43 protein-coding genes, 1 tRNA gene and 2 pseudogenes are annotated in these 46,696 nt (G+C 44.7%); 29 read left to right on the top strand and 17 right to left on the bottom strand.

The features are described 5' to 3' along the window. The 15 genes and pseudogenes from F6K37_RS01335 to F6K37_RS01265 form a co-directional block, all read left to right on the top strand. A pseudogene (locus F6K37_RS01335) lies at positions 1 to 95 on the top strand (IS630 family transposase); the annotation flags it as partial. Between the two features lie 1,582 nt (positions 96 to 1,677). Next, positions 1,678 to 2,997, top strand: a complete 1,320-nt coding sequence (locus F6K37_RS01330; RefSeq protein WP_287247666.1) for an AAA-like domain-containing protein — start codon at positions 1,678 to 1,680, stop codon at positions 2,995 to 2,997. 107 nt (positions 2,998 to 3,104) lie between these two features. Further along, positions 3,105 to 3,788, top strand: a complete 684-nt coding sequence (tmk, locus tag F6K37_RS01325; RefSeq protein ID WP_287247664.1) for a dTMP kinase — start codon at positions 3,105 to 3,107, stop codon at positions 3,786 to 3,788. After that, the gene (gene holB / locus F6K37_RS01320) at positions 3,758 to 4,717 is read left to right on the top strand and encodes a DNA polymerase III subunit delta' (protein WP_287247662.1); all 960 of its coding nucleotides are present in this window, start codon (positions 3,758 to 3,760) and stop codon (positions 4,715 to 4,717) included. Before tmk ends, holB begins: the two co-directional genes overlap by 31 nt. Positions 4,718 to 5,162: 445 nt before the next feature. Beyond that, positions 5,163 to 5,765: a peroxiredoxin gene (locus F6K37_RS01315; RefSeq protein ID WP_287247661.1), complete on the top strand. Its 603-nt coding sequence runs from the start codon at positions 5,163 to 5,165 to the stop codon at positions 5,763 to 5,765. A gap of 968 nt (positions 5,766 to 6,733) precedes the next feature. Further along, positions 6,734 to 7,138: an ATP synthase subunit I gene (locus F6K37_RS01310; protein WP_229414363.1), complete on the top strand. Its 405-nt coding sequence runs from the start codon at positions 6,734 to 6,736 to the stop codon at positions 7,136 to 7,138. 76 nt (positions 7,139 to 7,214) lie between these two features. Then, entirely contained in the window at positions 7,215 to 7,964 is a 750-nt protein-coding gene (gene atpB, locus F6K37_RS01305) for a F0F1 ATP synthase subunit A (protein WP_008181099.1), read from the top strand. Between the two features lie 132 nt (positions 7,965 to 8,096). Beyond that, complete coding sequence (atpE, locus tag F6K37_RS01300; protein ID WP_008181101.1) at positions 8,097 to 8,342, top strand: ATP synthase F0 subunit C; 246 nt, start codon at positions 8,097 to 8,099, stop codon at positions 8,340 to 8,342. A 101-nt stretch (positions 8,343 to 8,443) separates the two neighbouring features. Beyond that, positions 8,444 to 8,875: a F0F1 ATP synthase subunit B' gene (locus F6K37_RS01295; protein WP_008181102.1), complete on the top strand. Its 432-nt coding sequence runs from the start codon at positions 8,444 to 8,446 to the stop codon at positions 8,873 to 8,875. A 208-nt stretch (positions 8,876 to 9,083) separates the two neighbouring features. Continuing rightward, positions 9,084 to 9,617: a F0F1 ATP synthase subunit B gene (locus F6K37_RS01290; protein ID WP_008181104.1), complete on the top strand. Its 534-nt coding sequence runs from the start codon at positions 9,084 to 9,086 to the stop codon at positions 9,615 to 9,617. Beyond that, positions 9,614 to 10,168 carry an ATP synthase F1 subunit delta gene (gene atpH / locus F6K37_RS01285; RefSeq protein WP_008181106.1) on the top strand — a complete coding sequence of 185 codons (555 nt, stop codon included), beginning with the start codon at positions 9,614 to 9,616 and terminating at the stop codon, positions 10,166 to 10,168. Before F6K37_RS01290 ends, atpH begins: the two co-directional genes overlap by 4 nt. 170 nt (positions 10,169 to 10,338) lie before the next feature. Further along, positions 10,339 to 11,856 (top strand): F0F1 ATP synthase subunit alpha, encoded by a 1,518-nt coding sequence (gene atpA, locus F6K37_RS01280; RefSeq protein ID WP_008181107.1) that lies wholly within the window; start codon positions 10,339 to 10,341, stop codon positions 11,854 to 11,856. A 97-nt stretch (positions 11,857 to 11,953) separates the two neighbouring features. Beyond that, positions 11,954 to 12,211: a hypothetical protein gene (locus F6K37_RS01275; protein ID WP_131826958.1), complete on the top strand. Its 258-nt coding sequence runs from the start codon at positions 11,954 to 11,956 to the stop codon at positions 12,209 to 12,211. After that, a complete protein-coding gene (locus F6K37_RS01270) occupies positions 12,199 to 13,149 on the top strand; it encodes a F0F1 ATP synthase subunit gamma (protein WP_008181110.1) in 951 nt (316 codons plus the stop codon). The genes F6K37_RS01275 and F6K37_RS01270 overlap by 13 nt, the downstream gene beginning before the upstream one ends. Positions 13,150 to 13,217: 68 nt before the next feature. Next, the gene (locus F6K37_RS01265) at positions 13,218 to 15,110 is read left to right on the top strand and encodes an NAD(P)H-quinone oxidoreductase subunit F (RefSeq protein ID WP_008185066.1); all 1,893 of its coding nucleotides are present in this window, start codon (positions 13,218 to 13,220) and stop codon (positions 15,108 to 15,110) included. Positions 15,111 to 15,172: 62 nt separating this feature from the next. Here F6K37_RS01265 and F6K37_RS01260 read toward each other — a convergent pair whose 3' ends face one another. Continuing rightward, positions 15,173 to 15,355: a pentapeptide repeat-containing protein gene (locus F6K37_RS01260; protein ID WP_287247650.1), complete on the bottom strand. Its 183-nt coding sequence runs from the start codon at positions 15,353 to 15,355 to the stop codon at positions 15,173 to 15,175. A gap of 17 nt (positions 15,356 to 15,372) precedes the next feature. Between F6K37_RS01260 and F6K37_RS01255 the strand changes: the two genes are divergently transcribed. The 3 genes from F6K37_RS01255 (at position 15,373) to F6K37_RS01245 (ending at position 18,405) form a co-directional block, all read left to right on the top strand. Then, positions 15,373 to 15,600 carry a hypothetical protein gene (locus F6K37_RS01255; RefSeq protein WP_131827180.1) on the top strand — a complete coding sequence of 76 codons (228 nt, stop codon included), beginning with the start codon at positions 15,373 to 15,375 and terminating at the stop codon, positions 15,598 to 15,600. Next, positions 15,594 to 17,090 carry an NADH-quinone oxidoreductase subunit M gene (locus tag F6K37_RS01250; RefSeq protein ID WP_287247648.1) on the top strand — a complete coding sequence of 499 codons (1,497 nt, stop codon included), beginning with the start codon at positions 15,594 to 15,596 and terminating at the stop codon, positions 17,088 to 17,090. The genes F6K37_RS01255 and F6K37_RS01250 overlap by 7 nt, the downstream gene beginning before the upstream one ends. 169 nt (positions 17,091 to 17,259) lie before the next feature. Further along, positions 17,260 to 18,405 carry a CO2 hydration protein gene (locus F6K37_RS01245; protein ID WP_287247646.1) on the top strand — a complete coding sequence of 382 codons (1,146 nt, stop codon included), beginning with the start codon at positions 17,260 to 17,262 and terminating at the stop codon, positions 18,403 to 18,405. Here F6K37_RS01245 and F6K37_RS01240 read toward each other — a convergent pair. From F6K37_RS01240 to psbZ, 5 genes are all read right to left on the bottom strand, one after another. Beyond that, complete coding sequence (locus tag F6K37_RS01240) at positions 18,402 to 19,670, bottom strand: glutamate-5-semialdehyde dehydrogenase (protein ID WP_287247645.1); 1,269 nt, start codon at positions 19,668 to 19,670, stop codon at positions 18,402 to 18,404. The two genes, F6K37_RS01245 and F6K37_RS01240, sit on opposite strands and share 4 nt — an antisense overlap. Before the next feature lie 6 nt (positions 19,671 to 19,676). Then, positions 19,677 to 20,084 carry a hypothetical protein gene (locus tag F6K37_RS01235; RefSeq protein ID WP_287247643.1) on the bottom strand — a complete coding sequence of 136 codons (408 nt, stop codon included), beginning with the start codon at positions 20,082 to 20,084 and terminating at the stop codon, positions 19,677 to 19,679. A 249-nt stretch (positions 20,085 to 20,333) separates the two neighbouring features. Continuing rightward, positions 20,334 to 20,405, bottom strand: a tRNA-Gly gene (locus F6K37_RS01230). Positions 20,406 to 20,518: 113 nt separating this feature from the next. Continuing rightward, a complete protein-coding gene (gene ribH, locus F6K37_RS01225) occupies positions 20,519 to 21,106 on the bottom strand; it encodes a 6,7-dimethyl-8-ribityllumazine synthase (RefSeq protein ID WP_287247641.1) in 588 nt (195 codons plus the stop codon). 61 nt (positions 21,107 to 21,167) lie between these two features. Continuing rightward, positions 21,168 to 21,356, bottom strand: a complete 189-nt coding sequence (psbZ, locus tag F6K37_RS01220; protein WP_070394766.1) for a photosystem II reaction center protein PsbZ — start codon at positions 21,354 to 21,356, stop codon at positions 21,168 to 21,170. 337 nt (positions 21,357 to 21,693) lie between these two features. On the opposite strand from psbZ, the gene F6K37_RS01215 reads away from it, so the two are divergent. Together F6K37_RS01215 and F6K37_RS01210 are read left to right on the top strand one after the other, a co-directional pair. Continuing rightward, positions 21,694 to 24,963 carry a CBS domain-containing protein gene (locus tag F6K37_RS01215; protein ID WP_287247636.1) on the top strand — a complete coding sequence of 1,090 codons (3,270 nt, stop codon included), beginning with the start codon at positions 21,694 to 21,696 and terminating at the stop codon, positions 24,961 to 24,963. 322 nt (positions 24,964 to 25,285) lie between these two features. Beyond that, positions 25,286 to 26,443 (top strand): histidinol-phosphate transaminase, encoded by a 1,158-nt coding sequence (locus F6K37_RS01210; RefSeq protein WP_008188364.1) that lies wholly within the window; start codon positions 25,286 to 25,288, stop codon positions 26,441 to 26,443. 96 nt (positions 26,444 to 26,539) lie between these two features. Here the strand turns inward: F6K37_RS01210 and F6K37_RS01205 are convergent. The 6 genes and pseudogenes from F6K37_RS01205 to F6K37_RS01180 form a co-directional block, all read right to left on the bottom strand. Next, positions 26,540 to 27,541 (bottom strand): annotated as a pseudogene (locus F6K37_RS01205) (site-2 protease family protein); the annotation flags it as partial. Between the two features lie 43 nt (positions 27,542 to 27,584). Further along, a complete protein-coding gene (locus F6K37_RS01200; RefSeq protein WP_287247631.1) occupies positions 27,585 to 27,806 on the bottom strand; it encodes a hypothetical protein in 222 nt (73 codons plus the stop codon). A 148-nt stretch (positions 27,807 to 27,954) separates the two neighbouring features. After that, complete coding sequence (locus F6K37_RS01195) at positions 27,955 to 28,182, bottom strand: hypothetical protein (RefSeq protein WP_287247630.1); 228 nt, start codon at positions 28,180 to 28,182, stop codon at positions 27,955 to 27,957. After that, on the bottom strand, positions 28,179 to 28,472 hold the full coding sequence (locus F6K37_RS01190) for a hypothetical protein (RefSeq protein WP_287247628.1): 294 nt from the start codon (positions 28,470 to 28,472) through the stop codon (positions 28,179 to 28,181). The genes F6K37_RS01195 and F6K37_RS01190 overlap by 4 nt, the downstream gene beginning before the upstream one ends. A 164-nt stretch (positions 28,473 to 28,636) precedes the next feature. Continuing rightward, positions 28,637 to 29,008 (bottom strand): hypothetical protein, encoded by a 372-nt coding sequence (locus tag F6K37_RS01185; protein WP_008180363.1) that lies wholly within the window; start codon positions 29,006 to 29,008, stop codon positions 28,637 to 28,639. Positions 29,009 to 29,265: 257 nt separating this feature from the next. Further along, positions 29,266 to 29,694, bottom strand: a complete 429-nt coding sequence (locus tag F6K37_RS01180; protein WP_287247626.1) for a hypothetical protein — start codon at positions 29,692 to 29,694, stop codon at positions 29,266 to 29,268. On the opposite strand from F6K37_RS01180, the gene F6K37_RS01175 reads away from it, so the two are divergent. Next, positions 29,675 to 30,190: a hypothetical protein gene (locus tag F6K37_RS01175; protein WP_287247625.1), complete on the top strand. Its 516-nt coding sequence runs from the start codon at positions 29,675 to 29,677 to the stop codon at positions 30,188 to 30,190. The genes F6K37_RS01180 and F6K37_RS01175 overlap by 20 nt on opposite strands. Here F6K37_RS01175 and F6K37_RS01170 read toward each other — a convergent pair. Beyond that, entirely contained in the window at positions 30,153 to 31,799 is a 1,647-nt protein-coding gene (locus F6K37_RS01170; protein WP_287247623.1) for an acetolactate synthase large subunit, read from the bottom strand. The two genes, F6K37_RS01175 and F6K37_RS01170, sit on opposite strands and share 38 nt — an antisense overlap. 159 nt (positions 31,800 to 31,958) lie before the next feature. Here F6K37_RS01170 and F6K37_RS01165 point away from each other — a divergent pair, with 159 nt between their 5' ends. Beyond that, positions 31,959 to 32,105, top strand: a complete 147-nt coding sequence (locus F6K37_RS01165) for a hypothetical protein (protein WP_154659688.1) — start codon at positions 31,959 to 31,961, stop codon at positions 32,103 to 32,105. Positions 32,106 to 32,697: 592 nt separating this feature from the next. On the opposite strand, the gene F6K37_RS01160 is transcribed toward F6K37_RS01165, so the two are convergent. After that, positions 32,698 to 34,065, bottom strand: coding sequence for an NAD-dependent succinate-semialdehyde dehydrogenase (locus F6K37_RS01160; RefSeq protein ID WP_287247621.1), 1,368 nt, complete (start codon positions 34,063 to 34,065; stop codon positions 32,698 to 32,700). Between the two features lie 792 nt (positions 34,066 to 34,857). Between F6K37_RS01160 and F6K37_RS01155 the strand changes: the two genes are divergently transcribed. Both F6K37_RS01155 and F6K37_RS01150 read left to right on the top strand, forming a co-directional pair. Continuing rightward, entirely contained in the window at positions 34,858 to 36,465 is a 1,608-nt protein-coding gene (locus tag F6K37_RS01155; RefSeq protein ID WP_287247619.1) for an adenylate/guanylate cyclase domain-containing protein, read from the top strand. A gap of 477 nt (positions 36,466 to 36,942) precedes the next feature. After that, complete coding sequence (locus F6K37_RS01150) at positions 36,943 to 38,214, top strand: serine/threonine protein kinase (protein WP_044492365.1); 1,272 nt, start codon at positions 36,943 to 36,945, stop codon at positions 38,212 to 38,214. 161 nt (positions 38,215 to 38,375) lie between these two features. Here F6K37_RS01150 and F6K37_RS01145 read toward each other — a convergent pair whose 3' ends face one another. Continuing rightward, complete coding sequence (locus tag F6K37_RS01145; RefSeq protein ID WP_287247617.1) at positions 38,376 to 39,278, bottom strand: c-type heme family protein; 903 nt, start codon at positions 39,276 to 39,278, stop codon at positions 38,376 to 38,378. Between the two features lie 60 nt (positions 39,279 to 39,338). Between F6K37_RS01145 and F6K37_RS01140 the strand changes: the two genes are divergently transcribed. From F6K37_RS01140 to hetR, 3 genes are all read left to right on the top strand, one after another. Further along, complete coding sequence (locus F6K37_RS01140; RefSeq protein ID WP_287247616.1) at positions 39,339 to 40,202, top strand: phosphate/phosphite/phosphonate ABC transporter substrate-binding protein; 864 nt, start codon at positions 39,339 to 39,341, stop codon at positions 40,200 to 40,202. Positions 40,203 to 40,675: 473 nt separating this feature from the next. Then, positions 40,676 to 40,921, top strand: coding sequence for a hypothetical protein (locus tag F6K37_RS01135; protein WP_008186642.1), 246 nt, complete (start codon positions 40,676 to 40,678; stop codon positions 40,919 to 40,921). A 295-nt stretch (positions 40,922 to 41,216) separates the two neighbouring features. Continuing rightward, the gene (hetR, locus tag F6K37_RS01130) at positions 41,217 to 42,116 is read left to right on the top strand and encodes a heterocyst differentiation master regulator HetR (RefSeq protein ID WP_287247612.1); all 900 of its coding nucleotides are present in this window, start codon (positions 41,217 to 41,219) and stop codon (positions 42,114 to 42,116) included. A 190-nt stretch (positions 42,117 to 42,306) separates the two neighbouring features. Here hetR and F6K37_RS01125 read toward each other — a convergent pair whose 3' ends face one another. Next, positions 42,307 to 43,071, bottom strand: coding sequence for a TIGR00297 family protein (locus tag F6K37_RS01125; RefSeq protein WP_008186648.1), 765 nt, complete (start codon positions 43,069 to 43,071; stop codon positions 42,307 to 42,309). 235 nt (positions 43,072 to 43,306) lie between these two features. On the opposite strand from F6K37_RS01125, the gene F6K37_RS01120 reads away from it, so the two are divergent. After that, entirely contained in the window at positions 43,307 to 43,480 is a 174-nt protein-coding gene (locus tag F6K37_RS01120; RefSeq protein WP_154659852.1) for a hypothetical protein, read from the top strand. A 34-nt stretch (positions 43,481 to 43,514) separates the two neighbouring features. Then, complete coding sequence (locus F6K37_RS01115) at positions 43,515 to 43,946, top strand: VOC family protein (protein ID WP_008186652.1); 432 nt, start codon at positions 43,515 to 43,517, stop codon at positions 43,944 to 43,946. Positions 43,947 to 44,169: 223 nt separating this feature from the next. On the opposite strand, the gene F6K37_RS01110 is transcribed toward F6K37_RS01115, so the two are convergent. Further along, the coding region (locus tag F6K37_RS01110) for a Calx-beta domain-containing protein (protein ID WP_287247607.1) at positions 44,170 to 46,696 on the bottom strand (2,527 nt) is incomplete at its 5' end.

Raw genomic sequence — 46,696 nt, 5'->3', positions numbered from 1 at the left:
TAGAGCATGATTTTAGTGCTTTAAAGAGAGCCAGAATGTATACTTCTATAGACACTTCTCTGGATGAAGTAATTCGTGAATATTGTGCTTCTTAGTGTCTCCTCCTTATTTAAAATAACTATAGTATTCTTGGATTCGTTACCTTTGATTCCCTATATATAATACGATTGCATTAATTAAATCCCCTAACCTAGGGTAGAAATATATTTTTTAACCAAAGTAATTATTGGATTGTTTTAAATCATAAAAACTTGGTAAGTTTTAGTTTAATAACTAATTATTAACTACACCTTCAAGACTCTAAATCCGGATATTTATTAAAAATTGATCAGTTACTGGATTTAGAAAGTTCTAACAATAGTTAGTGAATACTTTGTGAATACTCTCAACTTAAAAAAGCTTAAAATTATTTCCAGACAAATTTTCCCGAAAAAACTGAACACTTAAGACATATTTCTGTTCCCTGTTCCCTGTTCCCTGTTCCCTGTTCCCTGTTCCCTGTTCCCTGTTCCCTGTTCCCTGCGCGCAGCGCTATCAGTTATTAATTTTGGACTCTGATAGTCTTGGTAAAAAAACCCAGCACAATATGGATCGGAACCATAATTCCAATCAAGATGGTAGTGCTAACTAGTAGATAGGGATTGTTTGGTATCCCACATTCCGCACTTCAAAGTGTAGTTTGGAAGCTACTGGGTCCCGCTACGGCAACACAAACACTGATAACAGGTTAATTTATAACACCTTAAGTATTCCTAATCAACAATATCGCCAGCATTACCAGAGTATAGATACTAGAGTCTACATACAACACCGAATATTACAAACTGACCTGTGGACTCTCGGTTCACAGTCTATCGCCCTGAATTTTATCCCTGACTCCCAGAGCCACTGGATCTAGACTGTGATACACCCATAATTCTATATCCCAAAGGAATCATTACAAATGTGACCTTGCACTGTCAATAAAAACCCAATAAAAAGCTGTAGCCAATGTCTTAGAGGATTTGGCTACATCGTCGCGGCTAAATGCTAGGCATTTAGCCCACTAATCTACCGCTTTATTGAGACTATTATCAATTAACCCAAAATTTTAGGGAAAAATTTGCCCAAAAATTATTTTAATTATGTAATTATAATTAATTGATTTAATTTGTCAAGTGTTCAATGTAACTAATTTACTATCATGGAACCTAACTATCCATTCCGTGCCATACTGGAATCAAGCTACCTGATCTGATCAGCTTACTGATCCCTAAAAGCCTGTGTGACACTTAACTAGAGAATTTCCATTGGAGTTGTAAACCTAATTGCTTAGGGAAAGGCAAGAGGAATCCCCCCTAACCCCCCTTAGTAAGGGGGGCGGGCAAGAGGCAAGAGCTAATCAAGTATATAAAGATTTTTGGGAATCGAAAAAACTGTAATACTTGTTTACAATTCATTGGGAAATTCTATAGCAGTTTTCAATTGGGTGAGGTACTTTCGTCCTGGGTTTTAGGGAGTAGGGAGTAGGCAGTAGGGAGTAGGAATCCCCGCGCGCAAGGGGGTAATAAAATTGAATGTACCTCATCGGTATGATCAACACTCTATATTCCTTATAATTATTCAAACAATTGATCTTCCTTGGTTTTGGTCATCTCTGACTCAAGACCATCAGCAAAAGGTGCACAGAGTAAGGCGATGACAGTAGATCAGCTCATAGATGTACTCACAGTTATGGGGTACACTAAATTGACTTCCCTTCAGGAATGGATTCTGTACCAAGCCTGGGAAGAAAAAACCTATGCCGAGATGGCGGAGGAGATACACTACGGTAGTGAATATCTCAGGAGAATCGCTTCTAAGTTATGGCTATTGCTCAGCAAGATTTTTGGCAAACCAATCACCAAGGGCAACTTCAAACCAGTTTTAGCTAGCATTCCTCTGAGTCCCTTACAGCAAGAGCTAATCGAGCAATATTACCAATCCTTGAGCCAATGCCCAACCTTTCCCATTGGAGTAGTCCCCCTATCATCAGCGTTTTACATTAAACGTCCCGTTGTCGAAGAAATGGCTTACCAAGCCATTGAACAACTCGGAAGTCTAATCCTGATTAGATCCCCGAAAGAGACCGGTAAAACCTCTTTGATGCTGCGGATAGTAGACCGGGCAAAATCCCTAGGTTACGGAACAGTATGGATTAATTTTGCCCAAGCAGAAAGAGCGATTTTAAGTAATTTAGATCGGTTATTACGTTGGTTGTGTGCTAATCTATGTAATCAACTGGTGCTTGCCAAGCAATTGGATGAGTATTGGCATGAGGACATCGGCAGCAAAGCAAGCTGTAGCTCTTTTTTTCAAGGACATATCTTAGAGTCCCTTGAACAGCCCCTAGTTTTGGCGATGGATGAAGTGAATTTGCTCCTTGAGCATAGGCAAACAGCTCTTGACTTTTTTATTCTGTTGCGATCTTGGTCTGAGGCTGCCAAACACGTCACACCTTGGCAAAAGCTGCGGCTTGTGCTTGCTTACTCCACAGAAGTTGATATTCCTGTTAAAATAGCTGACTATTTATCGAATTTAGGATTGCCCATTGAATTACCCCAGTTTAACCTTCAACAAATTCAGCAGTTAGCCCAGCTTTATGGACTCGATTGGTTTAGAGGTCAAGCTAGGGAGAAATTAATGGCTATGGTGGGGGGACATCCGAAATTAGTGCAGCTTGCTCTCTATCACTTGGCTTGTCAAAACCTTAGCCTAGAACAACTTCTTGATCAAGCACCTACCCGAGAGGGAATTTATAGGGATCATCTGCTGCTAAAATTAACTAGACTTAGGCAAAATCCTGAGTTAGCCACTTTCTTCAACAAGGTGATTCAAACCGATAGAGGTGTTGAGTTAGATTCAATCTTAATCAATAGATTAAAGAATCTAGGTTTGATCATCTTTGACGGAAATCACGTCATGCCAAGTTGTGATTTATATCGTCAGTATTTATTAGCACAGCTTAAGGAGGCGTGATTGATCGCCAAGCTAATTGGAACCGCTGAATGCCTGAGCTTGTTCAAGCCATTGTTTAAGCTGTAGGCTATCAAACATTAGCGCCATGAGTAGTAAAGGAGGTAGGCTTGAGCGGTAAGCTAATTGTTTTCGAGGGAGTGGAAGGCGGTGGTAAAACTACCCAACTGCAGCGATGCTCAAATTGGCTTCGAGCTGGTGGCTTACAAGACTGTCTAGGTACTTTGGATCAAACCATGCCCGTTGTAGTCACAAGAGAACCGGGGGGAACATTATTAGGCGCTAAGGTTCGCCAACTGCTACTAGATAGAGATTCCTCACCTATTCACCCTCGGGCTGAACTTTTACTCTATGCTGCTGATCGGGCTGAACATGTTGAAGAGTTGATTAAGCCACAGTTGGTCAACGGAGCAATTATTTTATGCGATCGCTACACGGATTCCACAATTGCCTACCAGGGTTATGGCCGAGGTATTGACTTGAAATTGATCGAGGAGCTTAATCAAATTGCTACCGGTGGACTGGAAAGTGACCTCACCCTGTGGCTAGATATTGATGTCGAAATTGGTCTGGAACGGGCGCGACAGCGGGGAACCGTTGACCGCATGGAGCAAGCTGACTTAGCATTTCACCGACGAGTGCAGCAGGGATTTCAGGAGTTGTATCAACAAAATCCCGATCGGATTGTTCGGGTAGATGCTAGCTACAGTGAGGAGGAGGTGCATAATGCCATTCAGAAGATTTTGGGTGAACGGTTGAGAACATGGTTCCAGGAGCGTTCGATTTTATCCTAGGGCAAGACCAAGCGATCGCATTATTGCACGGAGCAATTACAACTAACCGCATTGCCCCTGCCTACCTGTTTGCTGGTCCATCTGGGGTGGGGCGGAGTCTGGTAGCACGGGCTTTTATTGAACAGTTGTTTTGTCAAGGTATCCCCGCTGATGGGCAAGTCTCAATTAAAAAACGACTTATTCAGGGCAATCACCCGGATGTATTGTGGCTAGAGCCAACCTATCTCCACAATGGTACACTGGTGTCTGCTACAGAGGCTGTCCAAAAAGGAATTCAGCGTCAGGCACCCCCCCAAATTCGGTTGGAACAAATTCGGGAAATTGCTCGGTTTCTGAGTAATTCTCCTCTAGAAGCATCACGCAAGGTAGTGGTACTAGAGCAGGCAGAAACTATGGCAGAGCCAGCAGCCAATGGTTTGCTGAAGACTCTCGAAGAACCGGGAAACGCTACGTTGATAGTGATCGCACCTAACACTGAATCTTTGTTGCCGACCCTAGTGTCTCGCTGTCAGCGGATTCCATTTTCTCGGCTGGGGCCCGAAACTATGACAACAGTGCTGCGGCAAACCGGTCATGAACAAATTTTACAGGAACCATCAGTACTCGCCATTGCCCAGGGAAGTCCGGGGGAAGCGATCGCTGCTTTTGAGCAACTCAAAGCCATGCCCCCAAACTTACTCACCCAACTTACCCAGTTACCCCACACATCCCGTCAAGCATTAGCACTGGCAAAGGAAATTGACAACAACCTGGATACCCACACTCAGCTTTGGTTAGTGAAGTATTTACAACACTGCTACTGGCAATCACACACTCAACCAGAGATGATTAAAAAGCTAGAGCAAGCTCGGCGATACCTGCTCAGTTATGCTCAGCCGCGATTGGTTTGGGAGGTAACCCTGTTGGAATTGAGTATTCTTGAAGCATGAAGGGTTAGGAGTAAATTATAAAGCATGAAGAATAAAGTGTAAAAGAGTAATTGGGAAGGATCAACGATAAAGCTCCATCAAATATTTCCTAATACTGGATACTTATATGCGCTCTTACCATTAAGAATTAAATTCGCCACGGGTCGCACCTGAAGGAAAGCCTACTAATCAAAATCGTTATGACTATGATCTAATTGTAAAGGTTCGTAAATAATCAATTAGATTTGATACCATTTGTGTGGTAGGTTACAGATCATGTCATGGTCTCGGCATGGACATGGGATATTGGTTAGATCATTTTCTTATCCATGAACTCCCTCTCAAGATGTATCTTTTTAGCCAGCACTTTGAGAAATAGTATGGGTAGCAAGGTTTGAGGTGACCACCACTTGATCAGCAATCTGTAGCCAACTGACACCCTAGACACTATAAGGAGAATAACGACATGACTACGACAGAAGGATGTCTCCGGGTAGGCCAACTGGCTCCCGACTTCACGGCCACTGCTGTATTCGAGCAAGAGTTCAAGACAATTAAACTGTCTGACTATCGTGGTAAATACGTCGTTCTGTTTTTCTATCCCCTAGACTTCACATTTGTTTGCCCTACTGAAATTACTGCATTTAGCGATCGCTTTGAAGAATTAAAAGAACTAGGCACCGAAGTCCTTGGCGTCTCTGTTGACAGTGAATTCTCTCACCTGGCTTGGATTCAGACTGACCGCAAGGATGGAGGTGTAGGCGATCTAGCTTATCCTCTGGTTTCTGATATCAAAAAAGACATCAGCACCGCTTACAACGTTCTTGACCCGGAAGCCGGTATTGCCTTACGTGGTTTATTCATCATGGACAAGGAGGGCATAATCCAGCATGCTACTGTCAATAACCTCTCCTTTGGTCGTAGCGTTGACGAAACCCTGCGTACCTTGAAAGCAATTCAATACGTTCAAGCTCATCCCGATGAAGTTTGCCCAGCAGGCTGGCAACCAGGTGACAAAACTATGAACCCTGACCCTGTTAAATCAAAAGTTTACTTTGCTGCGGTATAACTGAATCGCGAATATCTCCGCCCTCCTACCTTGAAGACGGAGCTTTGATACTGGGAAATTGAGTGGGTATAATACCTGTTCAATTTCCCATTAAAATTATGAGGGTAGTGATAAATAGGTAGTGATAGAACATTGCATTTCTGGTAAGCAAGTTGACCATTGCTCGATTAGGAAATCTTATCTAAATTCCTAATAGGCTAGAGGATATAGCACGGCAGTAAAGGAAAACAACAGTTGCTGTCCCCCCGCACTACCCCAGTCAAGAATGCTCGTTCTTTGTGGGAAAATGGTCAAGAAGTCTGTGTCAGTACCTCTCGCGAGTTGCGAGATTCTTCCTAAGAAGGATGCCAAATGATATATAACGCGATGCTCGGTACAAGCCGCTACGCGATTGGCCTACGGCCACGCTACGCGAACGCATCGGGATAGCAATACAAGATATAGACTTTCCCTGTTGAGTAACTTTTATTGCTTTGTCTGTTGGGTCGAACATAGTGAAACCCAACCTTGGCAATGGTTTTGTTGGGTTTAGCTATCGCTCCACCCCTGCCTACATAAAATCCAGGGTTTTTGCACTCAAGTCAGTCAATCAGGCAGTTATCAGGGTCTATCACGACGCGGCCACCCCCTCAAGGGTGGAGCTATAGAAACTTTCGTCTGCACCTCAAGGACTTAAAGAAAATCATTGGTGTGGTGAGCCTCAGTCTGCAACCTTAGTTTGTGTAGTCACTACCTATCCGTTACATGCACTTATCCGTTGCCCCATTTATCCATCACCCTGTCAGCCGAAACCCTTATTTATACCGCACTTCGGAGGGATTAGTTATTTTTATACCAGATTTGTTAAGTATTGTGACCTTTCCCATGATATGATTACGTCTGGTTTGTGAAAACAAGCCAGATCACTGGACTAGCATTTGCTGCTACCGGTGAACTTGTCAGATGACCCTCTTGAGAAACCATTGACCATGGAGGAAAACACGCAAACAAGTTACTTATCCCCTTCAACGAGTTCGTCAATGCAGGAGTATTACCAACTCAAACAAACTCTGTTGTTGGTCACCCTAGTCGCGACAGGGATTATTTTCATCTGTGTGTGGCTGGTTTACTCCCTCAACATTGCCTTAAATTATTTGATCGGGGCGTGTACTGGTATGGTTTACTTGAGAATGTTGGCTAAAGACGTAGAGCGGCTAAGCCAACAAAATAGACGTCCGAGCATGGCTCGGTTTGCGGTTTTTATTGGGATAATTGTAGTAGCCAGTCAATGGCAAAAATTACAAATACTTCCTATATTTTTAGGGTTTCTGACGTACAAAGCCGCAATTATCGTCTATGTGCTGCAAAGCCTAGTAAATCCTACCTCTAAGTAAGATTTATTTAAGTCGGATTTATTGGTAGGATAAACAGACGTTTCACCCTTGACAGAAATCTGGGTAAATCTCCAGAATGGAAATGATAAATGCTTTAAACGTTCTGAATTCTTTACCCCTTGCTTCCTTAGAAGTTGGTGAACACTTTTATTGGCGGATTGGCAATTTAACATTACACGGTCAGGTTTTTCTCACCTCCTGGGTAGTGATTGCTATTCTGGTAGTAGCTTCCCTTGCGGCAACTCGAAATGTCCAAATGGTTCCTGGCGGTATCCAAAATGTGATGGAGTACGCCCTAGAATTTTTGAGGGATTTAGCGAAAAACCAGCTGGGGGAAAAAGAATATCGCCCTTGGGTACCTTTTATCGGTACACTGTTTTTGTTTATCTTCGTGTCAAACTGGTCAGGAGCCCTAATTCCTTGGAGTATTATCGAGCTACCATCCGGTGAGCTGGCGGCTCCTACCAATGACATCAATACCACCGTTGCTTTAGCCTTACTAACATCCTTGGCGTATTTTTACGCTGGTTTGAGCAAGAAGGGTTTAGGTTACTTCGCTGGCTATATTCAGCCAATACCAATCCTCTTGCCGATCAAGATTTTAGAAGACTTCACCAAGCCCCTCTCCCTAAGCTTCCGTTTATTTGGCAATATTTTGGCAGATGAACTGGTAGTAGCCGTGTTGGTGCTGCTAGTGCCTCTGTTTATTCCCTTGCCAATTATGGCGCTAGGTCTATTTACCAGTGCAATTCAAGCCCTGGTCTTCGCTACCTTGGCAGCTGCCTACATTCACGAGGCAATAGAAGTCGAAGGCGAAGAACATTAAGGGATAACCTTATGATGGGAATGGCACGGTAGCCTTAAATTAGGAATAGTTGGAATTGATGACTCCTTCGGAGAATCCTTCTGACTAGTAGCTCTGTATTTTGTTCTTTAATCACGGATAAGAAAAATCATCATGGATCCAATCGTTGCTGCTGCTTCAGTTGTCGCTGCTGCTCTTGCTGTCGGTTTAGCTGCTATCGGCCCTGGTATCGGTCAAGGAAACGCTGCTGGTCAAGCTGTAGAAGGTATTGCTCGTCAGCCGGAAGCTGAAGGAAAAATTCGCGGTACTCTGCTGTTAACCTTGGCATTCATGGAATCCCTGACTATCTATGGTCTGGTAATTTCTCTGGTACTGCTGTTTGCTAACCCATTTTCTTAGAACCTGATACTTTATGTAGAGACGTTGCAGGCAACGTCTCTACATGGTAGGTCTGATACGGTCAATTGTTCGGTTTTATTCCGATTGGGAATCTGTGAAAAATGTTTGATTTTGATGCTACTCTGCCTCTGATGGCATTGCAGTTTCTGGTTTTGACAGTTGTATTAAATGCCATATTCTATAAGCCACTGACAAAAACCCTCGATGAGCGTGACGAATACATCCGGAATCAGGAATCTGATGCCAAAGAACGCTTGTCTAAAGCCGAAAAAATGGCTAAAGAGTATGAAGAACAGTTGGGTCAAGCCCGGAAGCAGTCTCAAGCTGTGATCGCTGCTGCCCAAGAAGATGCCAGAAAAATGGCAGCTCAAGCGATCGCTGAAGCCCAACAAGAAGCTCAGGCTGAACGAGCAAAAGCTCAAGAAGAAATTGATCAACAAAAACAGCAAGCAATGGCTTCCCTCGAACAACAAGTCGATGATCTATCTAGCCAAATCCTAGAAAAATTGTTAGGGCCAGCGTTAGTAAGATAAATGGTTGGGCCTTGACCGCCTGACCCATATATTTACTACAACTCCTAAGAGATTGGCGATGTGGGAGTACTGTCAAACTATGTCAAACTATTAATTATCTTGAGATAATTGTCTTGAGATAATTGTCTTGAGATAATTATCTTGAGAGTAGGTGGACAGGTCATAGCTTAGCAAGATTATGCGTTCAAAACAATTGTAAACGGATATGATGGGGAATTTAGTATTATTGGCAACAGAAGCTCATGGAGAAGGTGGTTTCGGATTAAACTTTAATATTCTTGAAACCAACCTAATCAACCTGAGTATTTTGTTGGGGGTACTGTACTACTTCGGTCGCCAATTAGTGGGAAACGTTTTGAGTGAGCGACGCTCAAAAATTGAACAGACTATTAAAGAAGTAGAAGCTCGTCAAAGACAAGGAGCCGAAGCCTTAGCAGATCAACAGCAGAAGTTAGCTCAAGCCCAAGTCGAGGCAGAAAACATTCGTGCTGCAGCAGAAGTTAATGCTAAAGCAGCTAAAGAGGCAATTTTGGCCGCTTCGGCTCAAGAGATAGAACGGATGAAAGAATCAGCAGTTCAGGATTTGAACTCGGAAAGGGAACGAGCCATGGCCGAACTACGTCAGCGAGTTGCTACTATGGCAATGGCTAAGGTGGATTCCCAACTAAGAGAGACATTAGATGACTCTGCTCAACAACAATTAATTGACCGCAACATCGCTCTGTTGGGAGGTGGCTCATGAAAGGTGGTTTTTTGAGTGGCCAAGTACTCGAACCTTATGCAGAAGCTTTCCTCGATTTGGCTAAGTCCGATAACGAACTCAAAGGCAAACTGAGTGAGGATGTAGATACTCTGCTGAATCTTTTGAAAGAATCGCCACAATTGCAGGAGTTTTTAGGCTCTCCTGTGGTCAAAGCTGAGGATAAAATCGGGGTGTTGCAACAAATTGCTGGGGACCAACTTCACCCCTACACCATGAATTTTTTAAGAATTCTAGTAGACCGTGGGCGCATTGTGTTTTTGGAAGGCATTTGCCTGAAGTACCAAGAACTTCTCAGGGAGTTAGATCAAACTGTTTTGGCTGAGGTCAGTTCAGCAATAGAACTCAGTGAAGCTCAGCAAGAATCAGTTCGTGAGAAAGTTAAGTCCCTCACGGGAGCCAACCAGGTGGAACTGCAGACAAAAATTGACCCGGATGTAATCGGTGGTGTGATCATTAAAGTCGGGTCTCAGATATTTGATGCCAGTCTCAAAGGACAACTACGTCGCATCGGTATGGCTCTGACCAGTTGAAGTACGTCACGTTGGTGGTTGTTAGCCTGAGGCTTCCCTTTTAGGGTAGGTTAGTAAGTTAAAAGTTAACCCCTTGGGAAATAACCTTGAACAGTTAATAGTCAACAGTCAAAAGTCAACAGTTAATAGTTAACAGTAAACAATTAGTTAGTTAACGATAAAAACACATCATGATTAGCATTAGACCAGACGAAATTAGCAGCATTATTCGGCAGCAAATTCAAGGGTATAACCAAGGTTTTGCGGTTTCCAACGTTGGAACGGTTTTGCAAGTTGGTGATGGTATTGCCCGGATTTATGGCTTGGAAAAGTGCATGGCTGGGGAACTGCTGGAGTTTGAAGATGGCACCGTTGGCATTGCCCTGAACTTAGAACAGGACAATGTGGGTGCAGTGCTGATGGGGGATGGTTTACAGATCCAGGAAGGTAGCTCGGTTACTGCTACTGGTAAGATTGCTCAGGTACCCGTCGGAGAGGCACTGATTGGTCGGGTAGTTGATGGCTTGGGTCGTCCCATTGATGGTAAGGGGGATATTCAAAGCACTGAATCCCGTCTGGTGGAATCCATTGCCCCAGGGATTATTGCGCGGCGTTCAGTTTGTGAACCCATGCAAACTGGAATCACCGCTATTGACGCTATGATTCCCATTGGACGGGGTCAGCGAGAGTTGATTATTGGTGACCGACAAACCGGGAAAACTGCTATTGCTGTAGATACGATCATCAACCAGAAACAAGAAGATGTAATTTGTGTCTATGTTGCTATTGGTCAGAAGGCATCTACGGTAGCCCAAGTGGTGAATACCCTCCAGGAAAAAGGAGCATTAGACTACACTGTGATCGTGGCAGCGAATGCCAATGACCCAGCTACTCTACAGTTCTTGGCTCCCTACACCGGTGCCTCGATTGCCGAGTACTTTATGTACAACGGTAAGGCAACCCTAGTGATTTATGATGACTTGTCTAAGCAAGCTCAAGCCTATCGCCAGATGTCCCTACTGCTGCGCCGTCCACCAGGACGGGAAGCTTATCCAGGAGATGTGTTCTACGTCCACTCCCGGTTGTTGGAACGGGCAGCTAAACTGAATGATGAACTGGGTGGTGGTAGTATGACCGCACTGCCTATTATTGAAACTCAGGCTGGTGACGTATCAGCTTACATCCCGACTAATGTAATTTCTATTACCGATGGTCAAATCTTCCTCTCCTCTGACCTATTCAACTCTGGTGTCAGACCAGCGATTAACCCTGGTATCTCAGTGTCACGGGTAGGTTCTGCTGCCCAAACCAAGGCCATGAAGAAAGTGGCTGGTAAGTTGAAGCTAGAACTAGCCCAGTTTGACGACTTGCAAGCTTTTGCTCAGTTTGCCTCCGACTTGGATGCCGCAACCCAAGCTCAGTTGGCTCGGGGTCAACGTTTACGGGAAGTGTTGAAGCAACCTCAGAATTCACCCCTAGCTGTGTTTGAGCAAGTGGCAATCGTTTACGCTGGACTCAATGGCTATCTCGATGATGTGCCTACTGATAAGGTGACAACTTTTACTCAGGCACTGCGGGAGTACTTGAAAACCAGCAAGCCAGAGTACGTTGAGATCATCAAAAACGAGAAGAAGCTCACTGATCAAGCCGAAAGCATTCTAAAGGAAGCGATCGCAGAATACAAACAGACCTTCCTAGTCTCTGCTTAACAGGTTAAAGATTAGTTTCGGTTGCAGGTTAATTTCCGTTGCAGGTTACCGGTTAGTAGGTTGCAGGTTAGTAGGTTGCAGGTTAGTAGGTTGCAGGTTGCAGGTTAATTTCAGTTGCAGGTTAGTAGGTTGCAGGTTCTCTAAAAAACAGTCAACCTACCCTACACCGAACCCCAAAGGCCAACAACCAGACAACCTTCAACCTTCAACCAGACAACCTTCAACCTTCAACCAGACAACCTTCAACCTTCAACCAGACAACCTTCAACCTTCAACCAGACAACCTTCAACCTTCAACCAGACAACCTTCAAGCCGAGACAACCGTCATCCTTGAACAGATTATGCCTAATCTAAAAGACATTCGCGATCGCATTAAGTCAGTCAAAAATACCCGGAAAATCACCGAAGCGATGCGCCTTGTGGCTGCGGCTAAGGTACGTCGTGCTCAACAACAGGTGACTGCCACCCGTCCTTTTGCTGACCGCTTAACACAAGTTCTCTACGGTTTGCAAAACCGGATGCAGTTTGAAGATGCCAATCTGCCCCTACTAAAAGAACGGGAAATCAAGAATGTAGGCTTGCTCGTCGTTTCAGGGGATCGAGGACTATGTGGCGGTTACAATACTAACGTTATCAAGCGTGCCGAAAACCGTGCAAAGGAACTACAGGAGAAAGGGGTTGGCTACAAATACGTGCTAGTTGGACGCAAAGCTATTCAGTACTTCGAGCGCCGCAATCAGCCAATTGATGCCAAGTACACCGGTTTAGAACAGATTCCCACAGCATCAGAAGCATCTATGATTGCTGACCAACTCCTCTCCCTGTTTCTGTCTGAAACCGTAGACCGGGTGGAGTTGATATACACCAAATTCGTCTCATTGATTAGTTCTCGACCTGCGGTTCAAACCCTGCTACCCCTAACAGCTAAGGGACTAGAATCACAGGATGATGAAATCTTCAGACTGACAACTAAAGGTGGTGAGTTCAAGGTGGAGCGGGAGGTAGTCACAAGGGGAACTACCGAGACTTTCCCCCGTGACATGATTTTTGAACAAGACCCCGTGCAAATCCTCGATGCCCTGTTGCCTTTATATCTAAACAACCAGTTACTACGGGCATTACAAGAGTCAGCAGCTAGTGAACTGGCTTGTCGGATGACAGCAATGAGTAATGCCAGTGATAATGCATCGGAACTGACTGGTAAACTAACCCTAACCTACAACAAGGCACGGCAAGCCGCAATTACCCAGGAAATTCTGGAAGTTGTGGGTGGTGCTGAAGCACTCGGTTAATTTCATTTTATTTAATTAGTACCGATTTTTATTTAATTGATTCAATGAAATGATGAGGTCAAGGCGTGATGACTGAGTTCCTTACTCAGACTATTTGGGTAGTTCCTATTTACAGTTGGATTGGGGCATTTTTAACTATCCCCTGGGCAACAGGAATAGTGCGTCGTACAGGACCAAGACCAGCGGCTTACTTTAACCTGTTGATGACACTTTTCGCCTGCATTCATGGCTGGCTAATCTTCCAGGCTTCATTACAAGAAGCCGTGCAAGAGATACAGTTTCACTGGCTAATGGTTGCTGATATTGACATATCCTTTGTTCTGGAAGTCTCACCAGTGAGTACTGCAGCAATGGAGTTTATCACCAGCCTAAGTCTATTGGCTCAACTCTATGCTCTTGGATATATGGAGAAAGATTGGGGATTAGCTCGCTTCTTTGCCCTGATGGGATTTTTTGAAGGGGCATTGATTGGAATTGTCTTGAGTAATTCCTTATTCCTGACCTATGCTCTGTTGGAGATGCTCACGCTGTGTACTTTGTTAATTGTGGGTTTTTGGTATGCTCAGCCTTTAGCACTCAAAGCTGCCCGAGATGCTTTTTTAACCAAGCGTGTAGGAGATATCTTGCTGCTAATTGGGGTGGTGAGCTTAGCCACCTTTGCGGGAAGCTTAACCTTTTCAGACTTGTATACCTGGGCTTATTCAGCTAATCTACCGCCACTCGTAGGTAACTTACTGGGATTGGCTTTGATTGCTGGTCCAATTGGTAAATGTGCCCAATTCCCCTTGAATTTATGGTTGGATGAGGCGATGGAGGGACCGAATCCCGCCTCAGTACTTCGGAATTCCTTGGTGGTGACTTGTGGTACTTATGTGCTGATTAAACTGGTGCCGATTGTGACCATGATCTCACCGTTGACCTTATCAGTGTTAGTAGTTATTGGTACTATCACAGCACTAGGCACCTCAATGGTAGCGATCGCACAAATCGATATTAAGCGATCGCTTTCCCATTCCACCAGCGCTTACATTGGTTTAGTATTTATCGCGGTTGGAATGCAGCGCTCTGATATTGGTGTGATTTTACTGGTTGCCCATGCCTTTGCTAAAGCCCTGATGTTTATGAGCATCGGGGGGGTAATCTTGAACACCAATAACCAAAATCTAGCTGAAATGGGGGGCTTAGGGTCAAAAATGCCCGCTACTAGCACTGCCTTTGCCGTGGGTATCGTTGGTCTGATTGGACTTTTCCCCCTGGGTGGCTTTTGGGCAATGAGTGAAGGGATTAACGCCTTTTGGTTTGATGCCCCTCTTCTGGTCATACCCTTTCTCTTCGTTAACGCAGTTACTGCCTTAGGTTTAGTCCGGGTGTTTCGGCTCGTTTTCCTAGGGAAACCCCAAGCCAAGACCCGTCGAGCACCAGAAGTACCGTGGGCTATGGCATTACCAATGGTAGCGTTAACCATACTGACATTGCTGGTACCAGTGCTAATGCGTCCGATGGAATTGCTATCGGAATGGGAGTACCTCAATCCCCTAGCCGAGGTAACCTTGGTAATCTCTGGTGTCGTAGGTTGCACTGCAGGGGCTTTAATTTACCTACCCAGAACCTGGTCGCGGTCAATTCGGATGCCGTTGAAATTGTTCCAAGACCTATTCGCCTATGACTTTTACCTGGACGAACTGTATCGTTACACCATCGTGTTTGCTGTTCTCCTATTTTCCAACATTACAGCTTGGATCGATAGATATATCGTTGATGGGTTAGTCAATCTGGTTGGTTTAGGAACAGTATTTAGTGGTCAAGGCCTAAAATACAGCGTTTCCGGTAAATCACAGTTTTATGTACTGACTATCCTATTAGGAATCAGCTTATTGGCAATCTTCATCACTTGGCCCTTGAATCAGTGGTCTTTGAGTCAGTGGTCTTTGGAGCAGTGGTCATTGTTCATAGGTGATTAGTTGAAGGTTAGCTGGTTGAAAGTTAGCTGGTTGAACGCGATCGCGTGGCCTTTTGGCCAAGGTTAGCTGGTTGAACGCGATCGCGTGGCCTTTTGGCCAAGGTTAGCTGGTTGAAGGTTAGCTGGTTGAAGGTTAACAGGTTGAAAGTTAACAGGTTGAAAGTTAACAGGTTGAAAGTTAACAGGTTGAAAGTTAGCTGGTTGAAGGTTAGCTGGTTGAACGCGATCGCGTGGCCAATAGGCCAAGGTTAGCCCTTTAACTGTTGAAGCTTCAACCCCAAACAACCTTTAACCCTAAACAACCTTCAACCCTCAACCCCAAACAACCTTCAACCTTCAACCCCAAACAACCTTCAACCTTCAACCCCAAACAACCTTCAACCTTCAACCCCAAACAACCTTCAACCTTCAACCCCAAACAACCTTCAACCTTAAACCCCATGACAACAGTTAGTAAACAAATGATTAGGAGACTGGTCGATTTATGTTGAGTGCCTTGATTTTGGTACCAATACTGAGTGCCGCTATAGTGGGGTTTTGGCCCGGGAATGTCACTGCTAAAGCAGCTCGTCAAATTTCCTTGGTAGTTACTGGTGGTATTTTCCTCTGGTCAGTAATATTGATGACCATGTTTAACCCCGGTGACGTGAATCTACAATTTCAGGAAAATCTTCCTTGGATTCAGGCGATCGGTTTGACCTATAGTTTAGGGGTAGATGGTCTATCATTGCCCTTACTGATCCTAAATGGTCTGCTAACCGCAATTGCCCTGTACTGCACAGATTCCAACGTCATTCGCCCTAGGTTGTATTACGCTCTGATGCTCTTGCTGAATGGCGCTGTTGCCGGTGCCTTCCTAGCTCAGGATTTACTGCTGTTTTTTATCTTCTATGAGCTAGAACTCATTCCCCTATATTTGTTGATTGCCATTTGGGGGGGTAAGCGCAGAGGCTATGCTGCAACCAAGTTTCTCCTCTACACAGCCCTTTCCGGAGCCTTGGTTCTAGCGTCATTCCTCGGCTTAGTGTTTTTGAGTGGTTCCTCTAGCTTTAGCTACACCGAGACCAGGGAGCTGGCATCATTACTACCCGTTGCTCAGCAATTAATTCTCTTAGGAGCGGTTCTAATTGGCTTCGGGATTAAAATTCCCTTTGTGCCATTCCATACCTGGTTGCCAGATGCCCACGTGGAAGCATCAACCCCAGTTTCAATTCTATTAGCTGGTGTGCTCCTGAAATTAGGTACCTATGGTTTGTTGCGGTTTGGCTTAGGTTTGTTTCCGGAACCTTGGACAATTCTGGCACCTTGGTTGGGAATTTGGGCAGCAGTCAGTTCCCTTTACGGAGCTTTTAATGCCATTGTCCAGAAAGACATGAAAAAAATGGTGGCATATAGTTCTGTCGCTCACATGGCATACATTCTGTTAGCTGCTGCTGCTGCCACTGAGTTAGCGTTGGTATCCTCAGTTTTACAGATGATCAGTCACGGGTTAATATCAGCGCTACTGTTTTTATTAGTCGGTATCATTTATAAGAAAACTGGCTCACGGGATATCACTATCCTCAATGGTCTATTAAATCCAGAACGGGGTCTGCCAGTAGTTGGTAGTTTGATGGTGCTTGGTGTAATGGCTAGTGCTGGTATCCCTGGCATGGTGGGATTTATCTCTGAGTTTCTGGTCTACTGGGGTAGTCTCCAGGTATTGCCAATCCCAACTATCCTATGCATGCTCAGCACCGGTTTAACGGTTGTTTACTTTTTACAACTAGTTGGTGGAGCCTTCTTTGGTCGTCTCGCTACCCATTTAACTGATTTACCGACCGTTAAGTTCACAGAACAATTACCAGGGCTGGTTTTAGCGCTATTGATTGTGGTTCTGGGACTACAACCAGGATGGTTACTTAATTTAAGTGAACCGATCACAGCAACTTTGGTAACGACACCACCGAATGTAGCTGTGAAGGTATCAACTAATAGTTGAAGCTTAACAGGTTGTTCGCGTAGCTTGGCCGAAATGTAGAATGCGCGAATGTAGAATGCGCGAATGCGCGAATTTATAATTCTACATTCTGCATTCTACATTTTTACAGACAACCTTCAACAACCTTCAACCTTCAACCTTAAACCAAACAATCGTCAACATAATTATTATGTTATTGAGCCAAAAAAACAAACAAAATCATCCCCTAGAGGAGTATATCAAGCGACTACAAACTGGTAGTGCCCTCCTATCAGATTCTCCACAAAACCTTATGGAAGTAGTCGGGATACTTCACAGCTACGGCATTGTTTTAGATGCTTACTCCCGCAATCTTATCTACACTGCCGATCATCAATTTTTAGTGTTTTTTCCCTTCTTTAAATACTTTAATGGGGAGATTTCCTTATCAAAGCTTTTACGTCATTGGTGGCACGACCGAATTAACTTTGAGTACGCTGAATACTGTATGCGCTCGATGTTATGGCACGGTGGTGGAGGCTTAGATACTTATCTCGACACCGATGAATTTGAGCAACTATGTGCCAAAGCAATTCAGGCAAAGTTTAAGACCAATCCCCTGATGCTGGGAATGAACAAGCTATTTCCTGAATTCTTGCCCGAACAAGTGCGAATGCTTGCCTATTACAGTGGATTAGGGCAATTCTGGCGGGTGATGAGTGATATATTTATGTCCCTATCTCAGGGCTATGACCAAGGGGAAATTAAGTCGATTCCCCAAGTGGTAGACCATATTAAAGCAGGGTTAGTCGCAGCAGCAAACAAACCCATTACCTATGCCCCTAAGATTGGGGATAAAAGGTATGAGATTATTCCCGAATCGGTTGGTTTGACCTTCCTGTCTGATACAGGAATACCCTATGTAGAGGCAATTTTCTTCCGGGGAACACCCTTTCTGGGCACAGTATCTATGAATGCCCAAGCGTACCAGATTTCCCCAGATCAAACTCGATTTACCTATGGCGCGTTGTATGCTGACCCATTGCCTATTGGTGGTTCTGGAATTCCACCGACATTGCTGATGCAGGATATGAGGCATTATCTACCCAACTATCTCAGAGATTTTTATATGCGATCGCATCGGGGTGAAATTGACTTGCGGGTTAGAATTTGCCAAACCTTCCAGAAATCTATGTTTTGTGTAACTACAGCTGCGATTTTGGGGCTAGCCCCTCATCCCATGGATACCACGGATCCTGCTGAACTTGAGGAAAATCGAGCGTATTTGGAATACTGGATGGATCGATTTATCCCCTCCCGGTTGAGAGCAGCTAATGGTCAAATGACCAACGCCTAAAACTGCCCATTACCCTGAACTACGTGTTTAAGGGTAGTGAGAGTCTCCAGGCTAATCATGCCGCTATGATGTCCTTTTTGGTTAGACATACCTAGAAACACGGAGTCTCCTGGTTGCGGATTCCGTGAAAATCTTGGTGAAGAATTAATGTAAACCGATGCACTATCTACACCTAAGGCAAACTGACGGCTTTCCTGATAAGAATCTGTCACCAGGCAGTCAGCATGACCGCTGCTATATTGATTAATCCAAGCAATCCCTGACTCTATGCAATCTACCACTTTCAACGCAATAGTTTTGCTCAAATAGGCTTGACCCCACTCGGATTCTGCTGCTAAGGTCAATTGTTCAGGAAACTTAGCCACTAGATGGGCATCACCTCTGAGTTCAAAACCGTTTTCCTTGAGGTTGTTCAACAGGGTAACTAAGGCAGAGGTTTTTTGATTCTGGTTAATCAGAATTTTTTCAATAGCATTGACCGGATCCGGCTGACTGGCGTGGCTATCTAAAACCATATGCCTAAGCAGATCGACGTTACCATTAGCAGACCAGTAAAGGTAGCAGTTACCAATGGCCGATTGCAAAACTGGTGCAGTTGATTGCTGGATCACCTGCTTGAGCAGGGTTGGTCGTCCGTGGGGAATTACCAAATTCAGATATGGATTTTGAGTGACCAAATCCCGAATCGAAGCTCCCTGTCCAGAGGGGAATAGTTCCAGACATCCCGTTGGCAAACCGACCTCATCCAAAGCATTTTGCAACGCTTGAGCAATCACCTGGTTAGATTGACTGGCTTCGCTACTGCCTTTGAGAATCAGGGAGTTACCAGTTTTGAGACAAAAGCCTGCGGCAATTGCACCTAGTTCAGGGAATGCCTCATAAATTAGAGCAATCACTCCCAACGGCATTAGCTGACAGTAGGTCTGAGATTGGTCAGTTTGATAGGAAGCGTTCATCACCCGCCGGATTGGATCAGATAAATTTCCAATCCTTTCCAGGATCCCGATAGCCATCTGTAGCCTTTCTGGTGTTAGCTTCAGCCAGTCCAAAATTAGGTCTGGCACTGCCATGTCCCTACTGGTTTCCAGATCTAGGGTGTTAGCTTCCAAAATATCATCAAAGGAGTTTCCCATTGCTTGAGCCATGGCCTCGATGCCACGAGAGCGCTCTTCTCCCTTGGTGTTTGCCAATGCCCGAGAAGCATGGTGGACACTGGCCATTAAATCATGTAACTTCGAGGCCTTGCTCCCAGAGTCTGTGTTCATTGTTAGTTAACGCCGGTAAGCTAGCCAAACCATCATAGCCGGAAGTACTGCTAGCAGTACTGCCAGTAATGCCCATACTATGATACCTGGCCCTTTTTGGGAGTGAAGTGCCAAAGGCAACCAGACAATCAGCAGAACTAAGACAATACCCAACGCTACAGGTAAGTAGCTTTCCCCAAGACTACCATGGATTGTATTCCAACGATGTCCTGTCCAAAGCCAAGCTTTTTTATAGGGGTAGTGGGTGGATAGTTGCTCAATCACATAACCACTTTCGTCTACCACAAAAATTTGCTGACAGCGATTGCAGCCAAGGGCTTCGGTCAGTGTAATTGGCACTAAATGACCCCGACGCCGACAAGGGCAGGGATACTCAGAGTTTAAGTCAATCTTTTGACCTTTTTGAGATTGCACAAGCGTTATTAAAAACCAAAAGACATCTGGTTAGGTTTATCAAAAAACCTTGAATTGGTAGTGCTGCATGATTATTTAAATATTGGGACACTATAAAGCGTATGGTGTCCCCATCTATTATAATAAGCTTATTCTTTAAGGTTATTGATGGACACTGCCACGGTTTGCATCAAGTTGGATACTTGAGCTGAAGGCAGCATGCCCAAAGTTGTATTACTTCAGGTATGACAGGTTTATTGACTATCAGTAAGCGGGTAACGCGATTCGAACGCGCGACATTCACCTTGGCAAGGTGACGCTCTACCACTGAGCTATACCCGCACCTCAACTTATCTCTTTCTAGTATGTCAGATCAGCCAAAATTTGTCAACCCCTTTTACATAAGCTTTCAGATTCAAGAAAATTAGGAAAATCTCCCAAGATTAACTCATATGTTAGGAATCAGGGTCAGATTCTGAAGCAATTGTCCAATTTGTCGAGAATGGTAGAGTTTGTTGGCTTAAAGTTCCCTGTTCAGACTCTTCATAGCCTAATATTGACTCTTGACCCCGAAAACTCCGGATCAGGTTAGCCATTTCTATGGCATTCATGGCATATTCCCAACCTTTATTGCTCTTGATTCCCGCCCGTTCTAGAGCTTGCTGCATGGTATCTACAGTTAAAATACCAAAAATAACAGGTACCCCGGTTTGAAAACCAGCAGCAGCAATGCCCTTGGCTACTTCAGCAGACACATAATCAAAATGGGGAGTTTGACCCCGAATCACTGAGCCCAAGCAAATCACTGCATCATAACGACCGCTAAGAGCAGCTTGGCGAGCCATCAATGAAATTTCAAAGCTACCCGGTACCCAAATATAGTCAACTTGAGTACCTTGGGGATTGGGATCAATGCCATGGCGTTTTAAGCAATCTTTACACCCGTTTAAGAGTTTACCTGTCACTAGGTCATTAAACCGACCAATGATAATCGCAAACCTCAGGGAGGTAGATGATGTAAAATTTCCCTCGAAAACTGCCATGACTATCGTTCTAAAGGCTGATTACAGTAATAATTTAGGTCTAGCTCAGGGAAATTATAACCTAAACCACCAAAAAGTTGAGGGCACCGACTAGAAGGACGAGAAGCACCCAGACCCCTGAACCAAGCCAAAGTAAGCGTTTTGATTGCTCCCAGTTCTGAGGTGTGGCATAAGCTACTGGTACACCGACTACCAAGACAAATGACAATAGGACTAGGGCAGTGAGTAATAGTTGGAATATAATAGTCATTTTCTGTGCTGATACCTTGACGCTAAACTTTCCTAAAACTTGTTTAAAACAGGCTAATGCCTAGCTAAGCACTATAGATTTTACCAGATGGTTTTACCTTTTCTGCCAAAATTTGTTGCAATCAATGCCCTTTTAACTTTCCCATGCAGGTGATGAGTGTGGGGCGCGGGCGCGGGGCGGGGGCGCGGGGAGTGCCATAAAAGGGATTATAGGGATTAAAAGGTCAAAGTAGTGTAAACTATTAATAGCATCAATAAAGTCAATAGGGAAAAATGGAGAGATGGCCAGATGAAATTGATGTGTAGCCTTAATTTCCAGAATTGGTAGACTAATCACTATGGATCTGATTTTGTGTCATACCACCGTTGACTTTGATGCCCTAGGAGCAGCTGTAGGACTGACTCGCCTCAAGCCAGGAGCCAAAGCGGTACTAACTGGGGGGACTCATCCGGCTGTAAGAGATTTTTTGGCACTGCATCGGGATGAGTATGCCCTGATCGAGCGCCGCTCTGTACAATTGGCTCAGATTAATTCCGTAATTATTGTAGATACTCAAAAACGCGATCGCTTAGGCAAAGCAGCTGAGTGGTTAGACTTACCACAGTTAAAGGCTATTGAAATTTACGACCATCATCCCGTACCCCAAACTGATATCCCGGCTACCTATACACAGATTGAACCTGTGGGAGCAACCACCACCTTAATTGTTGAGCAACTACAGCAATCCCAAATCCAGTTAACTACTGCTGAAGCCACGGTGATGGCATTGGGAATCCATGTGGATACAGGTTCCCTGACCTTTGACCAGACAACACCAAGAGATGGGGCTGCTTTGACCTGGTTAATGGAGCAAGGAGCTAATCTGCGTCAGATAGCTCAGTATGTTGAGCCAGGGCTATCTCCTCAATTGGAAAAATTATTTAGGCAATCTCTAGACCTTTTGCAGCGACAAACCCACTTGGGTTACACCATTTCTTGGGTATTCCTAAACACTCCTGGGCATGTGCCTGGCTTATCCAGTTTGGCGTCACGCTTACTAGAAGTAACTGAAAGCGATGCCCTGCTTTTGGGGGCTGAGTATCAACGAAACCCCAAAGGAGAAACCTCACAACCGGCAGGTTTACCAGTTGTAAGGTTTCAGGTTGAAGGTTATTCACCGTTGCCGGTTGGCGGTTTAACGGTTGAAGGTTATGAAAATTATTATAACAAGCAAAATTCAAAAATACAACCTTCAAGCCAAAATAACCTTGAAACTCAAACCCAGACTAACTTTCAATCAAATCACCTACCCGACTCGAACCCCAAAGGCGAACAAGCTTGGCCAAAAGGCCACCCTACGCGAACACCCCAAACTAACCTTGGCCAAAAGGCCACGCTTCGCGAACAACCAAATAACCTTGGCCAAAAGGCCACGCTTCGCGAACAACCAAATAACCTTGGCCAAAAGGCCACGCTTCGCGAACAACCAAATAACCTTGGCCAAAAGGCCACGCTTCGCGAACAACCAAATAACCTTGGCCAAAAGGCCACGCTTCGCGAACAACCAAATAACCTTGGCCAAAAGGCCACGCTTCGCGAACAACCAACAACCGACACGAACCTACCCTACTCGAAGGCCAAGGGTGAACAACTGTCAACCTCAGTTACAAAGCTAACGATAATTGGGCGGACGCGAATTGAGGGAACGGATTTGAACCAGTTGTTGCAACCCTTAGGAGGGGGTGGACATTCCCAAGCCGCTGCGGTTACCTTACGAGACTGTGAGGCCCAGACAATCCTAGAGCAGCTGGTCAACCAACTAAAAGACCAAATTCCCCAACCTCTGACGGCTCGGGATTTAATGTCATCCCCCGTGCGCACCATTCGCCCCAATACCAAGATTAAGGAAGCCCAGAGAATTTTGTTGCGCTATGGTCATTCGGGGCTTTCAGTAGTAGATCAACAGGACCAGCTGGTAGGAATTATCTCCCGACGAGACCTGGATTTAGCCTTGCACCACGGTTTTGGCCATGCCCCAGTCAAGGGCTACATGACGAAGCATATTAAGACCATTACTCCAGAAACCTCGATGGCAGACATTCAGTCCTTGATGGTGACTTACGATATTGGGCGTTTACCCGTTCTAGAGGATGGGCAACTAATGGGGATAGTGACCCGCACTGATGTATTGCGGCAACTGTTTCAGGAAGAGTTGAATGTTAAGCAGTTGAAGGTTGACGGGTCAAACCTGAAACCGGCGAACCTTAAACCAGCTAACATCAAGCCTCTGTTGGCTTCGAGCCTGTGGGAACTTTTGACCATAGCTGCCGAAAAAGCTCAGGAGCGGGGTTGGCATCTGTACGTAGTTGGAGGAGCTGTCAGAGACTTGTTACTAGCGGATGGGAACAAGCCACTACTGCTAAATGATATAGACTTGGTCGTAGATGGCTTTCACCGCTCAGCGGATGCGATCGCAGGAGTCACCCTGGCCAAGGAACTCCGTAAAATTTACCGTAAGGTGCGCTTGGAAGTACACGGGTCTTTTCAAACCGCTGCCTTGCTATGGCATAATGACCCGAAATTTGGCTCCCTTTGTGTAGATATTGCCACTGCTCGTACCGAGTTCTATCCTTATCCCGCTGCTAATCCTCAAGTCGAAGCTAGTTCCATTCGTCAAGACCTTTACCGCCGAGACTTTACCATCAACGCCATGGCAGCAAGGCTGACAAAGGTTAATCCCCAAGCTCAATTGCCCCTGTTGGACTTCTTTGGGGGTATGTTAGATTTGCGATCGCAAAAAATTCGAGTCCTACACGCCAATAGCTTTATTGAAGACCCAACCCGAATCTATCGAGCGGTAAGGTTTGCGGTGCGATTGGGATTTGAAATTGAACCCCAAACCAGGGAATATATCCACTATGCCATTCAGAGTGGGGTATATGAGCGTACTAAAGCGGAAAACACCAAAGTCCCAGCACTCCAAACCCGACTCAAAGCAGAACTTAACTATATGTTGCAAGCCCCCTACTGGCAACCAGCATTGCAGTTATTGTCATCATTAGGAGCGTTGCGGTGTCTTCATCCTACCCTGACCCTAGATAAACCATTATGGTGGCGAGTGCGTTTGGTTGGGCGCTGGCTACAGAGATTTGACCCAAAGCAAACCTTAAGACACTGGCAGATGCGTTTGGAAGTATTGATTGCTGATCTAGCACCAGACGAACGGGTTAAGGTAGCCAAGAATTTACAGTTGCCCGTAGACAGTGTTGAGCGTCTTCAAAAACTTGAGGGATGGCAAGGGGATTTCCTAGAATCTCTACCAACATGCCAGCTAAACAGTCAAATCGTCCACATGTTGCGCGAGTATAAATTACCTACCTTAGTATTGATTGGGGTGTATAGTCCTAGAGCGATCCGACGTAAAATTTGGCAGTATCTCACCACTTGGAGGAATGTTAAAGCGCCACTGGATGGCAATGATCTCAGAAAGTTAGGCTATAAGCCAGGAGCACACTATCGGGAAATTCTGGATGCACTCTTAGAGGCAACCCTAGACAGGGTGATTCAGGATCAGGCTGATGCTAAAGCATTTCTAGCCATACACTATCCACCTCTTGAGAAAGAATAAGGTAAAAGGTATAAAGGCGTAAGCATTCAGCAATCAGCTATCAGCAATCAGCTGATGCGCTACGCCCACGCTAGGCGAACAGCTTTTGAATAAAACAGGTAAGGATTGGAATAATGCTGAGTTACCGGAAGCTGCGATGGGATTCATAGTCTTTGGCTGATGGGCAAATCCCCAGACTTCCAATTCTCATTAATCTCGAATTATTAAATTGTCCCGTTCGCCTAGCGTGGCCATAGGCCTGCATAGGTTTATTTTAAGCTGACGGCTGACAGCTGACGGCTGAATGCTTAGATAAAGGCAAACCGACAACAGAGAACTGATAATGCTAGAATTCATCCGGTCTGATCTATCCGCATTAACGGCCTACACACCTCATCCTGGGGGCGAGGAAGGGAAAACACCAGAATCAACGGTTCCCCTAGATCGCCTGGATACGAATGAATGCCCCTTTGACTTACCAGGAGAGTTAAAGGAAAAATTAGCTTGGAGCTATCAACAGCTGATTCAAGCTAATCGATATCCCGATGGCGGACAGGGGAAACTCAAAAATGCGATCGCAGAATACGTTAACGAATCTGCTGCCCTAGACGACCGAGTAACAGCAAACCAGATTTCCGTAGGCAACGGTTCCGATGAACTAATTCGTTCTATCTTAATTGCCACCTGCTTAGGAGGAGAAGGCTCGATCCTAATCGCTAATCCCACCTTCTCCATGTATTCGATACTGGCACAGACCTTAGGAATACCAGTAGTGAGTGTAGGGCGTCGGGAAGAAAACTTTGAAATCAAGATCGACGATGCCCAAGCAGCCATTGAACAGACCCTCACAGAAACCTCGACCCAACGAGCAGCAATACGAGTAGTATTTGTAGTTCATCCTAACTCTCCCACCGCCAACCCCTTGACTCCCCAGGAATTAGACTGGTTGCGTGGTCTACCAGAGAATATTTTAGTAGTTATTGATGAAGCCTACTTTGAATTCAGCCAAGCCTCAGTAGTCCAAGAATTAGCCGACCATCCCAACTGGGTAATATTGAGGACATTTTCCAAAGCATTTCGTTTAGCCACTCACCGTGTTGGTTATAGCATCGCTGACCCAGAACTAATTGCTGCTCTCGAAAAAATGCGCTTACCCTACAACTTACCCAGCTTTTCTCAAGCTGCTGCCATAGTCGCTCTCAATCACAGACAAACTCTGCTAGCATCAATTCCCCAGGTTATCGCCGAGCGAGATAAGTTACTAAAAGCCCTATCAGAACATCCAGCCTTACAGGTTTGGCCAAGTGCTGCCAACTTCATCTACCTGCGTCTACGACAATCCGGCAACGAGTCTACTAGCAAAGACCTGACTCAGGTAACTCAGGCCATGAAAGATCAAGGCACCCTAATACGTCATACTGGAGGAGGATTGCGGATCACTGTGGGCTCTCCTGAGGAGAATACTCGTACATTGCAACGATTACAAGCAGTTCTGGGCTGAAAAGCTATTCATAGTAAACTTTTGCCTTTTGCCTTTTGCCTTTTGCCTTTTGCCTTTTGCCTTTTGCCTTTTGCCCTTGCGGGTAGCGCTATATCCTCAAGTGTTTGTCACCGAACTTAGAGTTTTAGCAATCTCTACCAGCTGAAACCCAGGAGGATAAACCCCCTCAGCTTTGATGCGCTGGATAGCAGCCGGTGGGATAGCCAAATTTAGCTTTCTAGCAACAGCTCTGACTATATCACCCCGGTCAATGACACCTGCCACAGTTTCTGCGGGAGAAAGTACGCTTACACGCTTAATGTTAAGCTCCTCTAAGCTGTTAATCACCTCCACCAAAGGTGTTTTCTCCTCCACTGTGGGAATTTCTGATAAAGGACGCACTATAGTTTCCAACGTCTCGGTGTCCCAACGACTACGCTCGACAAAATGTAAATCCTCAATTTTCACTAGCCCACGATAGCGTCCATTAGCTGCAGCGTAGTAGGGCATTGGGTTTTGCCTATCGGTTAAGATATACTCATCAGCAAAAGAACGTAACGTCTGGTTGGCTTCCACCACCCGAAAGTCACGGGTCATGGCATTAGATGCCACAAGCTTAAGTAAGACTTCTTGCAAGGTGGTTAGCTGGTCATAGGCACTGGCATTGCGAAAAATAAACCAGCCAATCAGAGTTGGCCAAATAAATGCCAAGGTACCCGTCAGCAGAGTCATTCCTAATCCCAAGGATAGGGCTACAAGCCCAAATCCCTTACCCGTTCTGGCAGCCCAACGGACACCTGTAAACAGATCCCCAGTTAGTTTCCAAACTGCTGCTTTCAACACTTGTCCACCATCTAAAGGTAAACCAGGAATTAGGTTAAATAATGCCAAAACTAGGTTGATTCTCGCTATCTCATTGGCGATGGTATATGCCCAAGCCGAGGTGGGTAATTTCCGAGTTAGCACATAAAACAGACCAAAGAGGATGAAACTTACTAATGGTCCTGCGATCGCTACTTGAAAGGCTTCTCCTGGAGTCTTCGATTCTCGGTCAATCGACGCAATCCCGCCAAATATAAATAGGGTAATCGAATTAACTTTGATACCCTGAGAGAGGGCAGNTCGGTGAACAATTCCACGGTAATTGTGCCTAAAGAGGTTTCTAAGGTTGCGGTTGGGTTTGCCATCTATGTTTCTCAGTTTTATTAATCAGAGTTTTAGTTAACACTAAACCAGGATACAGCAGGGAACAGGGAACAGGGAACAGGGAACAGGGAACAGGGAACAGGGAACAGGGAACAGGGAACAGGGAACAGGGAACAGGGAACAGGGAACAGGGAACAGGGAACAGGGAACAGGGAACAGGGAACAGGGAGGTAAGCAATCAGCTATTAGCTATCAGCTTATGCGCTACGCGCACGCGATGAATAAGCGATGCAGGGGTCAGCCGTGGCACAGGCTGATCCCTGACTACTGACCGCTGACTACTGACCACTGACCGCTGACCGCTGACTGCTTACCTTACCTACTCCCTACCTAACAATTTCACTAAACGACCTCTTACCGATCCTCTGAGGTGATGGTTTAATGTCAGAAGGAACAGATTGCACCACTCCCCATTTAGTTACTAATTCTTTTAGCAGCATCTCTTGCTGAGTCCGGTATTTGGTATAGTCTCCCCCTGAATTCATGACAGCAAACCAAACAGTGCCATAGGTTTGAGTTGGTAAGGCTCCGGCTAAGGTACTAACATAATTCAAACTACTTGAATCGCCTCGGAGATTAGTGGGCGAATAGAGCTTAGATCTGGAAACTCTTGTAAAAACTCATAAAAAAGCCATTCGTACCAAAAATCACCATTAGTTTTCCCTTCATGATCGTGACGCTCTTGCTTAATCAGAAAATAGCGATCCTCTGTGAAACTCACGAGCAAATTAAAGTTTTTGCCGGATTTTGCTTCAATCTGGAGCAGAGATTGCTGATTTTGCTCACAAATACCCTCTTCGATTAGATACTGAAAAATGTTTTTAGAGCTTAACAAAAAAGTCATTAAAAACTACGGATTGCAACTAATGGTTGATAAATTAACCCAGGATAACGCTAGTCATATGAGATGGGAATTGGGAAGAAGCGAATGGGCAATGTTAAAGAAATTATCCATTACTCATTCCCTAATCAGGATGTATTGGTAGCAAGTAAAAGCGTGAATTGGTATTAACTAGAGCTACCACCACGCTTCTGAAAGAATCCTGGAATTATGAAGATAAATTTGTTGAAAATGTTAACGTTTTGGTTAACGACTGCAGTACCACCCTTCTTAGGGATCGCGATCCCTTCCAAGTTCACGTCATTACTAATGATAATAGGCTGGCCATTGCCGAAAAAGTCATTAAAGTCTTTGATGTTAGCGGGGCGGCGTTTGCGGCGGCGTCCGCTACTGTCGTCACCTCCTTCAATCTTGTTGAGCTGATCTTCCGACACATCTGTCATGAAGTCCAAATCTTTGATAGAATCGATGAAGCTTTCCGAAGTTGAAAACAGAGCCGAACCAGCAGGACGCTGATTATAAATTTCCATCTCATCCATATTGAGTACTCTCCCTTTTCAAAAGGTTTAATTTGGGTGAAATTAGCTCTAGAGAATCGATCCAGTAATGACGATTATGGGTAGGCATTAAACATCAGGGCAATCATATATATATCGCCCAAAGTTTAGTTATTCGTTCCGCAGCCAGTAAAGCAGTTTCCCTTCCCAGTTAGGAAGAGTTTTGTTCCTAAACCCTAGAGGTTTGGTGAAGGGTAAAGTAGACTTTGCCAATCCAGAGTAAAATCCTTCACCTATTCTTACTCGATTAACTCTCTAGTGCCAAATTTATTGATGTAATGATTGGTTGTTGAAACCAACCTAGTTGTATTTAATTTAAGATAACTATATAAATTCCTGCTGTCTCGCCATTGTGGCGCAAAGGTTTTTTGAAGGTTAACCGGTTGAAGGTTAACCGGTTGTTCGCCAAAGGCGTTCCCGTAGGGTAGGTTAACAAGTTGAAGGTTAACAGGTTGAAAGTTAACAAGTTGAAAGTTAACAAGTTGAAAGTTAACCGGTTGAAGGTTCTTCACTGTTGAAGGTTCTTCACTGTTGAAGGTTAACCGGTTGAAAGTTAACCGGTTGTTTGCCCTGGGCATCCCTTGTAGGGTAGGTTGAAAGTTATTTACTGTTGAGGGAACAGGGAACAGGGAACAGAGGGTTAACAACTTGAAGATTAGAACCTGCAACCTGCAACCTGCAACCTGCAACCTGCAACCTTCAACCTTCAACCTGCAACCTTCAACCTGCAACCTCCAACCTGCAACCTTCAACAACCTGCAACCTTCAACCTGCAACCTCCAACCTGCAACCTTCAACAACCTTCAACAACCTTCAGCAACCTGCAACCTTCAACCTGCAACCTCCAACCTGCAACCTTCAACAACCTTCAACAACCTTCAGCAACCTGCAACCTTCAACAACCTTCAACCTTCAACCTTCAACCTTCAACAACCTCCAACCTTCAACAACCTCCAACCTTCAACCTTCAACCTTCAACCTTCAACAACCTTAAACCTTCAACCTTCAACAACCTTAAACCTTCAACCTTCAACAACCTTGGCCAAAAGGCCACGCTACGCGAACAACCTTGGCCAAAAGGCCACGCTACGCGAACAACCTTCAACAACCTTAAACCCAAATAACCTTAAATCTTGCAAGTTAAACCACCAGTCTTTTGGCTAAAGCGTAGGTTTTCGCCATAGTCCACCGGACAATCAATCACCGTAGGCACATCTTGAGCTAATGCTTCTTGTAGGGTAGGAATCAACTCATCCACTGAATTGACACGATAGCCTTTTAGTCCCATACTTTCAGCAAATTTGACAAAATCTGGATTGCCAAAATTCACAAAAGCCGACTCACCAAAGTGATTTTGTTGCTTCCAATCAATCAAGCCATAGCCACCATCATTGAAAATCAGTGTCACAAAGGCAGTCCCTACTCTTAGTGCTGTTTCAAGTTCCTGGCAATTCATCATAAAGCCCCCATCACCAGTCACTGCCACGATATTCCGATCTGGGTAAACCAGCTTAGCCGCTACTGCTCCTGGCAAAGCAATCCCCATGGCTGCGAAACCATTAGAAATGATACAGGTATTGGGACAATCACAATGGTACTGACGAGCCATCCACATCTTGTGAGCTCCTACATCAGAGATCACAATATCTTCTGGTTCCATGACCTGGCGTAGGTCATAGATCAGTTTTTGCGGCTTGATCGGAAAGCCTTCATCATTAGCATACTGTTCGTAGTCCTCTCGGATTTCCGACCGCAGTTCAGCAGCGGATGGTATCGGTTTACCTTCCCGGTCTCCCTGCTTCATAATTTCCTTGAGAGAGTCAGAAATATCCCCCACTACCTCCACTAAAGGAATGTAGCTTTTATCAATTTCTGCTGGACTGGCACCGATATGAATAATGGGAATCTTGCCCTCTGGATTCCACTTTTTCGGAGAATATTCAATCAAATCATATCCCACCGCAATCACCAAATCCGATTGCTCAAAAGCACAGGTGATGTGGTCCCGTTGTTGTAATCCCAGGGTCCACAAGGCCAGGGGATGAGTATAAGGAATACACCCTTTACCCATGAAGCTATTGACCACTGGAATATTCATCCGGGTGGCAAATTGGGTTAGGGCTTCAGCAGCATTAGCACGAATTGCGCCATTACCCGCCAAGATTAGGGGATTTTTCGCCTTAGAAATTGCCACAGCTGCCTTACCCAAACTACGGAAAGACGCAAAGGTTTTTTCCCGACCATCTTTGCCTAGGGGTTGGCTATTGACTGGCATGGCCGCAATGTTTTCTGGCAAATCTATGTGTACCGCTCCTGGTTTTTCGGTCTGAGCGAGTTTAAACGCTTTACGGACAATTTCTGCGGTCGTATCAGGGCGGACAATTTGCCGGTTCCACTTAGTCACTGGAGCAAACATTGCCACCAAATCCAAGTACTGGTGGGACTCAATATGCATCCGGTCTGTTCCCACCTGACCAGTTATCGCTACTAGAGGTGCTCCATCCAAATTGGCATCAGCAACCCCAGTCATTAAGTTAGTTGCCCCTGGACCAAGGGTAGACAGGCAAACTCCAGCCTTTCCTGTCAGCCGTCCGTAAACGTCTGCCATAAAGGCTGCTCCCTGTTCATGACGAGTGGTAATAAATTGAATTGAAGAATGTCTAAGAGCTTCTAGAACATGGAGATTTTCTTCTCCAGGTAGTCCAAAAACGTACTCGACTCCTTCGTTTTCTAAGCAATTTACCAATAGTTCAGCGGTATTCATGTCACCCATATCTAATCATCCCTGGTATATATAGTTTTGGTATCAAAATAATCTTTGATTGTAAAAATTCCTGTTTAGATTTCTTTTGAGATTCCTTTTTAGCTTTTTCTATTAGCCTTCGTCCATATTTGTTATTAGTTCATGACAAGCGATGCAGAGGTGCGACCCGTGGCGAATTTAATTCGCCAACGGAAAGCGCACCTAAGCGGTCTTGGGGGTTTCCCCCATGAGCGACTGCATCAAGACAAGGATTTAGCATTTGAGATCCGGTGCATCCCAATTTTTCAGAAGTCAGTAGGGATCGAGCAATGTTAAAGCAGCCTTTGATAAGCTTTTGATAACTATCAAAGAACGGGAATACTGAGTTGTATAGCCATTCTGGCTTCTATCCGGGGAACTTTAATAAAAGTTAACAGTCAAAAATTGATGTAAAAAAGTTAAAAATGTTACATAAAAACTTCCTATTTTCCCCTTCACCAGCACCACAGGGACGGATACACAGATAGCCTCACCAACAAGGTTAATTTTAAGAATAGTGCTGAGTCCTGAGTCCTGAGTCAGAAAATCCGTCAGTAGTAACTATCACTGTTCAGGATTCAAATAGAATTGCTATAGGCTAATGGTTTTAGGCTAATGGTATTAGGCTAATGGTTGTAAGCATTCAGCAGTCAGCCGTCAGCTGTCAGCTTATTTTATTCAAAAGTACCTCAACTAGTGTGGCACAGGCTTCGACGCTGGGACTTGACCCATAAGCACGGCTGATAGCACCTCAAGTAGCACCATCTGTAGCGCATAGACTGTTCGCGTAGCGTGGCCGTAGGCCTTTAGCTGTTCGCGTAGCGTGGCCGTAGGCCTTTAGCTGATAGCTGAATGCTTACTAATGGTTTTAGCCTAATACCTAGGATTTTTACTTCACCCAAACAGTTTTGATGTTTACGAACTCATGTATCCCTTGAATGCTTAGTTCTCGCCCATAGCCAGAACGTTTGATGCCACCGAAGGGTAAACGGGGGTCGGATTTGACTAAGCCATTGATAAACACTGCTCCAGCTTCAAGTTCATCAATCAGCCTGGGGATTTGCTCCTCATTGGTTGTCCAGGCACTAGCTCCTAATCCAAATACTGTGGAATTGGCAAGCTTAATAGCAGCATCAATATCCGGAACTCTAAACAATAGGGCAACAGGGCCAAAAAATTCTTCGTTATCAGCTGGAGTGCCTGGTGGGAAGTCAGTTAGAATTGTGGGGGGGTAGAAGTTACCAGCGCGATCGCTTAAAGGATGGCCACCGATAAGAACCTTTGCCCCTTGTTCAATGCAGGCTTGTACCTGTTGGTCTAAGTCTCTAAGAATACCAGGGGTTGCCAATGGGCCAATATCGGTATCTTCCGCCATGGGATCTCCCACTTTCAAGGCTTGGAATTTGTCCAGTAGGCGTTGCTGAAAGTCCTCGGCTACTGCGTCCACCACAATAAACCGTTTCGCTGCAATACATGATTGACCGTTATTGAGCATCCTAGCAGTCACACCCGTGGTAGCTGCTGCTTCTAAATCGGCACTTTCTAGGACAATAAACGGGTCACTTCCCCCTAGTTCCAGGACAGTTTTCTTGATTTGTGTCCCAGCCGCTGCGGCTAAAGCTGCTCCTGCTAGCTCACTACCAGTTAGGGTGGCAGCTTTGACCCGTGGATCCTGAATTACTGCCTCTACTTGGTCAGCACCAATCAGTAAGGTCCCAAACACCCCTTCGGGAAATCCTGCTTCAACAAAGATTTGCTCAAGGGCTAAGGCGCATTGAGGCACATTAGAGGCGTGTTTTAGCAACCCCACATTTCCCGCCATCAATGCTGGAGCAGCAAAACGGAAGACTTGCCAAAATGGAAAATTCCAGGGCATGACTGCTAGAATTACTCCTAGAGGTTGGTAGCGCACAAAGCTTTGGGTGGCATCGGTATAGGCTGGGACATCTGCTAGGAATTCAGCTGCGTGTTCAGCGTAGTACCGACAAACCAAAGCACATTTTTGCGCTTCTGCGATCGCACTTTTGAGGGGTTTTCCCATCTCCGTGGTCATCAGCGTGCCGAATTTGACTCGATCCCGCTCTACAATCTCCGCCGCTGCGTTTAGCCACTCTGCTCTTTGCTCCATTGATGTTTGGCAGTATTGCTCAAACGCCTCTTGGGCAACTGCTAGCTTGGTCGCAATCGACGACGGACTCTCTGGCTCAAAGGTTTTGATGGTTTCCCCGGTTGCTGGGTTAACTGTAGCGATCCCCATGGCTTCCTCCTCCCCCCAATGGGGATAGTACTTCCAATTCTTTGATTATAACTAAGTATTTTCACTATGACTTATTTTTGCCAAAATGGCTTAATAGTTTGATATACTTTTAAAAATCGTCAACCCATTGCCCTATAAACTACCAGTCAAGCAAGTGTTAACCTAATATCAAGTTTTATCCTACTACCACGAAATTTATCTCACCAGTTTTTAAAACAGTTATCAACCAAATTCTAGGGATTAGAGCTTAGGGGTTAGGGATTAGACATTAGGCATTTAGGGGTTAGGGATTAGGCATTTAGGGTAATGGTGTTAGGGATTAGAGATTAGGGGTTAGGGATTAGGCATTAGGCATTAGGTAAAATACAAGCAGTTGACAGCCTCAGTGCTTGACGCGGAGCTAGGAAACTAGGTCAGACCACAAATTCTAGGTATTAGGTGTTAGGTATTAGTTACAACAGGGGCATTTGATAACCTCCTTGCTAAATAGGCTTGTCAGAACCCCCTTAGCCATTAAACCTAGTCCTAAGTAGTCGGACACAATTAAAGTTAACTGTGAGGACTTCGGAGCAGGTAGCTAAGGCCGTGGGCTACGCTTTTGGGCTTTGCCCGACGCTGCGCGAACGCGAACGGAGCAGGGAGCTTCGGAGCAGTAAGGGTTTGAGTCTAAGTAATATTTCTTAATACAGTGATCAAAATTTATGTCCGACTACTTAGAACCTTAAATTAGTAGTTTGATAATTTAGTCGATTATACTTAACTGAGATAAGAACTAATGACGAGAGCTAGATTGTGCCGTATTTAATTGCTAAATCAGAGCCGAATAACCAAGAAAGTTATAAATTGAGCAGTGGAGCCAATACCATAGGACGGGAAATAAATAATAGTATTACCGTAATCCATAAAAGTCTTTCCCGCCATCATGCTCAGGTTACAATCACGAATGATCGGGTTATCCTAAAAGACTTAGGTAGCCTAAATCACACGTTTGTTAATGACGCCAAAATTGACCAGTGTGAACTCAAAGACGGAGACTTAATACGTCTGGGCAGTGTAATCTTTGAATTTGTGAGTGATGATGGCAGAATCACCCCAAATATCTTGAAGGATAATGATTCCAACTTTTCGATTGTCAGCAGGTTATCCCCAGAACAAACCCGTGTCGAAATTCAGGAATTACTGCACCATGACAGTTTAACTTATAAAGGCTCAGCCCTGAAGCTGCGAGAGCAAGAGACAGGTCAACGCTCAGTAGACAAGTTAAAAATCTTATTGGAGGTGAGTAAGCAACTTTCCTCTCCCGATGAGCCTGATCACTTGTTGAGAAAAATTCTTGACCTGCTGTTCGAGATTATGAATGTAGACCGGGCAATCATCCTCATGGTTAATCAAGACACGGGAATGCTAGAGGAAAAAGCTGTCAACTCCCGAACAGGCATACCCACCCATGAGCGATTTTATAGCAAACGAATTACCAATTTCGTACACCAGAAGGGGGATGGGGTTTTAATTGCTGATGCTGCCATTGACCAACGATTCAGTAATTCCCAGTCAGTGCTCCAGCAAGAAATCCATGCCTCCATGTGTGTACCTCTAAAACCGAGAGAGGAAGTGATTGGGGTATTGTATGCGGATAATCTCTCTAGAGCCAATATTTATTCTCAAGAAGACTTGGAGTTTTTGACGGCTCTAGCTAACCAAGCTGCGATCGCAATTGACAATGCTCAACTTTACCAGAAGATGCAGGAAGAAGCAGTAATGCGGAGTAAATTTGAGCTTTTCTTTCCGGAAGCTGTGAGTAAAAAGCTCAAGGAAGAAGGCCACTTAGAAATTATAGATACCGAAGTAACCGCCCTGTTTGCCGACATCAGTAAATTTACCCAAATGTCCTCTCGGATGAAGCCACGCCAAGTGATTGAGATGCTCAATGAATACTTCCAGGTGATGGTAGAGGATATTGTGTTTAAATACGAAGGCACTTTAGAAAAATATATTGGGGATGCCTTACTGGCTGTGTGGGGAGCCCCCTATTGCCAACCGGACGATGCTGACCGAGCCGTCCAAGCTGCGATCGCAATGCAACGAGCAGTTATTCACCTAAATCAGGATTGGTTCCAGCGGCGCAATTTAGAGATTGAAATCCACATTGGACTAAATACTGGCAAAGTAGCAGCAGGTAATATCGGTTCACACAAGCTGATTCAATACGCTACTATCGGTGACACTACCAATGTTACTAGCCGCATCTGTAGTGCCGCTCAGGAGGGAGAAATTCTAATTTCCCAAAGCACCTTCGACAAGCTGAGGGATAAAACTCTACCGTTGGAAAAAATGTCCCCGGTTAAGGTTAAAGGTAAAGACCAGCCCCTGCAACTGTATCGCCTACAGTGGGATACTTAATTCCGGGGAAGCTATAAAAGTTAAAGGTTACAGGTTGAAGGTTACAGGTTGAAGGTTACAGGTTGAAGGTTACAGGTTACAGGTTACAGGTTACAGGTTGAAGGTTACAGGTTGAAGGTTACAGGTTACAGGTTACAGGTTACAGGTTACAGGTTACAGGTTACAGGTGATTAAACCTTCAACCAAACAACCTTCAACCTTCAATCTTCAACCAAACAACCTTCAACCTTCAACCTTCAACCTTCAACCAAACAACTAAACAACCATCTCCTCAGGTTGGAAACCTAAAATCCAAATAGCCCTTTAAAATATCATGTGTAAAACTTGTTGTGACATGGTGGGTGCATAAATTGCCACGGCTGACCAGATAAGTAAATATAGATACCTAGCAAAAATTGACTGTTGCTAGAACTCTATTGACTTTATGCCTAAGTCCTGTACCTGCTCCTACCTTCCTCCTGTACCAGCGTGCTTCTGATGAGTCTGTGCATTAATCCCAACTGCTCAAATCCCCGCAACCCTGACAGTAAACTATTCTGTCAGAGTTGTAATTCTGAGTTGTTGCTGGAAGGGCGCTATCGAGTGATCAGTCAACTGGGAAATGGCGGTTTTGGCAAAACCTATGAAATTGTTGATCGTCAAGGCAACCCTAGAGTTCTGAAAGTTCTCATTAAGAATAGTCCCAAGTATATTGAACTATTCCAAAGAGAAGCCGAAGTCCTCGGCCGACTAGAGAATAGTGGCATTCCCAAAGTAGAACCTGATGCCTACTTCACAGTCTACCCCAGAAACAGCGACGAGCCAGTTCATTGTCTGGTGATGGAAAAGATTGAAGGATTGAATCTAAAGCAATACATCCAAAAGCGGGGTGCTCCCATTGACCAGAAAATTGCCATTCGGTGGCTGATCCAGCTAGCTACCATCTTACAGGCAGTACACAGTCATAACTTTTTCCATCGGGATATCAAGCCCTCTAACATTATGCTCAGGACAGATGGACAACTGGTGTTAATTGACTTTGGCACTGCCCGGGAAATTACAGGTACCTTTGTGACCAAAAAAGCCACTGGTATGGTAACAGGGGTAGTTTCCGCAGGGTATACACCACTAGAGCAGCTTAACGGTCAGGCAGTCCCCCAATCAGACTTTTTTGCTTTGGGGCGCACCTTTGTTTATCTACTCACTGGTCAAGACCCGAGTAAATTTTATGAATCCTATAATGATGAGTTAAGCTGGCGCGACAGTGTTCCGAATATTTTGCCACAACTGGCAGATTTCCTCGACTATCTGATGGCTCGTTTACCCAATCAGCGTCCCCAAACTGCTGAAGAAATTTATCAGCAGTTAGTAGATATTAACAATGCGTTGTATCCCACCAAGATACCTTTCCATACCAAAACTAGCCAAGCCTCCAAAGAAACAAAAAGCCATAAGTCAAGAATCAGTAATGGTTCTTCCCCAAGACGGCCAGCCAGTACAACTCAACCCTGGGTTGGTCCTACAGCACTGCCAATTTCTTCTGCCCCTAATCGGAATAGTAATTTACTAGACCCCAATTTTGTAGCTCTTTGCCAACAGGAACTCGCTGAGTTAATTGGCCCGATGGCTACCATTGTCTGCCAGCGTACTCTTGTCCAGCATCCTAACTCTTCCGCCCAAGAATTTGTAAAAGCTTTATCTCAACAAATTCCCAATCAAAAATATGCCCAAGACTTTCAACGGCGTTTAATGTCATCGGGTCAGTTATAGCGCTACGCGCAAGTCAGAAGTGAGAAGTCAGAAGTCAGAAGTAAGCTATGACTAAGTTTCGGAGATTAGGACATTCCTAATCTCAATGGGTAGTGCTATATAAGTAATACTTAGTAATCCTTCAGGCATCAGTTGAGCAAGCAATTAGTAATTTTGGATTACTAATTAGTTTCTGAATTCAGCATATTCATCGCCATTTCTAAACTAACTTTCATCCGATTCAGAGATTTGGCGAGTATACCAATTTCATCATCTGAATCATGGTCAAATTCTCCAGCCATATTGCCAGTACTAACTTCCTTAGCTAATTGAGCCATCTGCTTAAGAGGTTTGGTCACCGATACCTTTAGGAAACGATTAATCAGCAAGATTGCTACCAGGAAAAAACCAGTAATAATCCCAATCACCAATACCTGTAACTGCTTAGCATAATTAAAGATTTTAAACGCTGGAACTGATACAATTTTGGCACCAACAATTTCATCGAACTTCCAACCAAAACCATGCTCATCACCGTAGGTAGCAATTTGGCTAGCAGGGGCGGCTTCAGGAGTACTGTGGCATCGTAAACAGCTTTTTTCAGAAACAGCGAGAGGACGGGCAACATAAAAAATTTTTCCACTAGGAAGGGAGCGAAAACCGGTTTTTTCTGTTAGCTCTGGCTGCTGTCGAAAACTCTCCACGATTTCAGTCTCGAAACTATCAGCTTTATCTCTGAGGTTAGTTGGATTAAGGGTCGCTTCTTTATAGAAAAAATCACGATATTGCTCACGTTTACGTAAATTTTCAAAAACTTCACGAGCTGAATAAGCAGGTACTGTTTGGGGTAAAAATCTGTCTTCATTTTCTAATCGTTCAGCTAATTCTGGATTCACTTGATTATTGGTATACTCCCGCACCGAACCCATGGTTTCGATCAGAATTAGGGCTTGGTCAGTTACGACTTTTTCCCCATAGCCTTCTAAAAGTTGAGACAAAACCAAGCCACCAGTCAGTACAAGTCCTATAAAAATGGATAGCAATAGTAAGTTTAGCTTGATTCCTAAATTAAGTTTTTTTAACATTAGCCATCTCCCATAGTATCATTAGTGCCACAGCTGTTTTAGTTCTTAAGGTAATTAATTATGTTTTCCCGCCGTCTATTCTTGTTGAATCTTATATTGATTTTCACAGCTTGTAACTCACCCGATACTCCTATGCTAGGGAAATTAAGTATTGGGATCGTAAGTTACGGGGAAAGCGATCGCTTTATAGAGCCATACTCAAAGTTAATCGAATATCTTGGTGCTCGACTTAAGATGATTATAGAATTAGAACCGATTTACAACGAGCGCAGAGCACTAACTTTGATTAAGCAGAGCAAGTTGTCTATAGTATTTGCTCCTCCTGGTTTAGCAGCCATCGCCATTGCTGAGGCACAGTACATACCAGTGCTACCTCTCGAAGGAGTCAAAAAGTCACGCTCAGTGATCGTAGTAAAACTCGAAAGCCCCATCCAAGACTTGACTGAACTAGCGGGTAAAGTCATTGCTTTAGGTCAACCTGGTTCTGCCACAGGATATTATCTGCCCATCTACAATCTCTACGGTCTGACCCTAGCGGAAGTGCGTTTTGCCCCCACACCAAAACAAGTCTTAGAGTGGATTGCCTCTGAGGAGGTAGTCGCTGGAGCTTTGTCTTTAGAAGAGTTGCAACGCTACCGCCTAGACTTTAGTCAGACTAGGTTCCGGATTTTATATATAGATTCTCATAAAATTCCAAGTGGTTCTATCCTGATCGGACCAACAGTCGAGAGAAATCTACAACAGGAGATCCACAAGGCACTAGAATCTGCCTCCAGCAGCATGGCAGCATCAGTAGGATACATCCCCAATGCTAAAGCACCTGATTATGATTACTTAATTGATGTGGTTCAGAAGGTTAGACCGATTGCCGAACGGATTCAAGAAAAACCTGCTCCTTTATACAGCCTTCCATTTGAGTTGTAAAACTTCCAAACAAGGGGAGAGACCGGCAGTAGCGGAAGAGAATCGATTATATTACCATTGGGGATTTTTAACAAATAATTTAGGATTGCTACATAAGCCGTTGGCAATGTGAATGGTTGCTAGGTAATCCCCTTTGCCTACTTAGCAAGTTTGCAGTTATTTAAAGACCCATAATCACCAGGATTACCTATCCTTATTTTTATTCAAAGTAATTGCAATTATAATTTTTTAAATAACATTCATGGCGGTAAATAAATAAATTGTTAACATGAGATAAATCCTTCTCATATAAGGATTACAGTCGCTAAACTTACACAAGTTCGTCAAAACTTTTTTTTTAAATAAAGAATTTCACGAGGTATTTACAATAACGGTATTTTTTTTAAAATTTCATTATAGTTTATATTTTTCCCTGAACCATATGCGAGCCATCCGTATCAGTAATTAGAGGAACATTTATACGGATATAGGCTATGCGAATTTACACTACTCTTGCTTTAATTACTGTTTTAACCATCTGGTTTGGGGTTAATTTACCGATGATTGCCCATGGCTCAAATGCACCACTAAACTATAGTAATGATTGTCCCAGTGTAGTAGAGCAAACAGGACAAATTTTTTCTTATGGAAGAAAAGAAAACCACAAATTTGTCTCATCACCAGTAATTCCGACTACCCTGATCGCCCATCGTGGTAGCGGACGTGTGTCTCTTGTGTGAGAGTCAACTGACTGGATTCCGTTTGATGGCATATCTGGCTGCATTTCAATCCCACTGTTGGGTACGAGTAGCGGGCTACAGTGGGAAAGTGCTAATTCAATATAGTGTACTTGTAGTTGGCTTATTTTATATAATATATTGGAATAAGACATGATTAGGGTGCCTCTTAATTGGTCAATTTTCTGCCAAGCAACCTCAGCTCGCTTTCTTCGATGACAGTGAGTTAGTTCTAGTGTGGAAAAATGAAACTAAATAAGCTTGATAACCAACGGAAGTAGATGTGATTGCCCCTAAGATGATCAACCAATCCGATCTGATCAAAACCCTAAGCCCCAGTGCAATGGATCAGATCATGCTATACCTGGCTTTCAGCGCCCTGCGGACGAGTGGACACCGACATGGGGCGTTTTTAGATGCAGCAGCAACCGCTGCCAAATGTGCCATTTACATGACCTATCTGGAGCAAGATGGCAATATCCGCATGACTGGGCATTTGCATCACATTGAGCCAAAGCGGGTAAAGGTCATTGTTGAGGAAGTTCGACAAGCGTTAACAGAAGGGAAACTGCTCAAGATGTTGGGGTCTCAGGAACCTCGCTATCTGATTCAGTTTCCCTATGTCTGGATGGAACACTATCCCTGGCAACCAGGGCAATCTCGGATCAATGGCACCAGCCTTGACCTGGAAGAAAAGCGCAATCTTGAGATTAAGCTGCCAGATCACCTGCCGGATGCCCAGATCATCAATTCCTTACAATTCTTTGAATTAATAGAATTTCTCCACCGGAGATCCCAAGAAGACTTACCACCAGAGCGACGTCTGCCATTGAGTGAAGCTCTAGCTGAACACATCAAGCGTCGCTTAACCTATTCAGGAACTGTCACCAGAATCGATCACACCGGTGGCTTACCCTACTACGCTCTAACCAATGCATATTACTCGCCAGTAGATGACAAAGCCCGCACCTACACCATGATTGACGAAACAGCGCGATACTTCCGGTTAATGAGAAACTGGGCAGAGCGTCAGCCGCAAGTCATGCGAGGGTTGGAGGAACTAGATATCCCGCCAGAGAAAATCAATCAGGCCATGGAAGAGTTAGATGAAATTATCCGCCAGTGGGCAGATAGGTATCACCGCGATGATGGTGAACCAATGGTTCTACAGATGGTCTTTGGACCAAAATCTGAATAAAGTATGAAGTATGAAGTATGAAGTATAAAGTGGGAACTCGGAAGTCGGAAGTCTAACGCTATCTCAATTTATTAGATTGATTAGTTGCTTAGCAAGTTGTATGTTTTCATCCTTCATCCTTAATACTTCACGATTAACACTTCATGCTTCGCAATTAACACTTCATACTTCATGCTTCATGCTTCATGCTTCATACCTGGCTGATCCAGTGCCATGCTAGAGCTAACAGCACAACAGCGATCGCACCAATAATCGTATTAATAATATTCACGACTTCATTGGTCAACCATTCTAATTTAGATTGTAGTGTCGCACCAATTACACTCTCCAGATTGGTGGCGATGAAGGCAGCAATAACACAGAAAAATACTCCTGTCAAGTTAACCAAACCAACGCCCCAACCCACAAATGCGATCGCAGCTGAAGCAATTACTCCAGCTAGGGTTCCCTCAAGACTTACAGCTCCTTCTGTTCCCCGGGCTACTGGCTGTAAGGTAGTAATCAGGAAAGTCCGTTTGCCGTAAGCCTTACCCACCTCACTGGCAGTGGTATCGGACAGCTTAGTAGCAAAACTAGCAACATAGCCCAGTAACAATAACTGCTGGTAAGGAGCATCCACCAGTAGGGTACCCAAGGCACAAATCGCTCCAGTCAGTGCTGAACCCCAAACATTCTCTGGTCCCCTAGCACCGGAACGCTTTTCCGCAATTCCTGCCGCTTCCTTTTGCGCCATACCAATGCGGGTGACACCAGACCCTACCAAAAAGTAAAATCCGACTACTGTGTAACCTGGCCAGCTCAGAGTACCCCAAATCAGTACGCCTAATATCCAAGCGTGGACAATCCCAGCAGGGGTGAGTAATTTTTTGGGGGCTATCCATACCATGGCAAGGAAAACTGTGTTCACTGCAACAGCAACTAGCCAAGGATTTAAAGAAAGACTATCATCAAGCATAGCAAAATAGTTATATTGGTAATTAGTAATTGGTTAATTGGTAATTAGTAATTGATAATTGGTAAGTGGTAATTGATAATTGGTAATTGTAATTGCTTCCGAGCCATTACCCCAGCACTCATACCCTATTACCCATTCCCCATTATCCAAAAAACCAATAACAAAGCACACTACTGAAGCAACCGGATCCCAGATTAGGTCAGATTCTTGAATAAAGTTGAATTTCTTTAAAACCTTGGCCAAAAGGCCACGCTACGCGAACAACCTACCCTACAAGAGATCCCTGGGCAAGAACAACCTTCAACCCTTTTGCCTTCAACCGTCAAAACCTTCAACCTTCAACCGTCAAAACCTTCAACCTTCAACCGTCAAAACCTTCAACCTTCAACCGTCAACCTTCAACCTTTAAAACCTTCAACCGTTTTCCCCTCAAACCAAAACTTATGAAACCAGTCCTATTTCATCTCGCATTTCCCGTTACCGACATTGAGCAAACTAAAGTCTACTACGGTGATGGACTTGGCTGCGAAATCGGTAGAGAATCTCGCCATGCGGTGATTCTGAATTTATACGGTCATCAACTCGTGGCTCACCTAACCAAAGAAACCCTGACACCTCAGCGGGGTATTTATCCTAGACATTTCGGGTTAGTTTTTACATCCCTGGCTGATTGGGAAGCCTTACTTTACCGTACTAAACAAAAACAATTATCTTTCTACGAGCAACCCAAGACCCGCTTTCCCGGTCAACTTACAGAGCATCGCACTTTCTTCCTCCAAGATCCATTTTATAACTTAATGGAGTTTAAGTTCTACTGTCATAGTTCAGCAATTTTTGGTGGACGTGAGTTGGCAGAAATTGGCGATCGCGTTTAAGCCAAATCCTTTTCAGCAATTCTCAAACGAGAAACACACCCAAGAAGGGTTGATGAACACAAAGGTTGATAAAACTAGAAAAACCCCTTACTGAGTAAGGGGTTTTTTCAGCTAAGCTGATTGGAACTACTGATACCAAGTCCCTATAGCTTCCACGGTCGCTGTTTTGGGGGGCTAGTTCTGATCGTCAATCAGCTCAGGTTATAACCGTGTGCAGTATAGCTTAGATAAGGTTGGGGTTGAAGCCAGCCTCGGGTGGCTGGTCGATGACCATTGCATCCCTCAATTCAGACCCATTCAAGTGCCAAAAAGCAATAGTATTATTGTTGTTCCAGACAATATCATACTTGCCGTCATTATCTACGTCTGCAATACCCTGAATGCTCCATCCAGTTGAGCTTAGTATTCCTAAGGGCTCACCATCCCGTGTGAGGATGTCACCTTTGACTAGTTTCTTATTAGACATCTGCCATGTGGCAATCTGTCCACTCTCCGAGTGGTACCACAGAATCTGGTCTTGGCCATCGCCGCTGAAGTCCGCCACAGCTTCGATTTGCCATCCAGTTGATGATGGTGCTAGTACCGGCTCATCGTCTCGTGTTACCACGGCAGCATCGACTAGTTCGTTGCCATTTATCTCCCATATGCCAACCTGTCCACTATCCTGGTTGTACCACAGAATCTGATCTCGATCCCCACCACTGAAGTTACCAGCACCGTGGATTTCCCATCCACTGTCTTCGGCTATCAGTAAAGCCTGACCATCCCGTTCAATGCTCCCCTTATTCACCAGCTGGTCACCATCTATTTCCCAGATTGCAACCTCTCCAGTATCTCGGTTGTAGGCGAGAATATCATGTTTGAGGTCACCGTTAAAGTCAGCAAACTCGGTGATTTCCCATTCCATGGGGTCTACCTCACCAGACTCAATAATCACCTCCTTGATCTCGTCACCTTGCCCTTGCCAGTATTTAATGGCTCCGGTTACTTTGTTAAGCCAGAATACATCATCCGTTTCACCGTCGCCATCAAAGTCTCCAGTACCTTGGATTTCCAAATTGAGATCTTTTTCCGCAGGAAGGCTAACTGTATTTACCTGGTGAGTATCATCTATCTTCCACAGCTTATTCTCTCCTGTCAGTGAATTACGCCAGACAAACCTGGTACTATTGTCAGGAACTGACGATGTGTCATCAGCAATGGTAATCTGAGCAAACCTTTTGCCAACTAAGTTATAATCTTCGCTGGTATTTAAGACCAGGTTAACAGTTTCATCACCTTCGTCGATTCGGGAGTCGATTTCTGGAGTGATTTTCAGCTCGACGGAAGACTCACCAGCGGCAATAGTGACTGACCCATTGAGGGTTTCACTGTAGTCATCTGCGGTAGCAGTGCTACCAAAAGTCATGTAACTGACAGTAAGGTCTTCACTAGTGTCTCCGGAACGAGTGATGGTGATGCTGCCTGGGTCTTGGTCTTTTTCCGCTGCCTCAAGGTCACTAGCAGTGATCGTGACAATCGGGATGTCATTATCAAAAATATTGGCAGTGACTAACCCAACATTGCCCAGGGGATAGTTCACACTGTCCTCGGATTTGGTAATCTCGTGGCTGATGGTACTTTCGTGATCCCCTTCAACCTCTTGATCATCCAGCCCTCGCACTGTGATAGTTTGGAGTTTTGCCTCATTGAAGGTAAGCACTTGCTCTGAAGCAAAGGTAGTTCCATCTAAACTGATTTCAGTTTGATCATCAGCTTTGATAGTAACTTCTACTTCTCCAAGGGGCTGTTTAGTTAACGCAACAGTGTAGATACCAGTACCACCCTCAAATAGTATTGGGTTTTCACTGATGATAATCTCTGGGGTTGTGGTAACAGTCTCATTATCAGTAATGGTAATCTCGGTGGATGGGATATTGAGAGTTGATGGATATTTGACCTCATCCCCGGTGTTGATAATGGCGTAGCTGATGGTGCTGGTGTGCTCACCTTCGACAACGGTGTCATCCACCGCCATTACCTTAATGGTTTTGGCAGCAGTATCGACTAGGCTGACCACCACTTCGTTGTCGAAGCTCTCTCCATCAACACTGATTTCACTGTTGTCATCGGCAGTAATGGTGATTTCTACTGCCCCAGCTGGAACAGTGTCCAGAGCAATAGTATACTCCTGTGCCTCTCCCCCTTCCGTCAGAGGAGAAATTGGGGTGATGATCACTTGACCAGCAGCATCTGCCTCATTATCAGTAATGGTAATTTCAGTGGATGGGATATCGAGAGTATCAGGATATTTGGCCTCATCCTCGGTGTTGGTAATGGCGTAGCTGATAGTGCTAGTGTGCTCACCTTCTATACTCTGGTCATCCACTGCCTGTACCGTAATGGTTTGAGCAAGAGTATCACTTAGGCTGACCACCACTTCGTTGTCGAAGCTCTCTCCATCAACACTGATTTCACTGTTGTCATCGGCAGTAATGGTGATTTCTACTGCCCCAGCTGGAACAGTGTCCAGAGCAATGGTATACTCCTGTGGCTCTGCACCTTCCGTCAGAGAGGCAATCTCGCTGATCAGGACTTTACCAGCAGCATCTGCGTCATTATCAGTAATGGTGATCTCGGTGGGTGGGATAATCAGAGTATCAGGATATTTGACCTCATCCCCGGTGTTGGTAATGGCGTAGCTGATGGTAGTGTTATGGTCACCTTCCACACTCTCGTCATCCACCGCCTGTACCGTAATGGTTGTGGGG

The sequence above is a fragment of the Moorena sp. SIO4E2 genome (genome assembly GCF_010671945.1).
Classification (GTDB): Bacteria; Cyanobacteriota; Cyanobacteriia; order Cyanobacteriales; family Coleofasciculaceae; genus Moorena; species Moorena producens.
Note: the sequence above shows the minus strand (reverse complement) of the source record. Positions and strands in the feature narration are given on the sequence as shown.

What these genes read in the sequence shown, in the direction of transcription:
- F6K37_RS01330 (WP_287247666.1), top strand. Translation starts at nt 1,678, where the DNA reads ATGACAGTAGATCAGCTCATAGATGTACTCACAGTTATGGGGTACACT.
- holB (WP_287247662.1), top strand. Translation starts at nt 3,758, where the DNA reads ATGGTTCCAGGAGCGTTCGATTTTATCCTAGGGCAAGACCAAGCGATC.
- F6K37_RS01315 (WP_287247661.1), top strand. Translation starts at nt 5,163, where the DNA reads ATGACTACGACAGAAGGATGTCTCCGGGTAGGCCAACTGGCTCCCGAC.
- F6K37_RS01310 (WP_229414363.1), top strand. Translation starts at nt 6,734, where the DNA reads ATGGAGGAAAACACGCAAACAAGTTACTTATCCCCTTCAACGAGTTCG.
- atpB (WP_008181099.1), top strand. Translation starts at nt 7,215, where the DNA reads ATGGAAATGATAAATGCTTTAAACGTTCTGAATTCTTTACCCCTTGCT.
- atpE (WP_008181101.1), top strand. Translation starts at nt 8,097, where the DNA reads ATGGATCCAATCGTTGCTGCTGCTTCAGTTGTCGCTGCTGCTCTTGCT.
- F6K37_RS01295 (WP_008181102.1), top strand. Translation starts at nt 8,444, where the DNA reads ATGTTTGATTTTGATGCTACTCTGCCTCTGATGGCATTGCAGTTTCTG.
- F6K37_RS01290 (WP_008181104.1), top strand. Translation starts at nt 9,084, where the DNA reads ATGGGGAATTTAGTATTATTGGCAACAGAAGCTCATGGAGAAGGTGGT.
- atpH (WP_008181106.1), top strand. Translation starts at nt 9,614, where the DNA reads ATGAAAGGTGGTTTTTTGAGTGGCCAAGTACTCGAACCTTATGCAGAA.
- atpA (WP_008181107.1), top strand. Translation starts at nt 10,339, where the DNA reads ATGATTAGCATTAGACCAGACGAAATTAGCAGCATTATTCGGCAGCAA.
- F6K37_RS01270 (WP_008181110.1), top strand. Translation starts at nt 12,199, where the DNA reads ATGCCTAATCTAAAAGACATTCGCGATCGCATTAAGTCAGTCAAAAAT.
- F6K37_RS01265 (WP_008185066.1), top strand. Translation starts at nt 13,218, where the DNA reads ATGACTGAGTTCCTTACTCAGACTATTTGGGTAGTTCCTATTTACAGT.
- F6K37_RS01250 (WP_287247648.1), top strand. Translation starts at nt 15,594, where the DNA reads ATGTTGAGTGCCTTGATTTTGGTACCAATACTGAGTGCCGCTATAGTG.
- F6K37_RS01245 (WP_287247646.1), top strand. Translation starts at nt 17,260, where the DNA reads ATGTTATTGAGCCAAAAAAACAAACAAAATCATCCCCTAGAGGAGTAT.
- F6K37_RS01240 (WP_287247645.1), bottom strand. Translation starts at nt 19,670, where the DNA reads ATGAACACAGACTCTGGGAGCAAGGCCTCGAAGTTACATGATTTAATG.
- ribH (WP_287247641.1), bottom strand. Translation starts at nt 21,106, where the DNA reads ATGGCAGTTTTCGAGGGAAATTTTACATCATCTACCTCCCTGAGGTTT.
- psbZ (WP_070394766.1), bottom strand. Translation starts at nt 21,356, where the DNA reads ATGACTATTATATTCCAACTATTACTCACTGCCCTAGTCCTATTGTCA.
- F6K37_RS01215 (WP_287247636.1), top strand. Translation starts at nt 21,694, where the DNA reads ATGGATCTGATTTTGTGTCATACCACCGTTGACTTTGATGCCCTAGGA.
- F6K37_RS01210 (WP_008188364.1), top strand. Translation starts at nt 25,286, where the DNA reads ATGCTAGAATTCATCCGGTCTGATCTATCCGCATTAACGGCCTACACA.
- F6K37_RS01190 (WP_287247628.1), bottom strand. Translation starts at nt 28,472, where the DNA reads ATGACTTTTTTGTTAAGCTCTAAAAACATTTTTCAGTATCTAATCGAA.
- F6K37_RS01185 (WP_008180363.1), bottom strand. Translation starts at nt 29,008, where the DNA reads ATGGATGAGATGGAAATTTATAATCAGCGTCCTGCTGGTTCGGCTCTG.
- F6K37_RS01170 (WP_287247623.1), bottom strand. Translation starts at nt 31,799, where the DNA reads ATGGGTGACATGAATACCGCTGAACTATTGGTAAATTGCTTAGAAAAC.
- F6K37_RS01160 (WP_287247621.1), bottom strand. Translation starts at nt 34,065, where the DNA reads ATGGGGATCGCTACAGTTAACCCAGCAACCGGGGAAACCATCAAAACC.
- F6K37_RS01150 (WP_044492365.1), top strand. Translation starts at nt 36,943, where the DNA reads ATGAGTCTGTGCATTAATCCCAACTGCTCAAATCCCCGCAACCCTGAC.
- F6K37_RS01145 (WP_287247617.1), bottom strand. Translation starts at nt 39,278, where the DNA reads ATGTTAAAAAAACTTAATTTAGGAATCAAGCTAAACTTACTATTGCTA.
- F6K37_RS01140 (WP_287247616.1), top strand. Translation starts at nt 39,339, where the DNA reads ATGTTTTCCCGCCGTCTATTCTTGTTGAATCTTATATTGATTTTCACA.
- F6K37_RS01135 (WP_008186642.1), top strand. Translation starts at nt 40,676, where the DNA reads ATGCGAATTTACACTACTCTTGCTTTAATTACTGTTTTAACCATCTGG.
- hetR (WP_287247612.1), top strand. Translation starts at nt 41,217, where the DNA reads ATGATCAACCAATCCGATCTGATCAAAACCCTAAGCCCCAGTGCAATG.
- F6K37_RS01125 (WP_008186648.1), bottom strand. Translation starts at nt 43,071, where the DNA reads ATGCTTGATGATAGTCTTTCTTTAAATCCTTGGCTAGTTGCTGTTGCA.
- F6K37_RS01115 (WP_008186652.1), top strand. Translation starts at nt 43,515, where the DNA reads ATGAAACCAGTCCTATTTCATCTCGCATTTCCCGTTACCGACATTGAG.